Here is a 50,166-nt window from a genome sequence, read left to right on the forward strand (position 1 = left end):
TGTCGCGGGGGCGGGCCTTCCGCCTGCTCCCGTCCGGCTCTGATCAACTCCGTATGGATCATTCGCCGGACGCGTGATCCGTCATCTGCGTGAGATCGCCTCGTACCGAGGTGTGTCATACACGGATTTCCCGGCTCCGTTCCCTTTCTCACCGCGGCCTCCTCCCGCACCGCGCTGACCTGGCGCTTCACCGGCGCGCTCGTTCGGCGGTACGGTCCCGGCGCTGCGGAGTCCTTGATTCCGCTAGTGGCGTCGGCTTCCCGCACCATGAACCTCGTCACACCGACCTTGCCGAATGGGTGGCCAGGACGCCCGGGAGGGGTGATCATGAGAAGTCCAGAGCGCACTTCCCATGAGGAGGCACGGGTGGCCGAGACTCTGAAGAAGGGCAGCCGGGTGACCGGCGCCGCGCGCGACAAGCTCGCGGCAGACCTGAAGAAGAAGTACGACGGCGGTGCGAGCATCCGGGCACTCGCCGAAGAGACGGGCCGTTCCTATGGCTTCGTGCACCGGATGCTCAGCGAATCAGGAGTCACGCTGCGGGGACGCGGCGGAGCGACGCGCGGCAAGAAGGCCGCGTCGGCCTGAGAGCGGGCGGCTCACCGGCTTCGATGGTGGCCACCCGGTCGGTCCGCTGATCGGCCGGGTGGTTACTGTGCAGTCACTTAACTGACAGGCGTACGCGCGGGACGTCCGCGTCCGACGGGTCCGGCTGCCAGCTGTCGACTGCTGTCCCATCGGAGGCACCCCATGGCTTCGCCCGAACCCCAGCACGCAGCCGAGTCCGACGCGACCGAGGTGTTCGCCAAGGACGGCGTGCGTCTCGCCGTCGACGGCGAGACCGCGACGGTCACCCTCACCAACCCGGCCAAGCGCAACGCTCAGAGTCCCGCGCTGTGGCGGGCGTTGGCGGAGGCCGGGCGCGCGCTGCCCGGCAGCGTGCGGGTGGTGGTGCTCAGCGGTGAGGGCAAGTCGTTCTCCGCCGGGCTCGACCGGCAGGCGTTCACGCCCGAGGGCTTCGACGGCGAGCCGTCCTTCCTGGACATGGCGCGCGGGAACGACGCGGAACTCGACGCTGTCATCGCCGAGTACCAGGAGGCGTTCACCTGGTGGCGGCGGAGCGATGTCATCACCATCGCCGCCGTCCAGGGCCACGCGATCGGCGCGGGCTTCCAGCTCGCCCTCGCCTGTGACCTGCGGATCGCCGCCGACGACGTGCAGTTCGCCATGCGCGAGACCAGCCTCGGCCTCGTGCCCGACCTCACCGGCACGCACCCTCTGGTCTCCCTCGTCGGGTACGCCCGCGCCCTGGAGATCTGCGCCACCGGGCGCTTCGTCCACGCCGAGGAGGCCGAGCGCACCGGCCTCGCCAACCTGGTGGTCCCCGGCGCCGAACTCGCCGCCGCAGCCCAGGACTTGGCGGGCGCGCTGCTCGCGGCACCCCGCGACGCCGTCATCGAGACCAAGGCTCTGCTCCAGGGCGCGGTCCACCGCACGTACGAGGACCAGGTTGTCGCCGAGCGGGCGGCGCAGGGGCGCCGGCTGCGGGATCTGGCGGGGCTCGGGGAGTAGCGCCCGTCCGGGCGGGTCTCCTCAATCTCCCCCAGCTACCGCTGGGAGGTGCCCCCAGAGGGGCTCAAAATTGAGCCCCTCCGGCGATTGAGGAGATTCGGGAAGGGGCGGGGAGGGGAGGGGAAAGAAGCGCCTCAAGCCAGCGCCACCACGACCACCGCCACCGGCTGAGCTGCCGCCGACCTCGCTGCGCGGGCGACGTGCAGGACCTGATGCTCCGCAGCCACCACCAGCTCGAACCGCAGATGCGGTGAGCGCAGGACCCGTACGTCCACCACGCCCGGGACCGCCCGTACCGCAGTCGTCGTCGCATCCTCGTCCCGCGCGGGTGCGATGGTCGGAGGGGCTTCCACGGCAGCGGGCGGCGGCGCCGCGTCCAGGAGTTCCGTGACCTGCAGGTCCACCTCCGCCACCACCAGGCCGAGCCGCTCCACCGCTGCCGCGGTCAGTGCCGCCCGCACCCGCGCCGCCGTCGACGGCAGCGGCACGTCCGCCGTGACCGCCAGCTCCGCGGCGATGCGCAGCGGGCCCGGCGGCAGGGCGCTCGGTGGCGCCGGTACGGCCGGATCGCCCGCCGCGTCCGGCTCGGCGAGCGCGAGGCGCAGCTTGTCGATCCGTACGCCCGCGACCGAGGCGCCCGCCGGCCGCAGCACCTGGACCGCCGCGCGCTCCGCGATCCACGCGCCGTCCGCCGCCTCGCCCAGGGGCAGCAGCCGCCCGAGGCGGAGCTGTTCCCGTACCGCGCGCATGCGCGAGGCCGCCCTGTGCGCCTCGTCGTCCGTCGACCGGTCAGCCGTCATTGCACCAGCCTGCCGCATCCCCTGGCGCGAAGTTGGTCAACCCAGCCTAATGTGGGCAAAAGGAGCGCATCACCCCTCCTTCGAATGGGACAGAAGCGATGACCGACACCGAAGAGCGAGGCAAGCCGGGGGCCGTGCGGGCGACGGAGAGCTCAGCCCAGTCAAAACGCGGCGGAGGTGACCCCGGCAGCCGGGGGCGTACCACCATCGCCGACGGCGTGGTCGAGAAGATCGCCGGGCTCGCCGCCCGGGAAGTGCCCGGCGTGCACGCCATGGGCACCGGGATCTCCCGCACCTTCGGCGCCGTACGGGACAGGGTCCCCGGCGGCGCAGCGGCCGTCACCCGCGGGGTGAAAGCCGAGGTCGGGGAGGTGCAGGCGGCACTCGACCTGGACATCGTCGTGGAGTACGGCCTGCCCATCGCCGAGGTCGCCCGTGGCGTACGGGAGAACGTGATCACCGCCGTGGAGCGGATGACGGGCCTTGAGGTCGTGGAGGTGAACATCGCCGTCGGCGACGTGAAGCTGCCCGACGAGGAAGAGGCCGAGCCGGAGTCCCGGATCCAATGACCGGTGATCCAATGACCGGAGATCCAATGAGCGGTGATCAGATGACCGGCGATGCGATGACCGGCGATGCGATGACCACCGTGCCGACCGGTCCGGTCGGTGGGGCGAGGAGAGTGCGATGAGCATGGCGTTGGTCGGCCTCCTGGCCGGCATGGGACTTGGCTTCGCCGCGTACTTCGGCGGCTTCGGCGCGTTCCTCCTGGTGGCCGCGCTCGGCGCGGTCGGTTTCCTGGTGGGCCGGTTCGCCGACGGTGACCTGGAGGCCGGTGACTTCTTCCGCGGCCGGGGCGAGGCGCGCGGCGAGCGGCGGCGCTGGTGACGGTCGCGGCGATCGAACCAGGCGAGCGCGGGGCGACCCGGATCGCCGACCGGGTCGTCGCGAAGATCGCCGCCCGCGCGGCCCGCGAGGCGCTGCGCACCGGCGTGCCCGAGGACGGGGACGCACCCAGCGCCGCGGTCACCGTGCACCGCGGCAGCGCCCACGTCCGGGTCACTCTCGACCTCGACTACCCCTGCGACATCGGCGCCCAGTGCGGCGCCGTGCGTCGTCAAGTCACCGAGCGGGTAGAGACGTTGGCGGGGATGACGGTGCCCGAGGTGAGTGTCCAGGTGGAGCGGCTGCACTCGGCGCGCTCCCGGGCCGCGGCGCAGGGGAGGACACGATGAGCGGCCCTGACGACAGCACGGACGGCACGGACGGCACACACGGCACACACGGCACGGACAGTACGGGCAGTACGGACAGCGCCGACGGCGGTACCCGCCCGGTCCTGGAGAAGCGTCCGAAGAACCCGGACGGGCTCGACCAGTCGGCGTCCGCCGCCTCGTACACCCCCGTCCTGACCCCGCCGGAGGGCGGCGAGCACCGGCGCAGATGGTCGGTGCGCCGCTGGCCGTCCGTCGTCGTCGGCCTGCTCGGCCTCGGCGCGGCCGGGCTGCTGCTGTACGACGTGGCCGCGGTGCGGGCCGACCGGCCCGCGATGCGCTGGCGGCACGTTCTCGGCGAGCAGCTGGACGAGCGCCCCCTCGACGACCTGTGGACGCTGATCGGCGCGGGCGCCGCGGCCCTGCTCGGCCTCTGGCTCCTGCTGCTCGCCCTCACCCCCGGCCACCGCTCGACCCTCGCGATGGACAGCGGTCAGGAGGACGTCCACGCCTGGCTCGACGCGGAGGCCGCCGCCCTGGTGCTGCGTGACCGCGCGATGGAGGTGCCGGGCGTGCGCTCGGTCCGCGTGCGGGTGCGGCGCGCCAGGGTCGATGTGCGCGCGGTCGCCCACTTCCGTGAACTCGACGACGTACGGGCCGACTTGGACACCGTGCTCGGCGACGGCATCGCCGCGCTCGGCCTGTCCCGCGCGCCGGGCCTGCGCGTGCGCGTCGACCGGCCGGGAAAGCGGGGCTGAACGATGCTGCGGACCGTCAACCGCGTCCTGCTCGCCCTGGTGAGCCTGATCCTGCTGCTGCTCGGCGGGACGGTCCTGGCCACGGGGCTCGGTGCGCCGATGCCGTCGTGGTGGGTGTACGACGGCCGGGACGACGTCCTGCTGAGCGACGCCGACCGGGCCAGGTGGCGGGACGAGTCGTGGTTCTGGCCCGTCGTGATCGCGGTGCTCGCCGTCCTCGTGCTGCTCGCGCTGTGGTGGCTGGTGGCCCAGACGCGGCGCGGCCGGCTTGCCGAGGTGCTGGTCGACAGCGGCGACGGCGAGGGCGCACTGCTGCGCGGCCGGGCCCTGGAGGACGTGCTCGCCCGCGAGACGGAGGTGCTCGACGGGGTGGAGCAGGTCCGCGTACGCCTCAAGGGGCGCCGCTCGACCCCGCACGCCGGGGTCCGCATGCTGCTCGCCCCGCACGCCGAACCGTCCGTGGCGCTGCGCCTGCTCACCGCGGACTCCCTGGCCCAGGCCCGTACGTCGACGGGCCTCGACCGCCTGCCTGCGGAGGTTCGGATGCGGGGGGTCAAGCACCGGGCGAGGCGGGTCAGTTAGGGGGTTTGAGCCCCTCCCCGCCCCTTCCCGAAAGCTTGCAGCAGCTGCGGGGCCGCGCCCCGGACCCCTGGCTTCGTCTTTCGGCTGCCGCGCCATCGTGGCTGGTCGCGCAGTTCCCCGCGCCCCTTGAAAGCCCGCCCCTCCCCACGCACAATTCAGCCCCTCCGGCGTTTGAGATGGGGGTCCCCCCTGCTCTGGGGGCACCTCCCGGCCGAAGGCTGGGGGAGAAGCCGAGAGCTTGAGGGAGGGGGTCCGGGGGCGGAGCCCCCGAAGCTGCTGCAAGCTTTCGGGAAGGGGCGGGGTGGGGAACAAAACCCCGGCCTCAGAACCCCCGCAGCGCGCCCCCGTCCACCGGCACCATCACGCCCGTCACGTACGACGCCGCAGGCGACAGCAGGAACGCCGTCGTACGGCCGAACTCCTCCGGGGTGCCGTACCGGCCGAGCGGGATCTTCGACTCGTTCGCGGCGCGGGCCGCCTCCGGGTCCGGGGAGAGGCCGTCGAGCTGCTTCATCCGGTCCGTGGCGATGCGCCCGGGCAGGACGCCGACGACGCGGACGCCGCGCGGGCCGACCTCGTCCGCGAGGGACTTGGCGAAACCGGCGAGGCCGGGGCGCAGGCCGTTGGAGATGGTGAGGCCCGCGATCGGCTCGTACACCGAACCGGAGAGCACGAAGCCGATGACGCCGCCGTCGGAGAGCTCCGCGGCGGCCGTGCGGGCGAGCCGGACCGCGCCGAGGAAGACCGACTCGAAGGCCGACTGCCACTGCTCGTCGGTGTTGCTCGCGGCGGTGCCGGGGGCCGGGCCGCCGACGCTGATGAGGACGCCGTCGAAGCGGCCGAAGCGCTCGCGGGCGGTGCCGATGAGGCGGGCGGCGGCGGCCGGGTCGGCGTTGTCGGCGGCCAGGCCGACCGCGTTCTCGCCGAGCGCGGCGGCGGCCTCGGCGACCGACTTCTCCTCCCGTCCGGTGACGACGACCTTCGCGCCGTCCGCGACCAGGGCCCGCGCCGTGGCGTGGCCGAGCCCTCGGGTGGCGCCGGTGACTACGTAGACACGGTCCTTCAGTCCAAGATCCATGGCCCTATCCTGCCGGGTCTGCGGCGGCGGGGGCGAGGCCGGTCCACGAAGCGGTCACGCGGGCGCGGGCACGTCCTCCGCGGCCGGAGCCTCCGCCGCGCTCTCCCGGTCGCGGCGCTCGCGGCGGACCATGATCCACCAGCCGACGGGCACGCCCGCGGCGAACAGCCACCACTGGATCGCGTACGCCATGTGCGGGCCGATCGAGTCGTGGTCGGGGGAGCCGATCAGCTCGGGGGAGCCGTCCTTCGGCTCGGGCGTGGCCAGTTCGACGTATCCGCCGAGGACCTGCTTGCCGAGGGACCGGGACTGGTCCTCGCTGTCGATCAGCATGGTCTGGCGCGGCGGCAGCCCCTTGAGGTCCTTGATGCCGCTGCCGTCGGTGGTCTCGTCGGCCATCAGGCGGCCGGTGACGGTGACTTCGCCGGCGGGCGGCGCGGGCACCTTCGGGAACGTCGTCTGGTCGGCGGCCGAGGGCACCCAGCCGCGGTTGACGAGCAGCACCTTGCCGTCGCGCAGTTCGAGCGGCGTCAGTACGTGGAAGCCGACCCGCTCGTCGGCGTTGGTGCGGCGGCGTACGACGACCTCGTGCTCGGTGTCGAAGGTGCCGGTGGCCGTGACCTGCCGCCAGTAGTCCTTGCGCGGGACGGTGTGGCCCGGAGACGTGAGGTCCTCGACGGGGGCGGGGTCGGCCGCCAGGTTGTCCGCGATCAGGGTGTTCTGCGCGACCCGGTGCTGGTGCCGGTGGAACTGCCAGAAGCCCAGCTCGATCATCACAGGGATGAGGACAAGGGCGAGGAGGGTGAGCAGGACCCACTGCCGGGACAACAGGAAGCGGTACACGACGTCGACGGTACCCCGCACACGACGGCCCCCGGCGGGTGGGGTCCCGCCGGGGGCCTCAGGCCCTGCCTGCGCTGAGCCACTGTTCACACCTTGTCGACGATGCCCACCCTCCCCTCGGCGCGGGAGCAGTGCGCCCCGCAGAACCAGTGCCCCTCGACCTCGACGCCCTGCCCGATGATCCGGCAGCGGCAGTGCTCGCAGATGGGCGCCATGCGGTGGATGGCGCAGGAGAAGCAGTCGAAGACGTGCACCGCGCCCTGCGCGTGCACCTCGAAGGACATGCCGTAGTCGTTTCCGCAGACCTCGCAACGTGCCATGCGCCACAGGTTGGGACCCGGGCACGCCCGCGCGGGTCAGGCATGCGGGACGCGGCGCCGACAATCACTCGGTCGCGGTCCCGCGCCTCACCCGTCTGACGGCCCGCTCAGCTCCCGGTGGCCGGGGCGACGTCCCGCAGGAGCTGGCCGAAGGCGGCCTCGTCGAGGATCGGGGTGCCGTACGACTTCGCCTTGACGACCTTGGACGTGCCCGCGTCCGGGTCGTTGGTGACGAGCAGGCTGGTCAGCCGGGACACACTCGTCGCCACGTGCAGTCCGGCGTCGACCGCGCGGTCCTCCAGGAGTTCACGCTCGACCGAGGTGTCACCGGAGAACGCCACCCGCATGCCCTGCTTGAGGGGTTTGTCTGCTTCGTACCGCCCGGGGTTGGGGTACGGGCACGCCGGGCGCTTGCGGTTGGGGCGCCAGCCGCCGGGGCGGTACGAACCCTGGCGGCCGATGTGCGGGGTCGCGGGGGAGTCCTGCCACTCGGTCAGGGGGCGGCACTCCAGGAGCGGGAGGCGCACTCCGTCACCGGCGGCGGCGTGCAGGCTCGGGCGGAACGCCTCGGCGAGCACCCGCGCGTCGTCCAGGGCGTGGTGCGCGCGCTGCTGCACGACGCCGAAGTGCGCGGCGAGCGACTCCAGCTTGTGGTTGGGCAGCGGCAGGCGCAGCTCCTTGGCGAGCGCGATCGTGCACAGGCGCTGGCGGACCGGGGCGGTGCGCCGCGCGCGGGCGTACTCCCTGGCGATCATCGACCAGTCGAAAACGGCGTTGTGCGCCACCAGGACGCGGCCCTCCAGGCGGGCCGAGAACTCCTCGGCGATCTCCGGGAAGAGCGGGGCGCCTTCGAGGACGTCACTCGTCAGACCGTGGATCCACACCGGGCCAGGGTCGCGCTCCGGATTGACCAGCGTGTACCAGTGGTCCTCGACCTCGCCCTGGGCGTCGAGCCGGTAGACGGCAGCCGACACTATCCGGTCGTCCCTTGCGAGGCCGGTGGTCTCCACGTCGACGACCGCGTACCCCGAGGGGTACGCGGCCGGCCACGGCGCTGCTGTCGTGCGGTCTTCGAGCATGGTCCATGAGGATACGGCCCGGCACTGACAACGCGGACACGTGGTCCGCCGCCCGTGCCCGGCTCCGTCAACTCGCCCCGGGCGTACGGGAGTCCGCACTCGAGTCGGTTCCGGGGGCGCGCGACGGGGTGCTGGACGGGGTGCTGGACGGGGTGCGTGACGGGCTGCTCGACGGGGTGCGTGACGGGGTGCGCGACGGGGTCGACGGGGTGTTCAGGAGGCCCTCGACCAGGGCCCGGACCGAGACCGTGAACAGCTTCTCCGGCTGCGGTCCGCGGGCAAGGGCGCGCGCGAGCGCCGGATCGTGCACACTCTGGCCGGCGCCCCGCACGTCCCACAGCTCCTGCTCGCCGGGCCGCTGTACGGGCGTGCGGGCGCGGTTGCGCTCGACCAGGACGAAGCCGACGGTCTGGAACAGGACCGCCCGTACCGCCTCCGCGGCCGGGGCGCCGCGCAGTCCCGCCGCGTGCACCTCGTGCACCAGGGCGCGGGCGGCGGGCTGGAACATCCGCTCGGTGAGGCCGCGTTCGTGCACCATCGCGATCAGATGCGGATGGTCGAGCAGCCGGCGGCGCAGCGCACGGGCCACCGACACGAGCCGGGCCGCCGGGGTGCGGCCGCGCGGGGTGAGGTCGCCGAGCTCCTCGACGGTCCGCTCGACGAGGGCTTCGAGGAGCGACTCGCGGTTGCCGACGTGCCAGTAGATCGACGTGACCGCGGTGCCGAGCTCGGCGGCGAGCTTCCGCATCGTCAGAGCGCCCGGCCCGTGCTGCTTGACCAGGACGGCGGCCGTCGCGAGCACCTGCTCACGGGTCAGCGACGGCCGTACGGGACCGGAACCACGGGCACGACCGGACACGGCACCCCCAACTCCCTTGCGTGCACGGCTCTTTACCCTTCATCGCCCACGGTGTAACTGTGTTACAGAACCGCGCACGTCGAGCACGTCCTGCGAAGGGTGGTACGACATGGCACGGATACGGTACGGCGCACGCTCCGAGGCGGAGATCCGGGCGGCGCGCGGCGCGAGCGCGAAGCTCCCCGACATCTGGTCCACGGGAGTCGTCGCCGTATGGGAGACCGACCCGGACGCGGTCGCCGCGGTCCTCCCGCCGCCGCTGAAACCCACCGGCAGGCCCCTGGTGCGGGCCAACATCAGCAAGGTCGACCTGCCGGGGTACCCGCTCGGCGCGGGCTCCGTCGCGGTCGCCGCGGCGCACGGCGGGGTCACCGGCTGGTACCCGCTGGTGATGCCGATGACCCACGAGCGGGCGCTGATCGGCGGCCGCGAGGTCTTCGGCGAACCGAAGAAGCTGGGCGAGGTCACCGTCGAGCGGGACGGGCTCGTCGTCCGCGCGGCGCTGGCCCGGCACGGCATCGCGTTCGTGGAGGTGCGCGGCGCGGTCGGCGAGGCCCTGCCGCCGCCTGAGCCGGCCCGGAAGACCGACTTCTACTTCAAGTTCCTGCCCGCGGTGGACGGTTCGGGCCTGGAGGACGACGCGGCCCTCGTGCACTGCGTACGCCACGAGAAGGTGCGCAAGCTGGAGCGGATCACCGGGGACGTGGTCCTGCGCGAGTCGATGTACGACCCGGTGGCGGACCTGCCGGTGTTCTCGCTCGTCGAGCTGACCATCGGCGAGAAGACCACCGACCAGCAGGGCCGGGTCGCCGAACGCGTCAGCGCCGAGTCCCTGTTGCCGTACATCCACCAGCGGTACGACGACCCGCAGCAGATCCTCGACGGGCCGCCGGAGGGCAGTACGAACCCGGTGGCCGGGAAGGGCGGTGCCTGATGGAGCTGCGCCCCGGACAGGTCGCCGTCGTCACCGGCGCCGCGAGCGGCATCGGCCTGGCGATGGCCCGGCGGTTCGCCGCCGACGGGCTGAAGGTGGTCCTCGCGGACGTCGAGGAGGCGGCCCTCGACAAGGCCGCCGCCGATCTGCGTGGCACGGGCGCCGAGGTGCACGCGCGCGTAGTGGACGTTTCCGAGCGTGACTCGGTCACAGAACTCGCGGACGCGGCGTACGACGCCTATGGCGCCGTGCATGTGCTCTGCAACAACGCGGGTGTCGGATCGGGCGCCGAGGGACGGATGTGGGAGCACGAACCGAACGACTGGAAGTGGGCGTTCGCCGTCAACGTGTGGGGCGTCTTCCACGGCGTACAGGCCTTCCTGCCGCGGATGCTCGCGGGCGGAGAGCCCGGCCACGTCGTCAACACCTCGTCCGGCGACGGCGGCATCGCCCCGCTGCCCACCGCCTCCGTGTACGCCGTCACCAAGGCCGCCGTCGTCACGCTGACCGAGTCGCTGTACGCGCACCTGAAGGCGGAGCACGCGCGCGTGGGGGCGTCCGTGCTCTTCCCCGGACCGCACATGCTGCGCACCGGCCTGTGGGAGTCGCACCGCAACCGGCCCGAGCGGTACGCGAAGCAGCGGCCGCGCCGGACCCCGTACCGCAGCCTCGGCCAGTGGGAGGCCGCGATGAAGGAGGCGGGGCAGGAGGTGCGGTTCACGCCCGTCGAGGAGGTCGCGGACTTTGTCGCGGACGGCATCAGGGAGGACCGCTTCTGGCTGCTGCCCGAGAGCGAGCACAGCGACCGGCAGATCCGGGCGCGTTCGCAGTCGATGCTCGACCGCGCCGACCCCTCGTACCTCGAACCTTTCATTCTGGACTGACTGGACTGAGGAGCAGTGACCGAGATGCCCGACCCCGAAAAGGACCAGGACCCGTACCTGATCATCTCCTCCGACTGCCACGCCGGCCTTCCCACCGAGGAGTACCGGCCCTACCTCGACTCCCGTTTCCACCGCGACTTCGACGACTTCCTCGCCGGACGTGAGCGCCGCCGCGAGGAGATGACCCGGCTCGGCGTGCGCAACGAGGCCTTCGCGAACAAGTGGTTCAGCGACAACGAGGAAGGCCTGAAAGGCGGTTGGGACACCGCTCAGCGCGTCAAGGAGCTCGACGGGGACGGAGTGGCCGCCGAGGTCGTCTTCCCCGACGCGGACGCCGTCGACAGCCAGACGGCGGCGCCCTTCGGCGTGGGCCTCGGCCTCTCCGGCGACCAGGACCCCGAACTCGGCATGGCCGGGGCGCAGGCGCACAACCGCTGGCTCGCCGAGTTCGTGTCCGCCCATCCCGAACGGCACTGCGGGGTCGCCCTGCTGCCCGTCACCGGCGAGGTGGACCGGGTCGTCGCCGAGATCCACCGGGCCAAGGAGTCCGGACTCGGCGCGCTGATGATCCCGTCCATGTGGGTCGACAAAGCGCCCTACCACGACCGGCGTTACGACCCCGTCTGGGCGGCGGCGGCCGAGACCGGCATGCCGCTCGTCACGCACTCCGGCGCGGCGCCCCGGCACGAGTACGGCGACCACCTCGGCATCTACGTCAGCGAGGTCACCTGGTGGCCCGCGCGGCCCCTGTGGTTCCTGCTCTGGTCCGGTGTCTTCGAGCGGCACCCGGGGCTCAAGTTCGGTGTGGCGGAGTCGGGTTGCTGGTGGCTGCCGAACCTGCTCTGGTTCATGGACCGGCTCTACCTCGGCGCGCACGGCGGCAAGAAGCTCTCCCCGTTCGCCGAGCTGAAGCGGCCCCCGCACGAGTACCTGGACCGCCAGGTGTTCATCTGCGCCACCAACACCAAGCGCCGCGAACTCGCCCAGCGGTACGAGATCGGCGTCGACAACATCCTGTGGGGCTCCGACTTCCCGCACCCCGAGGGCACGTGGCCGGACACGCGCGCGTGGCTGCGGAAGACCTTCCACGACATCCCCGTCGCCGAGACCCGCCGCATGCTCGGCCTCGCCGCCGCCGAGGTCTTCGGCTTCGACACCGCGAAACTCGCCCCTATAGCGAGGCGTATCGGCCCGACCCCCGCCGACCTCGGCCAGGACGCGGACCAGAGCGCCGTCGAGGCCTCCTGGGCCCGCTCCCGCGAGGTCGGCCGGCACTGGCTCACCGACCACGACTTCCCGACCCTGGGGGTGCGCTGATGACCCCGCACGACCGCTACACCGTCATCTCCGCCGACTGCCACGCGGGCGCCGACCTCCTCGACTACAAGCCGTACCTGGACTCCGCCCACCACGACACGTTCGACGCCTGGGCGGCGACTTACGTCAATCCGTACGAGGACCTTCTCGCCGACACCGCCGACAAGAACTGGAACTCCGAGCGCCGCATCGCCGAGCTCGAACAGGACGGCATCGTCGCGGAGGTGGTGTTCCCCAACACGATCCCGCCGTTCTTCCCGTCCGCGTCGCTGATGGCCCCGGCGCCCACGCGCGCCGAGTTCGAGCAGCGCTGGGCGGGCCTGCGTGCCCACAACCGCTGGCTCGCCGACTTCTGCGCGGCCGCGCCCGGCCGCCGCGCGGGCGTCTTCCAGATTCTCCTCAACGACGTGGACGAGGCGGTACGCGAGATCCGCCGCTGCCATGCCGCAGGGCTGACCGGCGGCCTGCTGCTCCCCGGCACGCCGCCCGGTTCGGGTCTGCCTGAGCTGTACTCGTCGGCGTACGACCCGATCTGGGCGGTCTGCGCGGAGCTCGGCGTTCCGGTCAATCACCACGCGGGCTCGGCCTCGCCGCCCCTTGGCGAGGAACCGGCCGCACGGGCGGTGTTCATGGTGGAGACGACCTGGTTCTCGCACCGGGCGCTGTGGCACCTGATCTTCGGCGGGGCGTTCCGCCGCCACCCGGACCTGAAGCTGGTCCTCACCGAGCAGGGCTCGGGCTGGATCCCGGGCGTGCTCGACATGCTGGACTACTACCACGGCAGGCTCGTGTCGGCGGCCGCGAAGGCAGGCTCGGGGGCGGGCACCGCGGAGTCCAAGTTCGGTGTGGGGCTCGCCGATTCGATGGGCAAGGGACCGTCCACGGTCTGGGCGGAGAACTGCTACGTGGGGGCCAGCTTCATGCGCCCGCACGAGGTGCCCCTGCGGGAGCGGATCGGCCTCGACAAGATCATGTGGGGCAGCGACTATCCGCACGACGAGGGCACGTACCCGTACACCCGGGAGGGCCTCAGGGCCGCCTACGCCGGACTGCCGCCCGAGGAGATCGCGGCCATGGTCGGCGGCAACGCGGCCCGCGTCTACGGGTTCGACCTGGACCACTTGGACACCCTCGCGGCGAAGGCCGGCCCGACGGTCGCGGAACTCGCCGAGCCCCTCCACACCCCACCCGCGAACGCCACGTCACCGGCCTTCGCCCGCGGCGGGTCGGTACGGGTGTGGTGAGGCTGCGCGGGTCGGTGCGTCATGTCGGCCCTGAGTGGGTGGTGTAGGAGACCGACAGCCTGGAAGGGCTTACCTCTAGTAATACTTGTGGGTAACTACCTCTAGTCGACCCGCCCCGACCGCCCTTACGGTGCATCCATGTCCCCGAACCTGCCTGATGTAGTGCTGTGGTCCATACCGGCGTTCGTGCTGCTCACGGTTGTCGAGATCGTCAGCTACCGGCTCCATCCCGACGAGGAGGCCGCGGCGTACGAGACCAAGGACGCCGCCACCAGCATCGGCATGGGACTGGGCAGCCTCGTCTTCGACTTCCTGTGGAAGATCCCGATCGTCGCCATCTACACCGCGGTGTACGAACTCAGCCCGCTGAAGGTGCCCGTGCTGTGGTGGACGGTGCCCCTGATGCTGCTCGCGCAGGACTTCTTCTACTACTGGTCGCACCGCGGCCACCACGTCATCCGCATCCTGTGGGCCTGCCACGTGGTGCACCACTCCAGCCGCAAGTTCAACCTGTCGACCGCCCTGCGCCAGCCCTGGACGAGCCTCACCGTCTGGCCGTTCTACCTGCCGATGATCGCCCTCGGCGTGCACCCGGCCGCGCTCGCGTTCTGCTCGTCGGTGAACCTCGTCTACCAGTTCTGGATTCACACCGAGCGCATCGACAAGATGTGGCGCCCCTTCGAGTTCGTCTTCAACACGCCTTCGCACCACCGCGTCCACCACGCCTCCCAGGGCAGCTATCTGGACCGCAACTTCGGCGGCATCCTCATCGTCTGGGACCGGCTCTTCCGCTCGTTCGTGCCCGAGACCGACCGGCCCGTCTTCGGTCTGACCAAGAACATCGACACGTACAACCCGCTCAAGGTCGCCACTCACGAGTACGTCTCCATCGCCAAGGACCTGAGAGCGGCGGGGAGTTGGCGCGAGCGGGGCGGACGGCTGTTCCGCGGGCCCGGCTGGTCGCCCGCGCCGCCCGAGTCGCCCGCCGAGGCCAAGCGGCAGGACGCGGTCGCGGAAGGTGCCGCGTGAGGCTTGAGCGGCTGCTGCTCGCCGCGTTCGGCCTCGCCCTCGCCGGCGACCTGGGCTCCCTGCTCGCAGGCTTCACCCCTGGCCACACCGTGTGCAAGCCCCTGCTCATGCCGCTGCTCGCCGGGTGGGCGGTGTGCGCCTGGCGGGCGTGCGGTGAGCGGGCGGGGCGCGTGCCGCCGCTCCTGGTCGCCGCGCTGCTCTTCGGCTGGGGCGGCGACGTACTGCTGCTCTTCGACGCCGAGCCCGCCTTCCTCGGCGGCATGGCCTCGTTCGCGGCCGGTCACGTCTGCTACCTGCTGCTCTTCACGCGCTACGGGACGGCCCGCCCGCACACCCTGCCGCTCGGCCTCGCCTACGGTGCCGCGCTCGTCGGTACGGTCGCGCTGCTCTGGGCCGACCTTCCGGCGGAGCTGCGCGTCCCGGTCGCCGGGTACAGCCTGCTGCTCACCGCCATGGCCTTCCGGTCGGCGCGGCTCGGGCTCGCGGCCGGGGCCGGCGGTGCGCTCTTCCTGCTCTCCGACACCCTGATCGCCTCCGGGATCGCCGAGTGGCCGCAGCTGCCGAGACCGGACTTCTGGATCATGCTGACGTACGCGGCGGCCCAGTACCTGCTGGCCAGGGGAGTCCTCGCGACGCTCAACCCCACAGCGGCCGTTCCCACCACACCGGCGCGGGCACGGCCGTGAGCAGCGCCGAGACCGCGACCACCACGGCGAGCACCAGCACCTCGACCCGCGCGGGCGCGATCGCCGCGTACGGGTCGCGGGAGCGGCGCAGCCGGACGCGGGCGGTCACGGCCAGGGCGGCGATCACGGCGACGAGCAGCAGCTTGGCGATCAGGACGCGGCCGTACGCGGTCGTGAACACCGATTCCAGGGGGAGCTTGCGCAGCGTCGAGCAGACGCCGGTGGCCGTGACCCCGGCGAACAGAACGGCCGCCACGCGCGCGTAGCGGCCGAGCAGCGCGGCGCCCGCCGTGGGGCGCGCACGCCAGGCCCGCATCGTGCGCAGCACCTGGAGCAGCCCGCCCGCCCACAGCGCCGCACAGGTCAGATGGACCAGCGTGAGCAGGCTGCCAAGCAGCGGGTCGTCCTCCCGGCCGAGGTCCGGGTGGGCGCGCAGCGCCTCCGCCACGATCACCGCGGCGAGCGGCACGGTGGCGGTGCCGGGCCTGCGGGACCGGGCACAGAACCCGGCGGCGACAAAGGCGTTGACCTCCAGGAGCGCGAGCAGCCCGTCTGTCGTCTCGTACAGCCGCCCCGGATGCAGCTCGTCGAGCGAGCCCGGCACGAGGTTGCCGTTGGCGACGATCAGCGCGAGTCCCACGGCGGAGGCGGCGCCGACGAAGGCCGCGACGAGCCCCCAGCTCCTCGGCGTACCGCCGGGCGCGTCCGGGACCCGCCGCGCCAGCCACGCGGCCGCCGACTCCCCGACGAGCACGCACAGCGCGGCGAACATCGTGATCCGCAGCAGCGTGACGACCGCGACCCCGGGCGGCCGGGCCTCGCCGGTGCCGTCGAGCGCGAGCGGGGGCCCGAGCAGCGGTACGAGCGCGGCGGCGGCGACAAGGACGAGCACGGCGAGCGCCCGCCGCACCGCGGCCCGCCGTACGGCCGCGCCCACCTCGGGCACCTCTTCCCGCACGGCGACGGAGGGTTCGGACATGCTCATCGACTGATCGTCACCGGAACGTCGGGGCCCGGCAAGCTCGACGGTCCACTGGTGGCTTTCCCCGCCCAGCCCCTCCGGGGGCTCCGCCCGTCCGGCAGGCCACGCGGCCGCGGGCGCATGTCGACACAGCCCCCACAACGCGCGCGTACGGGCCGCCCGTTGATCGGACGGCCCGTACACCTGGGGCACAGCTGGACCTGGGACAGATCTACTTGCGGACCGCGTCCAGGGCGTCCACGATGCCGAAGCCGTAGAAGCCGTTCAGGTTCTTGCCGCCCTCGCACTCCGCGTCGACCGTGCCGTCACCGTCCGGGTCGTACGGCTCGGTCGGGCAGCCCGGGTTGTCCGCCTGCACCTTGAGGAGCCGCTGCAGCTGGGCCGGGCCCGCCTTCGGGTGGGTGGACTTCAGCAGCGCGGCCACACCGGCGGCGTGCGGCGACGCCATCGAGGTGCCCTGCAGCCAGCCGTACTGGTTCTCCGGCATGGTCGACAGGATCCGCCCGTTCTTCGACGGGTTGTCCGGGATCTGGTACTTGTCACCGCCCGGCGCGGCGACGTCGACGACCCCCTTGCCGTACGTGGAGTAGTACGACTTGAGGTTCTTGTCGCCGGTCGCCGAGACCGTGACGACGCCCGGCAGCTGCGTCGGGACGTCGAAGCACTCGCTCGGGTCGATGGTCCGCTCGACCGGAGTCGAGTCGTCCGGCGAGGAGTCGTCCACGATGGCGTCCGAGGCCAGATCGTGGTTGGAGTTGCCCGCCGAGGCGAGGTGCAGCGTGCCCTTGCGCTGGGCGTACAGCTGGGCCCGGTTGACCGCGTCGACGATGGCCTTCTGGTCCGGGTCGTCCATGCAGTTGTACAGCCACGGGTCCACGTAGTAGCTGTTGTTGGTGATCTCGATGCCCTTGTCGGCGGCGAACACGAAGGCGCAGACCACGCTCTCCGGGTAGAAGAGGTCGTTGTCCGGGTCGCTCACCTTGATGGCGGCGACCTTCACGCCGGGCGCGACACCGGCCACGCCGATGCCGTTGCGCGCGGCCGCGATCTCCCCGGCGACGTGGGTGCCGTGGTAGTCCTCCGCGGTGTACGGACGCCAGGCGCCCGGCGACGTGTCCGCCTTGCCGCCGACGCAGTTCGCGGACTGCGAGGCGGAGAAGTTGGGCGCCAGGTCCGGGTGGGTGTCGTCCACCCCCGTGTCGATCACGCCGACCGTCACCTTGGAGCTTCCCGGGTTGATCTTCGCGGCCTTGTCGGCGCCGATCGCCCGCAGGTCCCACTGGTCGGCTTCCATCGGCTCCGCGTCCCCGGCCGCCGACTTGGTGCTCGCCGCGGGCGCGTCCACGTACTGCGGAGCGCCCTCTTCCGTCGTGCCGGCGGCCTTCAGCGGGGCCGTACGCGTCGCGCCCGCGGACTGCACGCCGCGGGCCTTGCGTATTTCCTTGCCGAAGTCCGGATTCGCCGAGTGCACGACGATGACGCCTATGCGGTCGTACGCGACCACGACGCTGCCGCCGGCCTTCGCTATCGCCTTCTTCACCGAGGCGATCGTGTCGTCGTCCGCCTTCGTGTTCACCACGTAGGCCAACTTCGGTGCGTCCGCGGCCACTTGGGTCTGCTCGCCCTGGGACGCCGCCGCGGACGCGGAGCCCGGCAGCAGCCCGAGTGTCGCCGTCGAGAGGGCGACGGCCAGACCGACCGGCGCGGCGAGGCGACGGCGTCTGGAGCGCAGATGAGTCATGGGGTCTCCACTTCATCCGTATTCATCCGTGAACAAAAAACCCGAACACCAGCCGTGCCCGGGCGTCACTTGGCGCGAAGCCAAGGCCTGAACGTAGCGCCGCGCCTTGCTGACCGGCAACGACTTGCCGCAGAAAGATGGGGAGTTGGGGTGGAACGGGCGCGCCGCCGTGCGGTTGCGGTTGGGTGAAGCAAGCATCTGACCCCTGTTGGATCACGTGTCGATGGGCCTAGCATCGCCATCCGGCCCGCGTGATCCTGCTCACTTGTTCGCCCCCGAGAGCGCTCATCGCGAGGTCACATGCCCGACGTCAACGCACCCGTGTCGCTAGGAGAATCCGTGGCCACCGATGCACCACCACCGTCGAAGGGCGGTTCAGAGAGCAGTCCGGCGACCCCCACGACGGAGGCGTTCGTCGAGGTGCAGAAGGGTGCGGAATTCGGCGAACTGCGCCGCTCGCACCGTTCTTTCGCCTTCCCGCTGACGATCGCCTTCATCGCCTGGTACCTGCTGTACGTGCTGCTCTCGAACTACGCGGGCGGCTTCATGGGCACCAAGCTGTTCGGCAACATCAACGTCGCCCTCGTCTTCGGGATCCTGCAGTTCGTCAGCACGTTCCTCATCGCCTGGCTCTACTCGCGGCACGCCGCGGCCAAGCTCGACCCCAAGGCTGAGGCCATCAAGTCCCGTATGGAGGCCGGAGCATGAGCCAGCACGTCTCCCTCGCGGCGCCTTCCGAAGTCCTCGCGGCGTCGTCCGAGGTCAGCGAGCACCAGCCGCTCATCATCACGCTGTTCGGCCTCTTCGTCGTCGCGACCCTCGTCATCACCGTCTGGGCCGGCCGGCAGACCAAGGACGCTGCCGACTTCTACGCCGGCGGCCGCCAGTTCACCGGCTTCCAGAACGGCCTCGCCATCTCCGGCGACTACATGTCCGCCGCGTCGTTCCTCGGCATCGCCGGCGCCATCGCCCTGTTCGGCTACGACGGCTTCCTGTACTCCATCGGCTTCCTCGTCGCCTGGCTCGTCGCGCTGCTCCTGGTCGCCGAACCGCTGCGCAACTCCGGCCGGTACACGATGGGCGACGTGCTCGCGTACCGGATGCGGCAGCGCCCCGTCCGTACCGCCGCCGGTGCCTCCACCATCGTGGTGTCGATCTTCTATCTGCTCGCGCAGATGGCGGGCGCGGGCGTCCTCGTCGCGCTGCTGCTCGGCATCACCACCGACGAGGGCAAGATCGGCATCGTCGCCCTCGTCGGCGTCCTGATGATCGTGTACGTCACCATCGGCGGCATGAAGGGCACCACCTGGGTGCAGATGGTCAAGGCCGTGCTGCTGATCGGCGGCACCGTCCTGATCACCTTCCTGATCCTGCTGAAGTTCGGCTTCAACGTCTCCGACCTGCTCGGCGCCGCCGCCGAGAACAGCGGCAAGGGCGCGGCGTTCCTGGAGCCCGGACTAAAGTACGGCGTCTCGCCCACCTCGAAGCTGGACTTCATCTCGCTCGGCATCGCCCTGATCCTGGGCACCGCGGGCCTGCCGCACATCCTGATCCGCTTCTACACCGTGCCCACGGCCAAGGCCGCCCGTAAGTCCGTGAACTGGGCCATCGGCATCATCGGCGCCTTCTACCTGATGACGATCGTCCTCGGCTTCGGCGCCGCGGCCCTGCTCTCGTCGGACGAGATCACCGCGTCCAACAAGGCGGGCAACACGGCCGCACCGCTCGCGGCCCTGGAGATCGGCGGCGGTGGCGAGTCCGCCGGCGGCGCCATCCTGCTCGCCGTGATCTCGGCCGTCGCCTTCGCCACCATCCTCGCGGTGGTCGCCGGTCTGACCCTGGCGTCCTCGTCGTCCTTCGCGCACGACATCTACGCCAACGTCATCCGCAAGGGGCAGGCCACGGAGAAGGAGGAGGTCCGCGCGGCCCGCTGGGCGACGGTCTTCATCGGCATCGTCTCCATCGCCCTCGGCGCCCTGGCCCGCGACCTCAACGTCGCCGGTCTGGTCGCCCTCGCCTTCGCGGTGGCCGCGTCGGCCAACCTGCCGACCATCCTCTACAGCCTGTTCTGGAAGCGGTTCACCACCCAGGGCGCGCTGTGGTCGATCTACGGCGGCCTGGCCTCGTCCGTGCTGCTCGTGCTGTTCTCGCCGGTCGTCTCGGGCAAGGAGACGTCGATGTTCCCCGGGGTCGACTTCCACTGGTTCCCGCTGGCGAACCCGGGGATCATCTCCATCCCCCTGGGCTTCCTGCTCGGCTGGCTCGGCACGGTCCTCTCCAAGGAGAAGCCGGACGACGGCAAGTACGCGGAGCTCGAGGTCCGCTCCCTCACCGGCACCGGCGCCCACTGAGCCGGAAGGCCGTCTCCTGAGCCGGAAGGCCGTCTCCTGAGCCGGAAGGCCGTCTCCGGCCACTGAGCCGGGAGCCGTCACCCGCGCCGCGGCCCCGTCGTAGATCCCTACGACGGGGCCGCGGCACGTCTCGTCGTAGATCCCTACGACAGGGCCGCGGCCCGTCTCGTTGGATCAGGCCGGTGTTCTTGTCGGTCCCGTCACGTAGGCTCTGGAATACCGGAACCGGAAAAGGGAGGGGCCCGACGTGCTCATCGACACCTTCGGCAGAGTGGCCACCGACCTGCGGGTCTCACTGACGGACCGGTGCAACCTGCGGTGTACGTACTGCATGCCCGAAGAGGGCCTGCAGTGGCTGGCCAAGCCGGACCTGCTCACCGACGACGAGATCGTCCGTCTCATCCGCATCGCCGTCACCCAGCTCGGCATCACCGAGGTCCGCTTCACCGGCGGCGAGCCCCTGCTGCGCCCCGGCCTCGTCGGCATCGTCGAGCGCTGCGCCGCCCTCGAACCGCGCCCCCAGATGTCCCTGACGACCAACGGCATCGGCCTGAAGCGCACGGCCCAGGCCCTGAAGGCCGCGGGCCTGGACCGGGTCAACGTCTCCCTGGACACCCTCAGGCCGGACGTCTTCAAGACCCTGACCCGCCGCGACCGCCACCGTGACGTCCTGGAGGGCATGGCCGCCGCCCGCGAGGCGGGCCTCACCCCGGTCAAGGTCAACTCGGTCCTGATGCCGGGCCTCAACGACGACGAGGCCCCCGACCTCCTCGCCTGGGCCGTGGAGAACGACTACGAGCTCCGCTTCATCGAGCAGATGCCCCTGGACGCCCAGCACGGCTGGAAGCGGGACGGCATGATCACCGCCGGCGACATCCTGCAGTCGCTGCGTACGCGCTTCACGCTCACCGAAGAGGGCCAGGAGGAGCGCGGCTCCGCCCCGGCCGAGCGCTGGATCGTGGACGGCGGCCCGCACACCGTCGGCGTCATCGCCTCGGTGACCCGCCCCTTCTGCGCCGCCTGCGACCGCACCCGCCTCACCGCCGACGGCCAGGTCCGCACCTGTCTCTTCGCCACCGAGGAGACCGACCTGCGCGCCGCCCTCCGCTCGGACGGCGAGGACGGCGAGGACGGCTCGGACGAGACGATCGCCCGGATCTGGAAGCAGGCCATGTGGGGCAAGAAGGCGGGCTCGGGCCTGGACGACCCGTCGTTCCTGCAGCCCTCCCGGCCCATGTCGGCGATCGGCGGCTGAACCGGAACCGCGCCGGGATCTCGGCGCGGCCGCTCAGCTCTCCGTGGGCCCTCAGCTCTCCGTGGGCCCTCAGCCCTCCGTGGGCCCTCAGCTCTCCGTGGGCCCTCAGCTCTCGGCGGCCGAGGCCTCCCAGTCCTCCAGGCGTACGACGTCCTTGAGGAACCCGCGTACGCCCAGGAACTGCGACAGATGCTCGCGGTGCTCCTCGCAGGCCAGCCACGTCTTGCGCCGCTCCGGGGTGTGCAGCTTCGGGTTGTTCCACGCGAGGACCCACACCGCGTCGGAGCGGCAGCCCTTCGCGGAGCACTGCGGGGTGGCGGGGGACTCGGAAGGCGTGCCGGGGAGGCCGGGAAGACCGGGAAGATTCACGCCTCAACCCTAAACAACGCGGAAAAGGCGACGCCGAGCAGCCACGGGGGGAGCTGCCCGGCGTCGGTCTGTCGCTCCGACGGGGGATGCGGAGCGCGTACGAAGTATGTCATGGGGGACCCGGTGCAGTGCACCGGAACAACATGATTGATCTGAGCATTTCTTGAGCTTCGCGGTCAGCTCTGCTCGCGTGCCTGCTCGCGTGCCCGTTCGCGCTGTCCCGCACCGCCGGTCCCGGCCGCCGATTCAGTGGTCTGTGTCCGGCCCGCCTCCTCGGCCGAGTCGCGCTGCGAGGGCGCGTCGAGCATCGGCCTGACTGGTGTCGGCACGTACGTGGACGGCAGCGAAGGGGCGTTCTCCCGACCGGCGTTGGCGATCACCACCGCGATGTAGGGCAGGAGAATACCGAGCACGAGGGCGACGATCGCGACGTGCCGCTCGACGTTCCACAGCACCGCGGCGAGGATCACGGCGACCGTGCGCACGGACATGGAGATCACATAGCGGCGCTGCCGACCCCGCACGTCGTCCGCGAGGCCCTGCCGGGCTCCGGTGATCCGGAACACCTCGACGTTGTTGTGCTTCCGCATCACGTCCCACCACCCCGCCCGCCGTAACCGGTCTCGTCCCGGTCTGAACACCCTCCACGGTACGCCCGGCCTGCGGCGCCGGGGAGACCGGGGCCGCCGTCCCCGCGCCCGAGTGATCGTCCCGAAATGCGCGGTTCGGTCGCAGGCCTGAGACTGTCGGTAACTGCTCACCGAGCCGTACGAGGAGGCAGCCATGAGCTGGTTGTGGGCGATCATTGTGGGATTCGTACTGGGCCTGTTGGCCAAGGCGATTCTCCCAGGCAAGCAGCACATTCCGCTGTGGCTGACGACCGTGCTCGGCATCATCGGAGGCGTGGTCGGCAACTCCATCGCCGCGGGCTTCGGCATCGACGAGACGAGAGGTATCGACTGGGGCCGGCACGCCTTCCAGCTCGTCGCCGCCCTGGTCCTCGTCTTCCTGGGCGACATGGCCTACAAGGCGGCGAAGGGCAAGAGACAGGTCACCTGAACGGTCCAGAACGCAACGACGAGGGGCCGGTCCCACACGGACCGGCCCCTCGTCGTACGCGCGCGGTACTGCGCGTAGTCGTACGCGTGCGTACTACGCGGCCGGGATCAGGCGTCGACGACCTCGACCGCCGCCAGGTTCTTCTTGCCGCGCCGCAGGACCAGCCACCGCCCGTGCAGCAGCTGCTCCCGCTCGGCCACGGCGTCCTCGGCGGCGACCTTCACGTTGTTCACGTACGCCCCGCCCTCCTTCACCGTGCGGCGCGCGGCGGACTTGCTGGCGACCAGGCCGACCTCGGCGAACAGGTCGACGACCGCGCCCAGTTCGGTCACCTCGACGTGCGGCAGCTCGGAGAGCGCCGCGCTCAGCGTGTCCTCGTCCAGGTCGCCGATCTCGCCCTGGCCGAACAGCGCCTTGGACGCGGCGATCACCGCGGCGCACTGCTCGGCGCCGTGCACCAGCGTGGTCAGCTCCTCGGCCAGCGCACGCTGCGCGGTGCGCGCCTGGGGCCGCTCCTGCGTGACCTGCTCCAGCTCCTCAAGCTCCGTCTGTGACTTGAAGCTGAGGATCCGCATGTACGTGGAGATGTCCCGGTCGTCGACGTTCAGCCAGAACTGGTAGAAGGCGTACGGCGTGGTCATCTCGGGGTCGAGCCAGACCGCGCCGCCCTCGGTCTTGCCGAACTTGGTGCCGTCCGACTTCGTCATCAGCGGCGTCGCCACGGCGTGCGCGTGGGCGTCCGGCTCCAGGCGGTGGATCAGGTCCAGGCCCGCCGTGAGGTTGCCCCACTGGTCGGAGCCGCCGGACTGCAGCACGCAGCCGTAGCGCCGGTACAGCTCCAGGAAGTCCATGCCCTGCAGCAGCTGGTAGCTGAACTCGGTGTAGCTGATGCCCTGGTCGGACTCCAGGCGGCGGGCCACCGAGTCCTTGGTGAGCATCTTGTTGACCCGGAAGTGCTTGCCGATGTCCCGCAGGAACTCGATGGCGGACATGCCGCCCGTCCAGTCCAGGTTGTTGACCATCGTCGCGGCGTTCTCGCCCTCGAAGTCCAGGAACGGCTGGATCTGCGAGCGCACCCGCTCGACCCACAGCGCGACGGTCTCCGGGGAGTTCAGCGTGCGCTCGGCCGTCGGCTTCGGGTCGCCGATCTGCCCCGTCGCGCCGCCGACCAGGGCCAGCGGGCGGTGGCCCGCCTGCTGCAGCCGGCGCATGGTCAGCACCTGAACCAGGTGCCCGACGTGCAGGCTGGGCGCGGTCGGGTCGAAGCCGCAATAGAAGGTGATCGGGCCGTCCGCGAGCGCCTTGCGCAGTGCGTCCTCGTCAGTGGACTGCGCGAAAAGTCCGCGCCACTGAAGCTCGTCGACGATGTCCGTCACGATCCCGTGTCTCCTCGTAGCGTTAGGTCGGCCGCAGAATGGGCCGCTGGCCCCAGTCTATGGGGGCCGCACGACCGGCCCGAACCGCGTATCGGCCGGTGGCCGGCGAACACGGAGGGCGCGCCCCGCGCGGAGCGCGCCCTCCGGTCCGGTCACACGCCCTTGCTGACCGAGCTCATGTTGAAGTCCGGTACGCGCAGAGCGGGCATCGCAGCCCGGGTGAAATAGTCGCCCCACTCGCGCGGCAGCGTCTTCTCCGTACGGCCTGCCTCCGAGACCCGGCCGAGGAGGCCGACCGGGGACTCGTTGAAGCGGAAGTTGTTCACCTCGCCGACGACCTCGCCGTTCTCCACCAGGTACACGCCGTCGCGCGTGAGGCCGGTCAGGAGCAGCGTGGCGGGGTCGACCTCGCGGATGTACCAGAGGCACGTCAACAGCAGCCCGCGCTCGGTCGCCGCGACCATCTCCTCCAAGCTGCGCTCGCCGCCGCCCTCCAGGATCAGGTTGTCGACGCCGGGAGCGACCGGAAGGCCGGTCAGGCCCGCGCTGTGCCGGGTGCTCAGCAAGTGCGTGAGCTCGCCGTCGCGGAGCCAGTCCGTGGGACCGACCGGGAGCCCGTTGTCGAAGACCGAGGAGTCGTCGCCCGAGGCGTGCGCGAGGACGAACGGGGCGGATTCCAGGCCGGGTTCGGCCGGGTCGCTGCGCAGCGTCAGCGGCAGCTCGGACAGCTTCTCGCCGATCCGGGTGCCGCCGCCGGGCGTGGAGAAGACCGTGCGCCCCTCGGCGGCGTCCCGCGCGCCCGACGACCAGTACTGGTAGATCAGCAGATCCGCCACGGCGCTCGGCGGCAGCAGCGTCTCGTACCGCCCTGCGGGCAGTTCGATACGGCGCTCCGCCCAGCCGAGGCGGGTGGCGAGCTCCGCGTCCAGGGCCGCCGGGTCGACGTCCTTGAAGTCCCGCGTGGCCCGGCCCGCCCAGGCGGAGCGGGTGCGGTCCGGCGACTTGGCGTTCAGTTCGAGGGTGCCGTTCGGCTGGTCGTGCCGCAGCCGCAGCCCCGTCGACGTCCCCAGATAGCTGGACGTCACCTCGTGGTTGGCGAAGCCGTACAGCTCACGCCCGCCAGCACGCGCGCGTGCGAAGGCCTCACCGAGGGCAGGGGCGAACTCCGTGAACACGTCCGAGCTCGTCTCGGCGGGCGACTCCGTGAAGTCGGCGGAGACAGCGCCCGTGTCGACCAGGGGCTGCGCGTCCTCGGCGGGACCGGCCGAGCGTGCCGCGTCCTCGGCGGCCCGCACGATGTCCGCCAGCTCGTCGGCGGTCACGGCGGAGCGCGAGACGACTCCGGAAGCCGTGCCCTCCTTGCCGTCGACGGTGGCGATCACGGTGAGGGTGCGGCCGCGCGTCACCCCGTTCGTGGTCAGCGCGTTGCCCGCCCAGCGCAGGTTGGCCGTCGACGCCTCGTCGGCGATCACCACGCAGCCGTCGGCCCGGGAGAGCGCGAGGGCACGCTCGACGATCTCGTGCGGCTTGTTCGTACGAGAGCTCACTGCCCCGCCTCCTGCGTCGTGTTCAGGATGTTCACGTTCTGGAAGAGCGCCGAGGGGCAGCCGTGGGAGACCGCCGCGACCTGGCCCGGCTGGGCCTTGCCGCAGTTGAACGCGCCGCCCAGGACGTACGTCTCGGGGCCGCCGACCGCGGCCATCGAACCCCAGAAGTCGGTGGTCGTCGCCTGGTACGCGACGTCGCGGAGCTGGCCCGAGAGCCGACCGTTCTCGATCTTGAAGAAGCGCTGGCCGGTGAACTGGAAGTTGTAGCGCTGCATGTCGATCGACCAGGAGCGGTCCCCGATGACGTAGATGCCGCGCTCCACGCCCGCGATCAGCGCGTCCGTCGAGGGCCCGTCCGGCGCCGGCTGCAGCGACACGTTCGCCATTCGCTGCACCGGAACGTGTCCGGGGGAGTCGGCGTACGCGCAGCCGTTGGACCGCTCGAAGCCGGTGAGCTTCGCGATCCGCCGGTCCAGCTGATAGCCGACGAGCGTGCCGTCCTTGACCAGGTCCCAGGACTGCCCTGCCACGCCCTCGTCGTCGTACCCGATCGTCGCGAGCCCGTGCTCGGCCGTGCGGTCACCCGTGACGTTCATGATCTCGGAGCCGTACTTGAGCTTGCCGAGCTGGTCGAACGTCGCGAACGAGGTGCCCGCGTACGCCGCCTCGTAGCCGAGCGCGCGGTCCAACTCCGTTGCGTGGCCGATCGATTCGTGGATCGTCAGCCACAGGTTGGACGGGTCCACCACCAGGTCGTACGTCCCCGGCTCGACGCTCGGCGCGCGCATCTTCTCGGCCAGGAAGCCGGGGATCTGCGCCAGCTCGGCGTCCCAGTCCCACACGTCGCCCGTCAGGTACTCCCAGCCGCGTCCGACCGGCGGCGCGATCGTGCGCATCGAGTCGAACTCGCCGCTCTTCTCGTCCACGGCGACCGCGGTGAACTGCGGGTGCAGCCGGACCCGCTGCTGCGTGGTGACCGTGCCCGCGGTGTCCGCGTAGAACTTGTTCTCCTGCACCGTGAGCAGCGAGGCGTCCACATGCGCCACACCCTCGGCCGCGAGCAGCCGCGCACTCCACTCGGCGAGCAGCCCGGTCTTGTCCTCGGCCGGCACGTCGAAGGGATTGATCTCGTACGCGGAGATCCACGTCCTGTCGGCGTGCACGGGTTCGTCCGCCAGCTCGACCCGCTCGTCGGAACCCGCCGCCGAGATCACCTGGGCGGACAGCTTCGCCATCGCGACGGCCTGGGAGGCGACCCGCGCCGCCGCGTCCATCGTCAGATCCACACCGGAGGCGAAGCCCCAACTGCCGCCGTGCACCACGCGCACCGCGTACCCCAGGTCCGTGGTGTCGGACGAGCCGGACGGCTTGGCGTCCCGCAGCCGCCAGGCCGCGCTGCGCACCCGCTCGAAGCGGAAGTCCGCGTGCTCGGCGCCCAGCGCGCGGGCGCGGGCGAGCGCCGCGTCGGCGAGCGCCCGCAACGGCAGCGCCGTGAACGCTGCATCGATGGAATGAGGCACGAATGTCTCCTGTCGGCTGCTGTCGGTGTTCGTGAACCTGTGTGTCCGGTCAGCGGCCGGACGTGTCCGATCATGTCGCGGCGGCCCGTACGGTCGCCAGGACTTTCTGTAGAGATCCGACAGTCAGTGCTCCGAGGGGCTGTCGGGGCTCGATTCTCCGTATCGCGGAAGCTACCGATAGTTTGCTGGGGTACCAGACTGCTAGGGAAAGGGTGATCCGTTGAGCCGCTCGGTTCTCGTCACTGGAGGCAACCGGGGCATCGGCCTCGCCATCGCCCGGGCTTTCGCCGACGCCGGCGACAAGGTCGCGATCACATACCGCTCGGGTGAGCCGCCGGAGGGCTTCCTGGCCGTCCGCTGCGACATCACCGACACCGAGCAGGTGGAGCAGGCATACAAGGAGATCGAGGAGAAGCACGGTCCCGTCGAGGTCCTCGTCGCCAACGCCGGCGTGACCAAGGACCAGCTCCTGATGCGGATGTCCGAGGAGGACTTCTCCGCCGTCCTCGACACCAACCTCACCGGCACCTTCCGCGTTGTGAAGCGCGCCAACCGCGGCATGCTGCGCGCCAAGAAGGGCCGCGTCGTACTCATCTCCTCCGTGGTCGGACTGCTCGGCTCCGCCGGTCAGGCCAACTACGCCGCCTCCAAGGCCGGTCTTGTCGGCTTCGCACGGTCCCTGGCCCGTGAACTCGGATCGCGGAACATCACCTTCAACGTCGTCGCGCCCGGCTTCGTCGACACCGACATGACGAAGGCGCTCACCGACGACCAGCGGCAGAACATCGTCGGCCAGGTGCCGCTCGGCCGCTACGCGCAGCCCGAGGAGATCGCCGCCACGGTGCGGTTCCTCGCCTCGGACGACGCTTCGTACATCACTGGAGCCGTCATCCCCGTTGACGGCGGATTGGGCATGGGGCACTGACACCGATGACTACCACTGGCGGAATTCTCGAGGGCAAGCGCATCCTCATCACCGGTGTGCTGATGGAGTCCTCCATCGCGTTCCACGCCGCGAAGCTGGCCCAGGAGCAGGGCGCGGAGATCATCCTCACTGCCTGGCCCCGGCCGACGCTGACCGAGCGCATCGCGAAGAAGCTCCCCAAGCCGACCACGGTCATCGAGCTCGACGTCACCAACGACGAGCACATGGCCGGTCTGCAGGACAAGGTCCGCGCCGAGCTCGGCGGCCTCGACGGCATCGTGCACTCCATCGGTTTCGCGCCGCAGGACGCCCTGGGCGGCAACTTCCTCGACACCCCCTTCGAGTCGGTGTCGACGGCCATGCACGTCTCCGCGTACTCGCTGAAGTCGCTGACGATGGCCCTGAAGCCGCTCATGACTGCATCTGACAGCGCCTCCGGAGCGGGCGGCGGCTCGGTGGTCGGCCTGACCTTCGACGCGCAGTTCGCCTGGCCGCAGTACGACTGGATGGGCCCGGCCAAGGCCGCCCTGGAGGCGACCAACCGCTACATGGCGCGCTACCTCGGCCCCGAGAACATCCGCTGCAACCTGGTCTCGGCGGGCCCGCTCGGGTCGATGGCCGCGAAGTCCATCCCGGGCTTCTCCGACCTGGCCTCCGTCTGGGACACCCGCTCCCCGCTGAACTGGGAGCTGACCGACCCGGAGCCCACCGGCAAGGCCATCGTCGCCCTCCTCTCGGACTGGTTCCCGAAGACCACCGGCGAGATCATCCACGTCGACGGCGGCCTGCACGCCATCGGTGCCTGATCGCGCAGCGCCCCTTTTCGACGCCCCGTCTCCCGCTCCGCGCGGGAGGCGGGGCGTCGCCCGTTCGGCCCCCTTGACCGGGCGCCCGGGGCCCGAAGTGCGCACTCTGGAAGTCGAGTTCGAGACCGCCTGCCGGTCCGGGTTCGAGACCGCTCTCTCCCCCTTGTGGTGCAGCCACGGCAGCCCGAGTGACTTGTCGTAGTACGGCCGAGGAGGTCCTTCCGGTGCGCAGCCCCCGCCCCTTGCCGTCGGTGCTCGCCGGTCTCGCGCTCCTGGTCTCCCTCCCCGTGGCCCTGCCGACCGAGGCCGCTTCACATCCCGCCTCGGGCGCCGTGCAGCGGGTGAAGCCTCCGTTCGGCGCCGACTGCCGCGTACGTGAGTCCGGCTCGCACGTGGTCGCGTACTGCCACAACCCGTACCCCGACACCGACAGGGTCGCCCTGCACATCGAGTGCCGCGAGTGGTGGGACATCGACACCGACACCGCGCGTGTGGCGGCCGGTCCGGCGATGACGGTACGGCTGGCGGGGCGTTGCTGGAAGGAAGTCGGGGCGGCCTGGGTCAGTCACGAGAGGTGAGACGCGTGCCGGTGCGCCCCATAACCGGCACTACGCGCGCGTGCCGTACTACGCGCGCGTGCCGTCCGCGTCCTGGTCGTTCTCGCTGCTCTCGTCGAACTTCTCCGTGCGGCACAGGAACGGGTAGCCCGCCGCCTCGGCCGCGGCCGTCTCCGCGTCGCCCGCGCGGATCGCGTCCACGAGCCGTGCGTGGTCCATGTTGTTCTCGGGGCTCAGCTGTTCGCCCACGTCGTCGCGGAGCCAGGCGCGCAGGACCTCGCCGAGGTCGGCGTACAGCTCGGTGAGGACCTCGTTGTGGCCCGCCGAGACGACGGCCAGGTGGAAGGTCGCGTCGGCCTCGACGAACGCGTCCCTGTCCCGCTCCTGCCAGGCCTGTTCGCGGCGTTCGAGCAGCACGTCCAGCTGCTTGAGCTCGCGTTCCGTGCGGCGCTCGGCGGCGAGCTTCGCGGCGCTCGACTCGAGCGTGGAGCGCAGCTCGGCGATGTGCCGGGGGTCGGCGTCGGCGAACCTGCGGTGCATCACCCCGGCCAGCTCACTGGTCGCGGCCACATAGGTGCCGGAGCCCTGCCGGATGTCGAGCAGGCCGTTGTGCGCCAGCGCCCGTACCGCCTCGCGCACCGTGTTGCGGGCGACGCCGAGCTGCTCGACCAGCTCCGGCTCGGTGGGGATGCGGCTGCCCACCGGCCACTCGCCCGAGGTGATCTGGTTCCGCAGCTCGGCGATGACCTGGTCGGAGAGTGCGGAGCGCCTGGGAGACGTCAGCGGCATGGGGCTTCCTTCGGCGGACGGGCGGAGCGGGGCGTCGCCGGGATCTTAAGCGGCGCCGCGTCCCCGGACCGGAACAGGGAGAGGGTGGTGCGAGCATTCATCCCATGATTCTATGATGACTCTCATGCCACACGAGGAAACCCAGACGACGACCCAGGCCCCACCGCGTACGGCGACCCCGCACAGCGCGAGCGAACCGCCCACCACGCGCGCGTGGACCCTGCGGCTCGTCGCCGTCGGGCTTGTCCTCGCGGCGCTCAACCTGCGTCCCGCGATCACCAGCCTCGGCGCCCTCCTCGAAGAGGTGCGCGCCGGTCTCGGCATGAGCGCCAGCGTCGCCGGCGTGCTGACGTCCGTGCCGCCGCTGTGCTTCGCCCTCTTCGGCGTGATGACCCCCAAGCTCGCCCGGCGCTTCGGGCCCTCCGCCGTGGTCTGCGCCGGCATGGCCGCCATCGCCATGGGCCTCGCTGTCCGTCCCTTCGCGGGCGGTACGCCGGGCTTCCTGGCCGCCAGCGCCCTCGCCCTGATGGGCATCGCGGTCAGCAACATCCTGATGCCGGTGATCGTGAAGCGCTGGTTCCCGGACCGCGTCGCCGGTATGACCGGCCTGTACTCCATGGCGCTCGCCCTCGGCACATCCCTGGCGGCCGCCGCCACCGTGCCCCTCACCGGCGCACTCGGCGGCGAGTGGCAGACCGGGCTCGGCCTGTGGGCGCTGGTCGCCGCCGTGGCCGTACTGCCCTGGCTGCTGCTCGTACGCGCGGGGCGCGGGAGCGCGAGGCAGGCCGAAGCCGCGAGCGAGACCGAGGGCGTGAGCGGGACTGAAGGCGCGAGCACCTCGGGGTCCGCCGCGGCCGGGCGGGACAAGGGCGTGCTCGCCCTGCCCATCACCCGCAGCCGTACGGCCTGGGCGCTCGCCGCCTACTTCGGGCTCCAGGCCACCGGGGCGTACATCACGATGGGCTGGATGCCGCAGATCTTCCGGGACGCGGGCGTTCCGGCCTCCACCGCAGGTCTGCTGCTCGCCGTGACCATGGCGATGGGCGTCCCGCTCGCCTTCGTCATCCCGCGCGTGGCGGGGCGGCTGCGCAACCAGGGCCCGATCGCGGTGGTCCTCGGCACCTGCGGACTCATCGGGTACGCGGGTCTGTTCCTCGCCCCGGCGGCCGGTGCGTGGGTGTGGGCCATCGTGCTTGGCGTCTCCAACTGCTCGTTCCCGCTGGCCCTCACGATGGTCGGCATGCGCGCGGGCACCGGCGCGGGCGTCGCCAAGCTGTCGGCGTTCGCGCAGAGCACCGGCTACCTGCTCTCCATCCCCGGACCGCTGCTCGTCGGCGTCCTCTACCAGCACAGCGGCGGCTGGGGCCTGCCCATCGGGCTCATGGCCGGCCTGATGGTGCCGCAGATCGCGGTCGGCATCCTCGCGGGCCGCAACCGCACCATTGAGGCGGAGCTGGCCGAGCGGGCGGGGGCCGCGGACAAGGGCGCCTGAGCGTTCGGCGGGCCGTGGCTGAGGCGCCTGAGCGTTCGGCGGGTCCGTGGCCGAGGGTGCCCGAGTCCCCGGCGGGCCGTGGCTGAGGCGCCTGCGCGCGGCGCCGCCCACGGCACCCCGCTGAGGGCAGACCGGGCAAAGGGTGCGAGACTTGGCGGCATGCCCGTCCTCGAACCGAACCCGCAGAACGGCCAGAAGAAGTTCCTCATCGTGCTCGGCGCGATGCTGGCCATCACCGTCGTCATCGGCGTCGTCGCGTCCATCGCCTCACCCTGAGCGCGGCGCAGTGGGCAGGCCCCCCGGCCCCACTGCCCCCCGGCCCCACTGCCCCCGCGTCCCCTAGGGGGCAGGTATCAGGGGTAAGTGGGTGGATCACCTGATAGTCCCGGGCCGCGTCGGTCCGTAGGTTCAAGATGTGCCCGCGAAGGAGCGGCGCACGGCAACCGAACCGCGGAGGCGAGCGACATGCCGGCACCGGCGCACCCCCGAGCCACCCCGGAGCAACGTGGCCGGATCACGGCCGAGCTGCCCTGGTGGGCGCTCGCCCTGCCCACGGTCGCCTTCGTGCTGCTGCTCTCCCTCGTGCTGGACCCCGCCGACGCGCACGCGGCGGTCGGCCGCCTCCCGCACCTCGACGTCCTGGCCCAGCTGAGACAGGCCCTGCCCTTCTGACCCGCCGAGGTCGAACGGGGTGTTCCGGCGCGCTTCAACCCCCGGTCACCCATGCGTGCGGAGCATGTCAACTACCTGCGCCGCAAGGCGCGTTTCGTGCGAAGCTGGGACGCATGAGCGTCGATACACCCCGCAGGATTGTCCTCCTTCGGCATGCGAAGGCCGACTGGCCCCAGGTGTCCGACCATGAGCGGCCGCTCGCCGAGCGCGGTCGCCAGGATGCCCCGGTGGCCGGCCGCAGACTGGCCGAGACCGGCATCGACTTCGACCTGGCCATCTGCTCCACCGCCACCCGGACCCGCGAGACCTGGAAGCTCGCCGTCCACGAGCTGCCGCGCCGCCCGAAGACCGTCTACGAAGACCGTCTGTACGAAGCCTCGCCCGGCGAGCTCATCGCCGTGCTCAACGAAGTGCAGGACGACTGCTCCGACATCCTCCTGATCGGCCACAACCCCGGAGTGCACGGCCTCGCCGACGTCCTCGCCGGCTCGTCCGAGGGCGACGCCCTGGCACGCATGAACCGGCGCGGCTTCCCGACCGCGGCGATGGCGACCCTGTCGTACACCGGTTCCTGGAAGGGCCTGGAGCCCGGCACCGCGACGCTGCTCGACTACTGGGCGCCGCACGAGTAACTCCCGCCCCGAGACGACCCGTTCGGGGCCCTTCGGGATCCGCTCCTGACCCCTTCGGGATTCGCTCGCGACCCCTTCGGGATTCGCTCGCGACCCCTTTGGGATCCGCTCGCGACCCCTTCGGGACCGCTCACGACAGGGGGCCCGGCACGCACACCGTGCCGGGCCCCGCTGACTGCCGGGAGTGATCAGTCCGCGTGCGTGTCCGCCAGCTCCACCTCTTCGCGGGTGACACCGAGCAGATACAGCACGGTGTCCAGGAACGGCACGTTCACCGCCGTGTGCGCGGCCTCGCGCACCACCGGCTTGGCGTTGAAGGCGACCCCGAGGCCCGCCGCGTTCAGCATGTCCAGATCGTTGGCGCCGTCGCCGATCGCCACCGTCTGCTCCAGCGGAACCCCCGCCTCCACCGCGAACCGGCGCAGCAGCCGCGCCTTGCCCGCGCGGTCCACGATCTCGCCCGTGACCCTGCCGGTCAGCTTGCCGTCGACGATCTCCAGCGTGTTGGCCTGCGCGAAGTCGAGCCCGAGCCGCTCCTTCAGGTCGTCCGTTACCTGCGTGAACCCACCCGAGACGACACCCACTTGGTAGCCGAGGCGCTTCAGCGTACGGATCAGGGTGCGGGCGCCCGGCGTGAGCCTGACCTCCGTACGCACCTTGTCCACCACCGAGGCGTCGAGCCCTTCGAGCAGCGCCACGCGCGCGTGCAGCGACTGCTCGAAGTCCAGATCACCGCGCATCGCCGCCGCCGTCACCTCGGCGACCTTGTCCTCGCAGCCCGCGTGCGCCGCGAACAGCTCGATGACCTCGTCCTGGATCAGCGTCGAGTCGACGTCCATCACGACGAGCCGCTGGGCCCGGCGGTGCAGACCGGCCGAGACGACCGCGACGTCCACGCCCTGCACCGCGGCCTCTATGGCGAGCGCCGTCCGCAGCGGCTCGGTCTCCGTGCCGGACACCGCGAACTCCACGGCCGTGACCGGGTACTTGGCGAGCCGGAAGATCCGGTCGATGTTGCCGCCGGTGTCCGTGATCCGGGCCGCTATGGCCGCCGTCGACTCCGCGGTCAGCGGGTGCCCGAGCACCGTCACGTGCGAACGGCCCTCGCCGCGCGGCCGGTTGTCGCCGATGCCGGAGATGATCTCGGCCTGCATCTTCAGGGAGTCGGCCCAGCTGTGCACCGTGGACCGCAGCTCGCCCTCCATCCCGGCGGGCGGCGCGGTGACCAGCGCGCACAGCACGATCCGGCCACGCGTGACGACCTGCTCCAGATCGATCACGTCTACGGAGAAGGCGGCAAGGGTGTCGAAGAGACCCGCGGTGATGCCGGGCCGGTCCTTGCCGAAGATCTTGACGAGGAGAGTGGGTACGTCAGCGGGGTGCGGTGGCTGCGATGCGCTCATGGTGCTTCCACGGTATCCGGCACCGCGTGCCACGTGCGCCGCCGTCCCGGCCTACGGACACGCCGGGCCCCTGATGAGCAGCACTTTCCGATCCGTACGCATTTGTACCGATGCCTAACGATCCGCACCTTCCGCACTTACTGATCGCTGATTCAGCTGATTCAGCCAGTACGGCAGGGTATGCGCATCTCAACGGCCGGGCGCAGCAAGGGTGGTGGGCGCTCATCCACAGGCCCGACTTTCGGTCAGCGGGCGGAGCCTGGAATAGTTCCCCACGATGTTCGACATCCCTAGACTCCCCAAGACGGGGGCTAGCTCGGGGGACAACGTAGTGGGGCTGGAGTGCCGGAACTCGTACTGGAAATGAATGGACAGACCTGGACGCTTGATGTGTCCAGGTCGTATGCCGTCGGACGTGATCCGGGCGGCGATGTGGTGATCGACGACGCCCGGGTCTCCTGGCGGCACGCCACGATCAGCTGGGGCGGCCGGAACTGGGTGATCGAGGACCACGGCAGCACCAACGGCACGTTCGTGCAGGGCCACCGGATCCAGCACATCGAGATCGGGCCCGGCACCGCCGTCCACCTCGGCAACGCCACCGACGGGCCGTGCCTCAACCTCGCGGCCGCCGGCGCCGCTCCGAGTGCCGCCCCGAGTGCCGTCCCGGGCGGCCCGCAGCAGGCCCAGGCGGCGCAGGCCCCCGGCCAGCAGGCGGCCCCGGCCCCCTACCCGCAGCAGCACGCCCCGCAGCAGCACGCCTCCCAGCAGCACGCCCCCCAGCAGGCGGGCCCCGGCTGGCAGCAGCCGCAGCAGCAGCACGCGCCACAGCAGCACCACGCACAGCAGCACGCGCCGCACCAGCAGGCCTGGCCTCAGCAGGCCGGCGCGGGTCAGGCGCACGTGCCGCCGCAGCAGGTCCCCGGCCAGCAGGTCCCCGGTCAGAAATTCCCGCACCAGCCCCCCGCCGGCGCGGGCGCCCCGGCGCAGGGCGGCGACCGCAGCCCCACCACGTTCCACCAGGTGGCACTCGGCCACGTCATGCGCATCGGCCGCGCCCTGGAGAACGAGCTGGTCGTCTCCGACCTCCAGGTCTCCCGCCACCACGCCGAGTTCCACGCGACGCCCGACGGCCGCTTCGAGATCCGCGACCTCGGCTCGCACAACGGCACCTACGTCAACGGCCAGCCGCTGCCCAAGTCCGGCACCGCCCCGATCGGCCCGAACGACATCGTCGGCGTCGGCCACTCCACGTTCCGCCTGGTCGACGGGCGCCTGGAGGAGTTCGTCGACACCGGCGAGGTCTCCTTCTCGGCCCGCCACCTCACGGTCACCGTCGACGGCGGCAAGCAGATCCTCAAGGACGTCTCCTTCGGCGTACCGGAGAAGTCCCTGATCGCCGTGATCGGCCCGTCCGGCTCCGGAAAGTCGACACTCCTCAAGGCCCTCACCGGTTACCGCCCCGCCAACCAGGGAGAGGTCCTCTACGACAACCGGAACCTCTACAAGCAGTTCGCCGAGCTGCGGCAGCGCATCGGTCTGGTCCCGCAGGACGACATCCTGCACAAGGAGCTGACCGTCAAGAAGGCCCTCAAGTACGCAGCCAAGCTCCGCTTCCCCGCCGACACCAGCGAGCAGGAGCGCGAACAGCGCATCGGCGAGGTCCTGCGCGAGCTGAAGCTCGACATCCACAAGGACAAGAAGGTCACGTCCCTGTCGGGCGGCCAGCGCAAGCGCGTCTCGGTCGCCCTCGAGCTGCTCACCAAGCCGTCCCTGATCTTCCTGGACGAGCCCACCTCGGGCCTCGACCCGGGCATGGACCGCGACGTCATGCAGCTGCTCCGCGGCCTCGCCGACGACGGCCGCACCGTCCTCGTCGTCACGCACTCCGTGGCCGAGCTGGCGATCTGCGACAAGCTCCTGGTGATGGCTCCGGGCGGCTCGGTGGCGTACTTCGGCCCGCCCGAGGAGGCCCTGAACTTCTTCGGCTACAGCACCTGGGCCGACGTCTTCTCCGCCTTCGAGAACTACCGCGAGTACGACTGGGCGGGCCGCTGGAAGGGCTCGCAGCACTACCAGATGTACGCCGCGGACATCGACGCCGCCGCCCCGCAGCAGCAGCCGCAGCAGCAGTACATGCAGCAGCCCCAGGCGATGATGAGACCGCCCAAGCCACAGGGCTGGGGCTCCCAGCTGTTCACCCTGATCAGGCGGTACGTCTCCGTCATCGCGTCCGACAAGGGCTTCCTGGCGCTGAGCGTGGTCCTGCCCGCCGTGCTCGGCGCGGTCAGCCTGCTGATCGAGCCGGACAAGGGCCTGCTCGTCAACCCGAAGGTGAACCCGCAGACCGGCCTGCACGTCCCGAACGGCACCGCCACCACGGTCCTGCTGATCCTCGCGGTCGGCGCGTGCTTCGCGGGCGCCGCCAACTCGGTCCGCGAACTGATCAAGGAACGGGTCATCTACGAGCGGGAACGCGCCACCGGCCTGTCCCGCTCCGCGTACCTGATGTCCAAGGTCATCGTGCTCGGCACCATCACCGTCCTGCAGGGCCTCATGGTCGGCGCGATCGGCTTCGCCAGTCGTGAGATCCCCGAGGAAGGCCTGATCCTCGGCGGCTCGGTGCTCCTCGAACTGTCGCTGCCGATCATGGCGCTCGGCTTCACCGCGATGATGTTCGGCCTGGTCATCTCCTCGCTCGTGAAGACCGCCGAGAAGACCATGCCGCTGCTCGTGATGTTCGCGATCGTCCAGGTCGTCTTCACCGGCTGCCTGTTCATCCTGCACGGCACGGTCGGCGTCAATCAGTTCTCGTTCCTGATGCCGTCCCGCTGGGCCGTCGCAGCCGCGGGTACGACGCTGGACTTCAACAACATCAACCCGAACACCGACGACCCGTCCAGCACCGACCCGCTGTGGGACCACGAGGTCGCGTCCTGGCTGCTCGACATGGGCGCGCTGATCGCGCTCGGCGTCCTCTGCGGCTTCCTGGTGGCGCGCTTCCTGCGCCGCCACGAGCCGGAGGTCATGCGCAAGTAACCGCACCGCGGTCGCGTACGTACGCCGAAGGGCGGCACCCCGTGCGGGGTGCCGCCCTGTGCGCTATCGGTGGTCCTCAGCCGCTCAGTAGGCGCTGTTGACGTTGTCCATCGAGCCGTAACGGTCGGCGGCGTAGTTGGCCGCGGCGACGATGTTGGCGACCGGGTCGTACTGGTCGTGCTTGGTGCCCTTGACGTGGTACGCGTCGAAGGTGGGCTTGATGACCTGCAGCAGGCCCTTCGAGGGGATGCCGTTCTGGGCGTTGATGTCCCAGTTGTTGATGGCACGCGGGTTGCCGGACGACTCACGCATGATGTTGCGGTGCAGACCCTCGTAGGAGCCCGGGATGCCTTCCTTCTTCATGATGGCGAGGGACTCCTTGATCCAGCCGTCCAGGTTGTTGGCGTAGACCGGCTTGCGGGCGGCGTCACGGGCGGCGCGGGCCTTGGCGTCTCGCTCCTGCTTGGCCTTCGCATCGGCCTTCGCCTTGGCCTCGGCCGCCGCCTGCTTCTGCGCGGCGGTCTCGGCGGCCTTGGCGATGCCCGCGTAGGCGGTCTGCTGCTTGGCGACGCCTGCCTGGATGGTCTTGGCATCCGCGGAGAAGGCGACGGGGGCGGCGGAGACCTCGGCGGCCTGCGCGGTCTGGTCGTTGCCCGGCACGAACGAGAAGGCGAGGGCAGCGGCGCCGACAGTGGCGACACCGGCGATCGAGATCTTCTGGCGCTTGGTCAGGGAAAGGCCAAGGGTGTTCTGCTGGGACATGCGAAAGGACCTCTTCGAAATAGCGGAGATCGCTCGCTTTCCGACACCGGGACAGGGACTCCGGCAAAAACGCCGTGGTGTGGGTAACCACGGCGCCGAGCGACGAGAGCAATTCTTAGCGGCCGCAAAATCTCGAAGCAAAGGTGTGACGTACGATCCTGCTTAGTGGATCAGGGCCCGGGAGTGGCGGAGCCACGCCCGATATTTCCCCCATGGAAGGCACCCAATCGGTCAACTAGGACACTTCGTACGTGACGTGCGCCCTATGCGTGGGCTCACATCGGTCCCGTAACAGTCTTACCAACCGTTGCCGAAGCAATTCATACGGTGACTGTTCTCCTCCTTGAGGACCAGATGGCTGTCCCCGAACTCGTGCCAGAGGTAGAGACGCCGTACGGCTTCCGTATATCCACTGGTCACAGCGTCCTTTCCGGCAATCGCGACCAGCATCGAAAGATGTGACGCGGCCGGCTCGTGCAGTCCCGTAAGAACGCCGTCCACCACGCGCACTCCGCGCTCCGGAGTGACCACGAGATCCGTCCATCCGGCGGCCGCCCGCACCACGCCTCCCTCATCCGCCGCCGACTCGACGGCGCGCACCGCCGTCGTACCGATCGCGATGATCCGGCCCCCACCGGCCCGCGCCGAGTTGATCAGCCGCGCCGAGGCCGCCGGTACGGAGAAGCGCTCGGGGTACGGCGGCTCGTGCGCCTCGGCCGACGCCACCCCGGTGTGCAGCGTGACCGGCGCGAACTGCACGCCCCGGCTGACCGCCTCCGCCACGATCCGGTCCGTGAACGGCCGCCCCGCACTCGGCATCTCCGCCGAACCCGCCCCGCCGGGGGACGGCAGGGCAAACACCGTCTGGTACGCCGACAGCGGCTGGTCCCGCTCCGTATAGGCGTAGCGGATGGGCCGGCCGTGCTCGCGCAGCAGCTCCGGCACACCCCCCTCCACCCGCGCCCACCAAAGCCGCACACCCCGCTCACTCAGCGGCTCCTCCAATACGAGGGAGCGGCCGCCGGGAAGCTCCACGCGCGCGCCCGCCGGTCCGCCCGCACGCGCGCGCGTGGTTCCTGTTCCATCGGGGTCGCGCAGCTCCACGGCCCAGCGCCCGTCGTCGCCCCGCGTCGAGAAATGCACCACTACGCGCGCGTGCCCCCGGTTCTCGCCGACGAGCGTCCCGTCCACGGCGGCGGCGAGCGTGGGCGAGGTGTTCACCACGAGCAGGTCGCCGGCCCGCAGCAGTCGCGGCAGGTCCGCGAACGCGTGGTGCGAGACGGACCGCCCACGCGACACGAGCAGCCGCACCCCGTCGCGACCCGCCCCCGGCCACCGCTGCTCCACCGGCACCCGCGCCGACAGCTCGTCCGGCACCCGCAGCCCTTCGAGGACCGGTGCGACCCCGGCACCCGTACCGTGCGCATCCCGAACCGTCACAGCGCCACCCCCAGCTCCGAAGCCGCGTACCGCCCACTGGCCGGCCGGGAGTCGAGCAGCCGCAGGAACGCCGGAACCACCGACTCCGGGAGCGGCCGCCCGGACATGTCGTCGAGCGGCACCGCGGCCCGGTACAGATCGGTCCGCATGTCGCCCGGGTCCACCGCCCACACCCGCAGCCGCGGCTCCTCCACCGCCAGCACCGCGGACAGCTGGTCGAGCGCAGCCTTGGAAGCGCCGTACCCGCCCCACGTCTCGTACGCCTCGACGGCCGCGTCCGAACTCAGGTTGACCACCGCACCCGCCTCCGCGGCCCGCAGCAGCGGCAGCGCCTCCCTGACCAGGCCGAGCGCCGCCACCACGTTCGTCTCGAACGCCTCCCGCACCCCGTCGAGCGACAGCTCCCCCAGGCGTACGAGCGGCTCCGCGCCCAGCGCGCTCGCGTTGTTCACCAGCAGGTCGAGCCCGCCGAGCTCACGCGCCGCAGCGACCAGGGCGCCCCGGTGCCCGGCATCCGTCACATCCCCGGCGATCGCCCGCACGCGCGCGTGGCGCCCCTCCGGCTCCCGCGCGGTGCCCTGCGCCTGCTCCCGGTCACGCGCGGTGCCCTGCGCCTTCTCCAGCTCACGCGCGGTGTCCCGCAACGGCCCCGCGGACCGTGCGTCCAGGACGAGGTCCCAGCCGCGGGCGGCCAACGCCGCGGCCAGGGCCCGGCCGAACCCCTTCGAAGCCCCCGTGATCATCGCAACCGGCATCTGATCCATCCCCTCGAGTCCGGCCGCCCGGTCCTGCTCGCAGGCCTCTGCCGGGCGGCTCCCGACTCTCAACGTAGGAACCCGACCACCCCCGGGACCTGAGCCGCCGGACCGCACCACGCAGGGGCCTTCGGCCTAGTCCCCGGGTCCTAAGAGGCCGCCGTCCCGCGGCCGATCCGGTTGTCCGAGCCCGCCGGTACGGTGAGGCCATGACCGACGGTCCCCGATCAGGCCTGCTCGCGGTGAGCTCCGCGCTCCTCGCCATGAGCAGGCACCTGGAAGTGCGCGACGTCCTCAAGACGATCGTCGTCTCGGCGCGCGAACTCCTCGACGCCGAGTACGCCGCGCTGGGCGTGCCCGACGACCACGGCGGCTTCGCCCAGTTCGTCGTCGACGGCGTCAGCGAGGAGCAGTGGAAGGCCATCGGCCCGCTGCCGCGCCAGCACGGCATCCTCGCGTCGATGCTGCACGGCGCCCGCACCGAGCGCCTCGCCGACGTGCGCAAGGACCCCCGCTTCGAGGGCTGGCCCGCCGCCCACCCCGACATGTCCGACTTCCTCGGCCTGCCCATCCGGGACGGCGACGAGACCCTCGGCGCACTCTTCCTCGCCAACAAGAGGTGCCCCAAGCCGCAAGGCGGTTGCGGCTTCACCGAGGAGGACGAGGCCCTCCTGGGCATCTTCGCCCAGCACGCCGCCCTCGCCCTGACCAACGCCCGCCTGTACGAGCGCAGCCGCGAGCTGACGATCGCCGAGGAACGCTCCCGCCTCGCCCACGAACTGCACGACGCCGTCAGCCAGAAGCTGTTCTCGCTGCGCCTGACCGCCCAGGCCGCCGCCGCCCTCGTGGACCGCGACCCCGGCCGCGCCAAGGGCGAACTCCAGCAGGTCGCCGCGCTCGCGGCCGAGGCTGCCGACGAACTGCGCGCCGCGGTGGTCGAGTTGCGCCCCGCCGCCCTGGACGAGGACGGCCTCGTCGCGACCCTGCGCACCCAGATCCAGGTCCTGGACCGCGCCCACTCCGCACACGTCACCTTCGACTGCACCGGAGTGCGCGCCCTGCCGGCCGCCCAGGAGGAGGCGATGCTGCGCGTCGCCCAGGAGGCCCTGCACAACGCCCTGCGCCACTCCGGTGCCACGCGCGTGTGCGTGGCGCTGCAGAAGCGCGGCCAGGGCGCCGAGTTGAGCATCACCGACGACGGCAGCGGATTCGACACCCGCGCGGTGAGACGAGCGGGACGCCACCTCGGCCTGGTCTCCATGAGGCACCGGGCGGGCGGAGTGGGCGGCCGCCTGACCGTGGAATCGGCGCCCGGCAAGGGCACCACGATCACAATGGAGGTCCCCGGTGGCTGACGAAGAACGCTCCGAGGCGCGCCAGGTCGCCGCTGCCCGGGCCATCAGGGTGCTCCTTGTCGACGACCACCAAGTGGTCCGCCGCGGCCTGCGCACGTTCCTGGAGATCCAGGACGACATCGAGGTCGTCGGCGAGGCCTCCGACGGCGCCGAGGGCGTGGCCCGTACGGAAGAACTCCGCCCTGACGTCGTCCTGATGGACGTGAAGATGCCCGGCATGGACGGCGTCGAGGCGCTCCGCAGACTCCGTGAACTGGCCAACCCCGCCAAGGTGTTGATCGTCACCAGCTTCACCGAGCAGCGCACGGTCGTCCCGGCCCTGCGCGCGGGAGCCGCCGGCTATGTCTACAAGGACGTCGACCCGGACGCGCTCGCGGGCGCCATCCGCTCCGTGCACGCCGGCCACGTCCTGCTGCAGCCCGAGGTGGCGGGCGCCCTGCTCTCCCAGGACGAGTCGGGCGGCGCACAGGGCAGGGGAGGCTCGCTCACCGAGCGCGAGCGCGAGGTCCTCGGCCTGATCGCCGACGGCCGCTCCAACCGCGAGATCGCCCGCGCCCTGGTCCTCTCCGAGAAGACCGTCAAGACCCACGTCTCCAACATCCTGATGAAACTCGACCTCGCGGACCGCACCCAGGCAGCTCTCTGGGCGGTACGCCACGGTGTGGCCGGCTGAGCCACGGCCCTCTACCTCACCGGGCTAGACTCCCGCCGCGGACCGTCACGTTCCGGTCTGAGATTCATACCGTCGTGTGGATGTCGCCCGTACGGCGCAACTTCCGTACGGGCGGAGCGTTCTCCAGTGCGTGCTGCGGCGGCTGGCCGCAGCTTCCGCAAGAAGGGTCCAAGAAGTGAAGAACCTGAAGAAGGCCGCTGCCGTCACGATGATGGCCGGTGGCCTGGTCGCCGCCGGCGCCGGCATGGCCTCCGCCACCTCCGGCGCACACGCCTCGGGCGCGGCCGTGCACTCCCCGGGCGTCGGCTCCGGCAACCTCGTGCAGGCGCCGGTCCACATCCCGGTCAACGCCACGGGCAACTCCGTGAACGTCATCGGCGTGCTCAACCCGGCCTTCGGGAACGCCGCCGTCAACCACTGACGTACGCCCCGGGTCACTTGCCGACCACCGGCCCTCCAGGCACCCCAGCCTGGAGGGCCGCGCGCATACCCGGACCCGTACGCGCCACGGCCCCGACGTACGAGTCACGGCCCCGACGTACGAGTCACGGCCCCGACGTACGCGCCACGGCCCCGACGTACGAGTCACGGCCCCGGGCCCTCGCACACCACTGGCCGCACACCCACGCCACGGGACACCCGCACGAGTGCACACGCGACCGACCGCACGCCCGTGCGCCCCCGAGTGACCCGGTACGCCTCAGCGCACCCCGCGCTCCCGCTCCTCCACGAACGCGTTGTACGCCGCCACCTGCGCCCGCCGCGCGGTCCGCTCCACCGGCCGCAACGCCTCGGTCCGCGCCGCCATCTCCGAGGCGCTCACGGCCCCGCCGTGCCCGTTCTCGTACGCCACCGAGATCAGCAGCGCCACCCGCTGCGCCAGCTCCAACACCCGTACCGCACGGGGCGGATAGCCCGGCGCGAGGATCTCGCGGCCGCGCTCGGCACGCGCGCGGTACGCGTCGATCGCCGCTTCCGCGACCGGACCCGAACCCGCCACGTCGAGGCGCGACAGGATCTCCGTCGCGTCCCGCAGCGCCTCCGCCAGCTCCCGCTCCGCCTCGCCGAGCGAGGGCACGTCCGCCGGCGGCGCCGCACGCACCGGCAGGCAGTGCCACACCACCTCGACGTGCACGTCAGCAGCGTCCGGACCGGAACCGGCCTCGTACACCTCGGGCACAAGACCCAGCGCGACGCCCTGGCAGACCACGGCCTCCTCGGCGTCCAGAGCGCGCGCGTTGAACTCCGGCGGACCGCTGAGGCCGAGCGGATGCCCGGGCGCGGGCAGCGCCACCCGCAGCCCCGTCGCGCCGAGCGACCTGAGCCGCCCCAGCGCGAGCGTCAGACCGACCGGCGCGGACTCACCCGGCAGCCCCTCGACCCGGTGCACCGCGTCCTCGCCGACGATGGCGAGCACCGCGTCATCCGGCGAGACAAGTCCCGCAATAAGGGCATTTCCCCAAGAGGCCAACAGGCCCGAGCGTGGTTCCGTGAGCATGGACACCAGCCTAAGGACCCCACTGGCGGCGGGAGTGTCCGACCGGTGGCGTAGGTTTTACCGGGGGCTGCGTCCACAGACGCAAGCGAGACGAGACTGCAATGGGAGACAACGCGCTCATGAGCGATGTTCTGGAGCTGGTGGACGTATCCGTGGTCCGCGAGGGCCGGGCCCTGGTGGACCAGGTCTCCTGGTCCGTCAAGGAAGGCGAGCGCTGGGTCGTCCTCGGCCCCAACGGCGCGGGCAAGACGACCCTGTTGAACATCGCGTCCAGCTACCTCTTCCCCACCACGGGCACCGCCACCGTCCTCGGCGAGACCCTCGGCAAGCCCGGCACGGACGTCTTCGAGCTCCGCCCGCGCATCGGCGTCGCCGGCATCGCGCTCGCCGACAAGCTGCCCAAGCGCCAGACCGTCCTGCAGACCGTCCTCACCGCGGCCTACGGAATGACCGCCACCTGGCACGAGGACTACGAAGAAGTGGACGAGCGGCGCGCCCGCGCCTTCCTCGACCGCCTCGGCATGACGGACTACGTCGACCGCGATTTCGGCACCCTCTCCGAGGGCGAGCGCAAGCGCACCCTGATCGCCCGCGCCCTGATGACCGACCCCGAGCTCCTCCTGCTCGACGAACCCGCCGCAGGCCTCGACCTCGGCGGCCGCGAGGACCTCGTGCGCCGCCTCGGCCGCCTCGCCCGCGACCCGATCGCCCCCTCGATGCTGATGGTCACCCACCACGTCGAGGAGATCGCCCCCGGCTTCACCCACGTCCTGATGATCCGCCAGGGCAAGATCCTCGCCGCCGGACCCATCGAGCTGGAGCTCACCTCCCGCAACCTCTCCCGCTGCTTCGGCCTCCCGCTGGTCGTCGAGCAGAACGGCGACCGCTGGACGGCCCAGGGCCTCCCGCTGAGCTGAGCCCCGGCACGGCGGCACGGCCCCGCCGTGCCGCCGCGCGCCCACGGGGGCCGAGGTGCACCCTGTCCCTCGGGCGACCTTCGCGCCTACGATGACCACGTGGACATCGACGCATGGGTGTGGTGGCTGATCGCGGCGGTCGGCCTCGGAATTCCTCTCGTCCTGACGGCAATGCCGGAGTTCGGGATGTTCGCGGTGGGCGCCGTCGCCGGCGCCGTGACGGCCGCCCTCGGCGGTGGAGTCGTCCTGCAGGTGGTGGTGTTCGCCGTCGTCTCGGTCGCCCTCATCGCGGTCGTACGCCCCATCGCCGCCCGGCACCGCTCGCAACAGCCCCAAGTCGCCTCCGGGATCGACGCGTTGAAGGGCAGGCGGGCCGAAGTGCTCGAACGGGTCGACGCCCGCAGCGGCCGCGTCAAGCTCGCCGGCGAGGTCTGGTCCGCCCGCGCCTTGGACGACTCCCAGTCCTTCGAACCGGGCCAGCAGGTGGACGTCGTGGAGATCGACGGAGCGACGGCCATCGTCATGTGACCGCGGCGCGGCGGACGTTGGCGTGAACTGACCGAACGTCCCCCCGCGCACCCCGGTCGTCTGACAGACTCGACCACCAAGATCTTTCCGATGGTCACCAAGGCAATGGGTCACCGAGGCATTGGTCACCAAGGCAGTCAAGGCAAGAAGGGCTCGGGGGAACACCGATGGAACCGATCATCATCGTCCTCATCATCCTGGTGGTGCTCGTCTTCATCGCCCTGATCAAGACGATCCAGGTGATTCCGCAGGCGAGCGCCGCCATCGTCGAACGCTTCGGGCGCTACACCCGCACGCTCAACGCGGGACTCAACATCGTCGTCCCGTTCATCGACTCGGTCCGCAACCGCATCGACCTCCGCGAACAGGTCGTCCCCTTCCCGCCGCAGCCCGTGATCACCCAGGACAACCTGGTCGTCAACATCGACACGGTGGTCTACTACCAGGTGACCGACGCCCGCGCCGCGACGTACGAAGTCGCCAGCTACATCCAGGCGATCGAGCAGCTCACCGTCACCACCCTGCGCAACATCATCGGCGGCATGGACCTCGAGCGGACCCTGACCTCCCGCGAGGAGATCAACGCAGCCCTCCGCGGAGTCCTCGACGAGGCCACCGGCAAGTGGGGCATCCGCGTCAACCGCGTCGAGCTGAAGGCCATCGAGCCGCCGACCTCCATCCAGGACTCGATGGAGAAGCAGATGCGCGCCGACCGCGACAAGCGCGCCGCGATCCTCACCGCGGAGGGCATCCGCCAGTCCGCGATCCTCACCGCGGAGGGCGAGAAGCAGTCCGCGATCCTCAAGGCCGAAGGCGAGGCCAAGGCCGCGGCCCTGCGCGCGGAGGGCGAGGCCCAGGCCGTCCGCACGGTCTTCGAGGCCATCCACGCCGGCGACCCGGACCAGAAGCTGCTGTCCTACCAGTACCTCCAGATGCTCCCGAAGATCGCCGAGGGCGACGCCAACAAGCTCTGGATCGTCCCCAGCGAGATCGGCGACGCCCTCAAGGGCCTCTCCGGCGCCATGGGCAACTTCGGCGGCCTGGGCGGCGGTTCAGGCACCCCGACGGTCCCCGGCCCCACCAAGAGCCTCAGCTCCGAGCGCCGCGAACAGCCCCCGCTCGACTGACACCCCGTCACGTGGAAGGGCCCGCCTCCCGGTCGAGGAGGCGGGCCCTTCCACGTATTCACCACGCGCCCGCAGTACGCACATCACGCCCGTACGGAACCTCAGGCGGCCGCCGCGGGCTCCGGCAGCCAGTCCGGCAGCCCCGCCAGCCCGTCCGTGCCAAGGGCGAGCAGCATCGCGTCCGAGGGCGTCGGTACGTACGGCTCGAAGAGCAGCGGCATCCCGGCCTGCTCCGGCGTGCGGTTCGCCTTGCGGTGGTTGTCCGGCGCGCACGAGGCGACGGTGTTCAGCCACGTGTCCCCACCACCCCGCGACTTCGGTACGACGTGGTCCACCGTCGTCGCCCGACGCCCGCAGTACGCGCACCTGTGCCGGTCCCGGACCAGCACGCCCCGCCGCGACCACGGCGCCTGTCTTCGGAACGGCACCCGCACGAACCTCAGCAGCCGGATCACCCGAGGCACCGGCAGATCCACGGCGGCGGCACGCATCCGCAGCTCGGGGTGGGAGGCTTCGACGACGGCCTTGTCCTGCAGTACCAGTACGACAGCACGGTTCAGCGACACCGTCGACAGCGGCTCGAAGCTCGCGTTCAGCACCAGCGTGTCCCGCATTTCCGCCCACCCTCCCGTGTTGCACCTGCCCACCCCACGGCGGACTTGGATCAACTCTGGCCGGGCGCGCCGCATGGGACAACGGAATAAAAAATGCCCGCCCCTGATCACTTCCATGACCAAGGACGGGCAAACAGCCGGTGAACGATCGGCTTCCAGCCGGAACGCGTCGGAACGCGTCGGAACGCGTCGGAACGCGTCGGAACGCGTCGGAACGCGCCGAAACCCGATCTTGAGCGATCAGCCCTCGTCGGCCGCCGTGTACTCACCCACGAGCTGCGCGCGCGCCAGCGTGTGGAAACGCAGATTGAAGCCGACGACCGCCGGCGAAGCGTCCGCGTCCGGCCCCAACTTCTCCTGATCCACCGCGTACACGGTGAACACATAGCGGTGCGCGCCGTCCCCGGGCGGGGGAGCGGCACCACCGAACTCCTTCGAGCCGTAGTCGTTGCGCGCGTGCACGGCACCCTCGGGAAGACCCTCGAACTTGCCGCTGCCCGCACCGGCGGGAAGCTCCGTGACCGACGCCGGAAGGTCGAAAAGCACCCAGTGCCAGAACCCGCTGCCCGTGGGCGCATCAGGGTCGAAGCACGTCACGGCGAAGCTTTTGGTGTTCTCCGGAAAGCCCTCCCACCGCAGCTGCGGCGAGACATTGCCACCCGACAGCACCTGGGCGTCCCCCAGCACCTCACCCGGCGCCACGTCCTCGCTCAGCACGGTGAACGACGGCACCTGCGGCAGGTGGTCATGGGGAAGCGGCGGCCTCTTGTCAGTCACGTCAAACCTCCGGTCCAGCGGTAGAGCCTGCTGCGCAAAAGCCTAGGCCCTAGGCCCAATTGCGCTTGCTACCGACTTCCGACAGCCACTGATTGAGGTACGCGGCCCAGTCGGTCCCCTGGAAGTCCGCGAGCCCCACCTTGAACGCGCGGTACGAGTCGCTGCCCGAGGTGAACAGACCCGGCTTCTTGTCCATCTCCAGGACGACGTCCATCTCGCGGTCGTCGGCGACAAAGCTCAACTCGACCTGGTTGATGCCCCGGTACTGCTGCGGCGGAAGGAACTCGATCTCCTGGTAGAACGGCAGCTTCTGCCGCGTACCGCGAATGTGACCCCGCTCCATGTCCGCGCTCTTGAAGCGGAACCCGAGCTGGATGAAGGCGTCGAGAATGGCCTGCTGAGCGGGGAGCGGGTGCACGTTGATCGGGTCGAGGTCACCCGAGTCCACCGCGCGTGCGATCTCCAGCTCCGTGGTCACACCGATGTTCATGCCGCGCAGCGCGGTGCCGTCGATCATCGTCACCGGCGTCTCCCAGGGGATCTCGAGCCCGAAGGGCACGGAGTACACCTGCTCCGGCTGCAACTGGAACGCGCCACCGAGCTGCTGCCGCGTGAACTCGATGTCCTGCTTCGTCTCCTGGTCCCCGCCCTCGACCTCGACGCGCGCCTGCAGCCCGACGGAGAGACCCTCGATCTCCTGAACCACGGACCCACCCTGGATCCGCACCTCACCCTGCACGACACCACCGGGCACGACGTTGACCTCGGTGAGCACCGTCTCCACCGAAGCACCACCAGCACCCAGGCTCGCAAGCAGCTTCTTGAACCCCATGGCTTCTCCCCGCACTCTCGTCCCAGCGGACGGTGAACTCTGACCTTCGGTCTCTACAACCACTACCAACGCGATCCGGCCCCGGCCGGTTCCGCACCCTCACCCTGGCAAGGGCCGACCACCCTTGACCACCCACGCGCGAGCATCCATTGCACTACGCTCGTACGCCATGATCGCGGCCCCTGACCGTACGCCCCTGCCCAGGGAGTTCTTCGACCGCCCCGTCCTCGAAGTAGCCCCCGACCTCCTCGGCCGCACGCTGGTACGCAGCACACCCGACGGCCCGATCCGCCTCCGCCTCACAGAGGTGGAGGCCTACGACGGCCCCAACGACCCGGGTTCCCACGCCTACCGAGGCCGCACGGCCCGCAACGCGGTGATGTTCGGCCCACCCGGTCATGTGTACGTCTACTTCACGTACGGGATGTGGCACTGCATGAACCTGGTGTGCGGCCCCGACGGGATGGCCAGTGCGGTGCTGCTGCGCGCCGGCGAGATCACGGAGGGCGCGGGGCTCACCCGGACCCGGCGCCGCGCGGCCCGCAACGACAAAGAACTCGCCAAAGGCCCGGCACGTCTGGCCACGGCTCTGGACATCGACCGAGCGCTCGACGGCACGGACGTCTGCGCCGGGCCGCCGTCCCCTCTGTCGATCCTCACGGGGACGCCGACCCCCGACGACCAGGTGCGCAACGGTCCGCGCACCGGAGTCTCGGGCGAGGGAGGGGGCCACCCCTGGCGCTTCTGGATCGCCAACGACCCTACGGTGAGCCCGTATCGGGCCCACAAGCCCCGTCGTCGCTCGACTTGACGCGGCCCCGGCGGATCCGTAATGTGGCCCGAGCCTCTTGAACCGGGTACTGCCTTCGACAGCAGCCGGAAGAGGCCAACCCACTCAATGCGACTTCCCTCAACGGGGTCAATTTCGGCGTGCCCGGAATTGAATTCGGGGCCCGATTTTGAACGGCCGGGGAAATCCACTAGAGTTTGAGTGTCGGAACGGCCCAACAGCCGCAACGACAAACCCGGTTGACAGGGAATCAGGCCCGAAAGGATCTGATAGAGTCAACACCGCCGAAAGGCCCGGAAGGGCCGGAAAGCAAACCCCTTCCGACGGGGAATCGGACACGAAAGAGTCTGATAGAGTCGGAAACGCAAGACCGAAGGGAAGCGC

Annotated in this window: 54 protein-coding genes; 32 read left to right on the forward strand and 22 right to left on the reverse strand. The window is 70.9% G+C overall.

Features of this window, described 5'->3' with window-relative positions:
- Positions 1-366: 366 nt before the first annotated feature.
- Positions 367-588 (forward strand): helix-turn-helix domain-containing protein, encoded by a 222-nt coding sequence (locus QIT00_RS33480; protein ID WP_282539242.1) that lies wholly within the window; start codon positions 367-369, stop codon positions 586-588.
- Between the two features lie 162 nt (positions 589-750).
- On the forward strand, positions 751-1,572 hold the full coding sequence (locus tag QIT00_RS33485) for an enoyl-CoA hydratase/isomerase family protein (protein ID WP_282539243.1): 822 nt from the start codon (positions 751-753) through the stop codon (positions 1,570-1,572).
- 134 nt (positions 1,573-1,706) lie between these two features.
- Here QIT00_RS33485 and QIT00_RS33490 read toward each other — a convergent pair whose 3' ends face one another.
- Positions 1,707-2,372 carry a hypothetical protein gene (locus QIT00_RS33490; protein WP_282539244.1) on the reverse strand — a complete coding sequence of 222 codons (666 nt, stop codon included), beginning with the start codon at positions 2,370-2,372 and terminating at the stop codon, positions 1,707-1,709.
- Between the two features lie 98 nt (positions 2,373-2,470).
- On the opposite strand from QIT00_RS33490, the gene QIT00_RS33495 reads away from it, so the two are divergent.
- From QIT00_RS33495 to amaP, 5 genes are all read left to right on the forward strand, one after another.
- On the forward strand, positions 2,471-2,941 hold the full coding sequence (locus QIT00_RS33495; RefSeq protein WP_282539245.1) for an Asp23/Gls24 family envelope stress response protein: 471 nt from the start codon (positions 2,471-2,473) through the stop codon (positions 2,939-2,941).
- 118 nt (positions 2,942-3,059) lie between these two features.
- Positions 3,060-3,260, forward strand: coding sequence for a hypothetical protein (locus tag QIT00_RS33500; RefSeq protein ID WP_282539246.1), 201 nt, complete (start codon positions 3,060-3,062; stop codon positions 3,258-3,260).
- Positions 3,254-3,607 carry an Asp23/Gls24 family envelope stress response protein gene (locus QIT00_RS33505; protein ID WP_408909903.1) on the forward strand — a complete coding sequence of 118 codons (354 nt, stop codon included), beginning with the start codon at positions 3,254-3,256 and terminating at the stop codon, positions 3,605-3,607. The genes QIT00_RS33500 and QIT00_RS33505 overlap by 7 nt, the downstream gene beginning before the upstream one ends.
- The gene (locus tag QIT00_RS33510; protein ID WP_282539248.1) at positions 3,604-4,344 is read left to right on the forward strand and encodes a DUF6286 domain-containing protein; all 741 of its coding nucleotides are present in this window, start codon (positions 3,604-3,606) and stop codon (positions 4,342-4,344) included. Before QIT00_RS33505 ends, QIT00_RS33510 begins: the two co-directional genes overlap by 4 nt.
- A 3-nt stretch (positions 4,345-4,347) precedes the next feature.
- Positions 4,348-4,926 carry an alkaline shock response membrane anchor protein AmaP gene (gene amaP / locus QIT00_RS33515; protein WP_282539249.1) on the forward strand — a complete coding sequence of 193 codons (579 nt, stop codon included), beginning with the start codon at positions 4,348-4,350 and terminating at the stop codon, positions 4,924-4,926.
- A gap of 322 nt (positions 4,927-5,248) precedes the next feature.
- On the opposite strand, the gene QIT00_RS33520 is transcribed toward amaP, so the two are convergent.
- The 5 genes from QIT00_RS33520 to QIT00_RS33540 form a co-directional block, all read right to left on the reverse strand.
- A complete protein-coding gene (locus QIT00_RS33520) occupies positions 5,249-6,004 on the reverse strand; it encodes an SDR family oxidoreductase (protein ID WP_282539250.1) in 756 nt (251 codons plus the stop codon).
- A gap of 54 nt (positions 6,005-6,058) precedes the next feature.
- A complete protein-coding gene (locus tag QIT00_RS33525) occupies positions 6,059-6,847 on the reverse strand; it encodes an SURF1 family cytochrome oxidase biogenesis protein (RefSeq protein ID WP_282539251.1) in 789 nt (262 codons plus the stop codon).
- An 86-nt stretch (positions 6,848-6,933) separates the two neighbouring features.
- On the reverse strand, positions 6,934-7,167 hold the full coding sequence (locus QIT00_RS33530) for a hypothetical protein (protein ID WP_282539252.1): 234 nt from the start codon (positions 7,165-7,167) through the stop codon (positions 6,934-6,936).
- 107 nt (positions 7,168-7,274) lie between these two features.
- Positions 7,275-8,246, reverse strand: a complete 972-nt coding sequence (locus QIT00_RS33535; protein ID WP_282539253.1) for a DEDDh family exonuclease — start codon at positions 8,244-8,246, stop codon at positions 7,275-7,277.
- Between the two features lie 67 nt (positions 8,247-8,313).
- Positions 8,314-9,105, reverse strand: coding sequence for a TetR/AcrR family transcriptional regulator (locus tag QIT00_RS33540; protein WP_282539254.1), 792 nt, complete (start codon positions 9,103-9,105; stop codon positions 8,314-8,316).
- A gap of 109 nt (positions 9,106-9,214) precedes the next feature.
- On the opposite strand from QIT00_RS33540, the gene QIT00_RS33545 reads away from it, so the two are divergent.
- From QIT00_RS33545 to QIT00_RS33570, 6 genes are all read left to right on the forward strand, one after another.
- Positions 9,215-10,039, forward strand: a complete 825-nt coding sequence (locus QIT00_RS33545) for an acetoacetate decarboxylase family protein (RefSeq protein ID WP_282539255.1) — start codon at positions 9,215-9,217, stop codon at positions 10,037-10,039.
- Entirely contained in the window at positions 10,039-10,923 is an 885-nt protein-coding gene (locus tag QIT00_RS33550) for an SDR family NAD(P)-dependent oxidoreductase (protein ID WP_282539256.1), read from the forward strand. Before QIT00_RS33545 ends, QIT00_RS33550 begins: the two co-directional genes overlap by 1 nt.
- A 24-nt stretch (positions 10,924-10,947) precedes the next feature.
- A complete protein-coding gene (locus QIT00_RS33555; RefSeq protein ID WP_282539257.1) occupies positions 10,948-12,240 on the forward strand; it encodes an amidohydrolase family protein in 1,293 nt (430 codons plus the stop codon).
- Positions 12,240-13,484, forward strand: coding sequence for an amidohydrolase family protein (locus QIT00_RS33560; RefSeq protein ID WP_282539258.1), 1,245 nt, complete (start codon positions 12,240-12,242; stop codon positions 13,482-13,484). The genes QIT00_RS33555 and QIT00_RS33560 overlap by 1 nt, the downstream gene beginning before the upstream one ends.
- A gap of 138 nt (positions 13,485-13,622) precedes the next feature.
- Positions 13,623-14,513: a sterol desaturase family protein gene (locus QIT00_RS33565; protein WP_282539259.1), complete on the forward strand. Its 891-nt coding sequence runs from the start codon at positions 13,623-13,625 to the stop codon at positions 14,511-14,513.
- Positions 14,510-15,199: a lysoplasmalogenase gene (locus QIT00_RS33570; RefSeq protein WP_282539260.1), complete on the forward strand. Its 690-nt coding sequence runs from the start codon at positions 14,510-14,512 to the stop codon at positions 15,197-15,199. The genes QIT00_RS33565 and QIT00_RS33570 overlap by 4 nt, the downstream gene beginning before the upstream one ends.
- On the opposite strand, the gene QIT00_RS33575 is transcribed toward QIT00_RS33570, so the two are convergent.
- Positions 15,150-16,184, reverse strand: coding sequence for a CopD family protein (locus QIT00_RS33575; RefSeq protein ID WP_408909902.1), 1,035 nt, complete (start codon positions 16,182-16,184; stop codon positions 15,150-15,152). The two genes, QIT00_RS33570 and QIT00_RS33575, sit on opposite strands and share 50 nt — an antisense overlap.
- 208 nt (positions 16,185-16,392) lie before the next feature.
- Complete coding sequence (locus QIT00_RS33580; protein ID WP_282539261.1) at positions 16,393-17,922, reverse strand: S8 family peptidase; 1,530 nt, start codon at positions 17,920-17,922, stop codon at positions 16,393-16,395.
- 339 nt (positions 17,923-18,261) lie between these two features.
- Between QIT00_RS33580 and QIT00_RS33585 the strand changes: the two genes are divergently transcribed.
- The 3 genes from QIT00_RS33585 (at position 18,262) to moaA (ending at position 21,528) form a co-directional block, all read left to right on the forward strand.
- Positions 18,262-18,630, forward strand: a complete 369-nt coding sequence (locus QIT00_RS33585; RefSeq protein WP_282539262.1) for a DUF485 domain-containing protein — start codon at positions 18,262-18,264, stop codon at positions 18,628-18,630.
- Positions 18,627-20,273, forward strand: coding sequence for a solute symporter family protein (locus tag QIT00_RS33590; RefSeq protein WP_282539263.1), 1,647 nt, complete (start codon positions 18,627-18,629; stop codon positions 20,271-20,273). Before QIT00_RS33585 ends, QIT00_RS33590 begins: the two co-directional genes overlap by 4 nt.
- Before the next feature lie 247 nt (positions 20,274-20,520).
- Complete coding sequence (moaA, locus tag QIT00_RS33595) at positions 20,521-21,528, forward strand: GTP 3',8-cyclase MoaA (protein ID WP_282539264.1); 1,008 nt, start codon at positions 20,521-20,523, stop codon at positions 21,526-21,528.
- A gap of 105 nt (positions 21,529-21,633) precedes the next feature.
- Here moaA and QIT00_RS33600 read toward each other — a convergent pair whose 3' ends face one another.
- Together QIT00_RS33600 and QIT00_RS33605 are read right to left on the reverse strand one after the other, a co-directional pair.
- Entirely contained in the window at positions 21,634-21,897 is a 264-nt protein-coding gene (locus tag QIT00_RS33600; protein ID WP_282539265.1) for a hypothetical protein, read from the reverse strand.
- A 176-nt stretch (positions 21,898-22,073) separates the two neighbouring features.
- Positions 22,074-22,487 (reverse strand): DUF3099 domain-containing protein, encoded by a 414-nt coding sequence (locus QIT00_RS33605; RefSeq protein ID WP_282539266.1) that lies wholly within the window; start codon positions 22,485-22,487, stop codon positions 22,074-22,076.
- 193 nt (positions 22,488-22,680) lie between these two features.
- On the opposite strand from QIT00_RS33605, the gene QIT00_RS33610 reads away from it, so the two are divergent.
- Positions 22,681-22,956 carry a GlsB/YeaQ/YmgE family stress response membrane protein gene (locus QIT00_RS33610; RefSeq protein ID WP_282539267.1) on the forward strand — a complete coding sequence of 92 codons (276 nt, stop codon included), beginning with the start codon at positions 22,681-22,683 and terminating at the stop codon, positions 22,954-22,956.
- Positions 22,957-23,063: 107 nt separating this feature from the next.
- On the opposite strand, the gene tyrS is transcribed toward QIT00_RS33610, so the two are convergent.
- From tyrS to QIT00_RS33625, 3 genes are all read right to left on the reverse strand, one after another.
- Positions 23,064-24,332: a tyrosine--tRNA ligase gene (gene tyrS, locus QIT00_RS33615; RefSeq protein WP_282539268.1), complete on the reverse strand. Its 1,269-nt coding sequence runs from the start codon at positions 24,330-24,332 to the stop codon at positions 23,064-23,066.
- A gap of 152 nt (positions 24,333-24,484) precedes the next feature.
- A complete protein-coding gene (locus QIT00_RS33620; RefSeq protein WP_282539269.1) occupies positions 24,485-25,879 on the reverse strand; it encodes a TldD/PmbA family protein in 1,395 nt (464 codons plus the stop codon).
- A complete protein-coding gene (locus QIT00_RS33625) occupies positions 25,876-27,399 on the reverse strand; it encodes a TldD/PmbA family protein (RefSeq protein WP_282539270.1) in 1,524 nt (507 codons plus the stop codon). The genes QIT00_RS33620 and QIT00_RS33625 overlap by 4 nt, the downstream gene beginning before the upstream one ends.
- 220 nt (positions 27,400-27,619) lie before the next feature.
- Here QIT00_RS33625 and fabG point away from each other — a divergent pair, with 220 nt between their 5' ends.
- The 3 genes from fabG to QIT00_RS33640 all read left to right on the forward strand — a co-directional run bounded on the left by fabG (position 27,620) and on the right by QIT00_RS33640 (position 29,708).
- On the forward strand, positions 27,620-28,324 hold the full coding sequence (gene fabG / locus QIT00_RS33630; RefSeq protein ID WP_282539271.1) for a 3-oxoacyl-[acyl-carrier-protein] reductase: 705 nt from the start codon (positions 27,620-27,622) through the stop codon (positions 28,322-28,324).
- Positions 28,325-28,329: 5 nt separating this feature from the next.
- The gene (gene fabI, locus QIT00_RS33635) at positions 28,330-29,130 is read left to right on the forward strand and encodes an enoyl-ACP reductase FabI (RefSeq protein ID WP_282539272.1); all 801 of its coding nucleotides are present in this window, start codon (positions 28,330-28,332) and stop codon (positions 29,128-29,130) included.
- Between the two features lie 224 nt (positions 29,131-29,354).
- Positions 29,355-29,708, forward strand: a complete 354-nt coding sequence (locus QIT00_RS33640; RefSeq protein WP_282539273.1) for a hypothetical protein — start codon at positions 29,355-29,357, stop codon at positions 29,706-29,708.
- 48 nt (positions 29,709-29,756) lie between these two features.
- On the opposite strand, the gene QIT00_RS33645 is transcribed toward QIT00_RS33640, so the two are convergent.
- Entirely contained in the window at positions 29,757-30,476 is a 720-nt protein-coding gene (locus QIT00_RS33645; protein ID WP_282539274.1) for a FadR/GntR family transcriptional regulator, read from the reverse strand.
- A 124-nt stretch (positions 30,477-30,600) separates the two neighbouring features.
- On the opposite strand from QIT00_RS33645, the gene QIT00_RS33650 reads away from it, so the two are divergent.
- The 4 genes from QIT00_RS33650 (at position 30,601) to QIT00_RS33665 (ending at position 33,272) form a co-directional block, all read left to right on the forward strand.
- Positions 30,601-31,968, forward strand: coding sequence for a CynX/NimT family MFS transporter (locus QIT00_RS33650; RefSeq protein ID WP_282539275.1), 1,368 nt, complete (start codon positions 30,601-30,603; stop codon positions 31,966-31,968).
- Positions 31,969-32,127: 159 nt separating this feature from the next.
- Complete coding sequence (locus QIT00_RS33655) at positions 32,128-32,244, forward strand: SGM_5486 family transporter-associated protein (protein WP_282539276.1); 117 nt, start codon at positions 32,128-32,130, stop codon at positions 32,242-32,244.
- 189 nt (positions 32,245-32,433) lie between these two features.
- Positions 32,434-32,640, forward strand: a complete 207-nt coding sequence (locus tag QIT00_RS33660; RefSeq protein WP_282539277.1) for a hypothetical protein — start codon at positions 32,434-32,436, stop codon at positions 32,638-32,640.
- 113 nt (positions 32,641-32,753) lie between these two features.
- On the forward strand, positions 32,754-33,272 hold the full coding sequence (locus tag QIT00_RS33665; protein WP_282539278.1) for a SixA phosphatase family protein: 519 nt from the start codon (positions 32,754-32,756) through the stop codon (positions 33,270-33,272).
- 188 nt (positions 33,273-33,460) lie between these two features.
- On the opposite strand, the gene serB is transcribed toward QIT00_RS33665, so the two are convergent.
- Positions 33,461-34,675 (reverse strand): phosphoserine phosphatase SerB, encoded by a 1,215-nt coding sequence (gene serB / locus QIT00_RS33670; protein ID WP_282539279.1) that lies wholly within the window; start codon positions 34,673-34,675, stop codon positions 33,461-33,463.
- A 342-nt stretch (positions 34,676-35,017) separates the two neighbouring features.
- Here serB and QIT00_RS33675 point away from each other — a divergent pair, with 342 nt between their 5' ends.
- The gene (locus QIT00_RS33675; RefSeq protein ID WP_282539280.1) at positions 35,018-37,714 is read left to right on the forward strand and encodes an ABC transporter ATP-binding protein/permease; all 2,697 of its coding nucleotides are present in this window, start codon (positions 35,018-35,020) and stop codon (positions 37,712-37,714) included.
- Between the two features lie 84 nt (positions 37,715-37,798).
- Here QIT00_RS33675 and QIT00_RS33680 read toward each other — a convergent pair whose 3' ends face one another.
- The 3 genes from QIT00_RS33680 to QIT00_RS33690 form a co-directional block, all read right to left on the reverse strand.
- On the reverse strand, positions 37,799-38,476 hold the full coding sequence (locus QIT00_RS33680) for a transglycosylase SLT domain-containing protein (RefSeq protein WP_282539281.1): 678 nt from the start codon (positions 38,474-38,476) through the stop codon (positions 37,799-37,801).
- A 297-nt stretch (positions 38,477-38,773) separates the two neighbouring features.
- Positions 38,774-39,859: an S-adenosylmethionine:tRNA ribosyltransferase-isomerase gene (locus tag QIT00_RS33685; RefSeq protein ID WP_408909904.1), complete on the reverse strand. Its 1,086-nt coding sequence runs from the start codon at positions 39,857-39,859 to the stop codon at positions 38,774-38,776.
- A gap of 53 nt (positions 39,860-39,912) precedes the next feature.
- The gene (locus QIT00_RS33690) at positions 39,913-40,671 is read right to left on the reverse strand and encodes an SDR family NAD(P)-dependent oxidoreductase (RefSeq protein ID WP_282539283.1); all 759 of its coding nucleotides are present in this window, start codon (positions 40,669-40,671) and stop codon (positions 39,913-39,915) included.
- A gap of 209 nt (positions 40,672-40,880) precedes the next feature.
- On the opposite strand from QIT00_RS33690, the gene QIT00_RS33695 reads away from it, so the two are divergent.
- The 3 genes from QIT00_RS33695 to chpE all read left to right on the forward strand — a co-directional run bounded on the left by QIT00_RS33695 (position 40,881) and on the right by chpE (position 43,120).
- Positions 40,881-42,026 (forward strand): GAF domain-containing sensor histidine kinase, encoded by a 1,146-nt coding sequence (locus QIT00_RS33695; RefSeq protein WP_282539284.1) that lies wholly within the window; start codon positions 40,881-40,883, stop codon positions 42,024-42,026.
- Positions 42,019-42,699 carry a response regulator gene (locus QIT00_RS33700; protein WP_282539285.1) on the forward strand — a complete coding sequence of 227 codons (681 nt, stop codon included), beginning with the start codon at positions 42,019-42,021 and terminating at the stop codon, positions 42,697-42,699. Before QIT00_RS33695 ends, QIT00_RS33700 begins: the two co-directional genes overlap by 8 nt.
- Before the next feature lie 175 nt (positions 42,700-42,874).
- Entirely contained in the window at positions 42,875-43,120 is a 246-nt protein-coding gene (gene chpE, locus QIT00_RS33705) for a chaplin ChpE (RefSeq protein WP_282539286.1), read from the forward strand.
- Between the two features lie 279 nt (positions 43,121-43,399).
- On the opposite strand, the gene QIT00_RS33710 is transcribed toward chpE, so the two are convergent.
- Entirely contained in the window at positions 43,400-44,197 is a 798-nt protein-coding gene (locus tag QIT00_RS33710) for a hypothetical protein (RefSeq protein WP_282539287.1), read from the reverse strand.
- Positions 44,198-44,316: 119 nt separating this feature from the next.
- Here QIT00_RS33710 and QIT00_RS33715 point away from each other — a divergent pair, with 119 nt between their 5' ends.
- The 3 genes from QIT00_RS33715 to QIT00_RS33725 all read left to right on the forward strand — a co-directional run bounded on the left by QIT00_RS33715 (position 44,317) and on the right by QIT00_RS33725 (position 46,769).
- Positions 44,317-45,114, forward strand: a complete 798-nt coding sequence (locus QIT00_RS33715; protein ID WP_282539288.1) for an ABC transporter ATP-binding protein — start codon at positions 44,317-44,319, stop codon at positions 45,112-45,114.
- Positions 45,115-45,213: 99 nt separating this feature from the next.
- Positions 45,214-45,642, forward strand: coding sequence for an NfeD family protein (locus QIT00_RS33720; RefSeq protein WP_282539289.1), 429 nt, complete (start codon positions 45,214-45,216; stop codon positions 45,640-45,642).
- Between the two features lie 167 nt (positions 45,643-45,809).
- The gene (locus QIT00_RS33725; RefSeq protein ID WP_282539290.1) at positions 45,810-46,769 is read left to right on the forward strand and encodes an SPFH domain-containing protein; all 960 of its coding nucleotides are present in this window, start codon (positions 45,810-45,812) and stop codon (positions 46,767-46,769) included.
- A 101-nt stretch (positions 46,770-46,870) separates the two neighbouring features.
- Here the strand turns inward: QIT00_RS33725 and QIT00_RS33730 are convergent, their stop codons facing one another.
- The 3 genes from QIT00_RS33730 to QIT00_RS33740 all read right to left on the reverse strand — a co-directional run bounded on the left by QIT00_RS33730 (position 46,871) and on the right by QIT00_RS33740 (position 48,992).
- Positions 46,871-47,383, reverse strand: coding sequence for an HNH endonuclease (locus QIT00_RS33730; RefSeq protein ID WP_282539291.1), 513 nt, complete (start codon positions 47,381-47,383; stop codon positions 46,871-46,873).
- Positions 47,384-47,623: 240 nt separating this feature from the next.
- Positions 47,624-48,160, reverse strand: a complete 537-nt coding sequence (locus QIT00_RS33735; RefSeq protein WP_282539292.1) for a YbhB/YbcL family Raf kinase inhibitor-like protein — start codon at positions 48,158-48,160, stop codon at positions 47,624-47,626.
- Between the two features lie 49 nt (positions 48,161-48,209).
- Positions 48,210-48,992, reverse strand: a complete 783-nt coding sequence (locus QIT00_RS33740; protein ID WP_282539293.1) for a sporulation protein — start codon at positions 48,990-48,992, stop codon at positions 48,210-48,212.
- A 169-nt stretch (positions 48,993-49,161) separates the two neighbouring features.
- Here QIT00_RS33740 and QIT00_RS33745 point away from each other — a divergent pair, with 169 nt between their 5' ends.
- Positions 49,162-49,803 (forward strand): DNA-3-methyladenine glycosylase, encoded by a 642-nt coding sequence (locus QIT00_RS33745; RefSeq protein WP_282539294.1) that lies wholly within the window; start codon positions 49,162-49,164, stop codon positions 49,801-49,803.
- Positions 49,804-50,166 lie beyond the last annotated feature (363 nt).

The organism is Streptomyces luteolus (genome assembly GCF_029968015.1).
Taxonomy (GTDB): domain Bacteria; phylum Actinomycetota; class Actinomycetes; order Streptomycetales; family Streptomycetaceae; genus Streptomyces; species Streptomyces luteolus.

Coding starts and splice junctions, on each gene's coding strand:
- QIT00_RS33485 (WP_282539243.1), top strand. CDS start 751: ATGGCTTCGCCCGAACCCCAGCACGCAGCCGAGTCCGACGCGACCGAG.
- QIT00_RS33490 (WP_282539244.1), bottom strand. CDS start 2,372: ATGACGGCTGACCGGTCGACGGACGACGAGGCGCACAGGGCGGCCTCG.
- QIT00_RS33495 (WP_282539245.1), top strand. CDS start 2,471: ATGACCGACACCGAAGAGCGAGGCAAGCCGGGGGCCGTGCGGGCGACG.
- QIT00_RS33500 (WP_282539246.1), top strand. CDS start 3,060: ATGAGCATGGCGTTGGTCGGCCTCCTGGCCGGCATGGGACTTGGCTTC.
- QIT00_RS33510 (WP_282539248.1), top strand. CDS start 3,604: ATGAGCGGCCCTGACGACAGCACGGACGGCACGGACGGCACACACGGC.
- amaP (WP_282539249.1), top strand. CDS start 4,348: ATGCTGCGGACCGTCAACCGCGTCCTGCTCGCCCTGGTGAGCCTGATC.
- QIT00_RS33520 (WP_282539250.1), bottom strand. CDS start 6,004: ATGGATCTTGGACTGAAGGACCGTGTCTACGTAGTCACCGGCGCCACC.
- QIT00_RS33530 (WP_282539252.1), bottom strand. CDS start 7,167: ATGGCACGTTGCGAGGTCTGCGGAAACGACTACGGCATGTCCTTCGAG.
- QIT00_RS33535 (WP_282539253.1), bottom strand. CDS start 8,246: ATGCTCGAAGACCGCACGACAGCAGCGCCGTGGCCGGCCGCGTACCCC.
- QIT00_RS33545 (WP_282539255.1), top strand. CDS start 9,215: ATGGCACGGATACGGTACGGCGCACGCTCCGAGGCGGAGATCCGGGCG.
- QIT00_RS33550 (WP_282539256.1), top strand. CDS start 10,039: ATGGAGCTGCGCCCCGGACAGGTCGCCGTCGTCACCGGCGCCGCGAGC.
- QIT00_RS33555 (WP_282539257.1), top strand. CDS start 10,948: ATGCCCGACCCCGAAAAGGACCAGGACCCGTACCTGATCATCTCCTCC.
- QIT00_RS33560 (WP_282539258.1), top strand. CDS start 12,240: ATGACCCCGCACGACCGCTACACCGTCATCTCCGCCGACTGCCACGCG.
- QIT00_RS33565 (WP_282539259.1), top strand. CDS start 13,623: ATGTCCCCGAACCTGCCTGATGTAGTGCTGTGGTCCATACCGGCGTTC.
- QIT00_RS33575 (WP_408909902.1), bottom strand. CDS start 16,184: ATGAGCATGTCCGAACCCTCCGTCGCCGTGCGGGAAGAGGTGCCCGAG.
- QIT00_RS33580 (WP_282539261.1), bottom strand. CDS start 17,922: ATGACTCATCTGCGCTCCAGACGCCGTCGCCTCGCCGCGCCGGTCGGT.
- QIT00_RS33590 (WP_282539263.1), top strand. CDS start 18,627: ATGAGCCAGCACGTCTCCCTCGCGGCGCCTTCCGAAGTCCTCGCGGCG.
- QIT00_RS33605 (WP_282539266.1), bottom strand. CDS start 22,487: ATGCGGAAGCACAACAACGTCGAGGTGTTCCGGATCACCGGAGCCCGG.
- QIT00_RS33610 (WP_282539267.1), top strand. CDS start 22,681: ATGAGCTGGTTGTGGGCGATCATTGTGGGATTCGTACTGGGCCTGTTG.
- fabI (WP_282539272.1), top strand. CDS start 28,330: ATGACTACCACTGGCGGAATTCTCGAGGGCAAGCGCATCCTCATCACC.
- QIT00_RS33645 (WP_282539274.1), bottom strand. CDS start 30,476: ATGCCGCTGACGTCTCCCAGGCGCTCCGCACTCTCCGACCAGGTCATC.
- QIT00_RS33650 (WP_282539275.1), top strand. CDS start 30,601: ATGCCACACGAGGAAACCCAGACGACGACCCAGGCCCCACCGCGTACG.
- QIT00_RS33655 (WP_282539276.1), top strand. CDS start 32,128: ATGCCCGTCCTCGAACCGAACCCGCAGAACGGCCAGAAGAAGTTCCTC.
- QIT00_RS33660 (WP_282539277.1), top strand. CDS start 32,434: ATGCCGGCACCGGCGCACCCCCGAGCCACCCCGGAGCAACGTGGCCGG.
- QIT00_RS33665 (WP_282539278.1), top strand. CDS start 32,754: ATGAGCGTCGATACACCCCGCAGGATTGTCCTCCTTCGGCATGCGAAG.
- serB (WP_282539279.1), bottom strand. CDS start 34,675: ATGAGCGCATCGCAGCCACCGCACCCCGCTGACGTACCCACTCTCCTC.
- QIT00_RS33680 (WP_282539281.1), bottom strand. CDS start 38,476: ATGTCCCAGCAGAACACCCTTGGCCTTTCCCTGACCAAGCGCCAGAAG.
- QIT00_RS33690 (WP_282539283.1), bottom strand. CDS start 40,671: ATGCCGGTTGCGATGATCACGGGGGCTTCGAAGGGGTTCGGCCGGGCC.
- QIT00_RS33695 (WP_282539284.1), top strand. CDS start 40,881: ATGACCGACGGTCCCCGATCAGGCCTGCTCGCGGTGAGCTCCGCGCTC.
- QIT00_RS33710 (WP_282539287.1), bottom strand. CDS start 44,197: ATGCTCACGGAACCACGCTCGGGCCTGTTGGCCTCTTGGGGAAATGCC.
- QIT00_RS33715 (WP_282539288.1), top strand. CDS start 44,317: ATGAGCGATGTTCTGGAGCTGGTGGACGTATCCGTGGTCCGCGAGGGC.
- QIT00_RS33725 (WP_282539290.1), top strand. CDS start 45,810: ATGGAACCGATCATCATCGTCCTCATCATCCTGGTGGTGCTCGTCTTC.
- QIT00_RS33730 (WP_282539291.1), bottom strand. CDS start 47,383: ATGCGGGACACGCTGGTGCTGAACGCGAGCTTCGAGCCGCTGTCGACG.
- QIT00_RS33740 (WP_282539293.1), bottom strand. CDS start 48,992: ATGGGGTTCAAGAAGCTGCTTGCGAGCCTGGGTGCTGGTGGTGCTTCG.
- QIT00_RS33745 (WP_282539294.1), top strand. CDS start 49,162: ATGATCGCGGCCCCTGACCGTACGCCCCTGCCCAGGGAGTTCTTCGAC.